At 61.0% G+C, this 57671-nt stretch carries 48 protein-coding genes, 2 tRNA genes and 1 pseudogene (1 of these 51 running past the window's edge); 32 read left to right on the forward strand and 19 right to left on the reverse strand.

Features of this window, described 5'->3' with window-relative positions; genetic code table 11:
* Positions 1–137: 137 nt before the first annotated feature.
* Complete coding sequence (locus QWI18_RS23205; protein WP_369319966.1) at positions 138–1190, reverse strand: GGDEF domain-containing protein; 1053 nt, start codon at positions 1188–1190, stop codon at positions 138–140.
* Between the two features lie 263 nt (positions 1191–1453).
* On the opposite strand from QWI18_RS23205, the gene QWI18_RS23210 reads away from it, so the two are divergent.
* Positions 1454–2479, forward strand: coding sequence for a hypothetical protein (locus QWI18_RS23210; RefSeq protein WP_369319967.1), 1026 nt, complete (start codon positions 1454–1456; stop codon positions 2477–2479).
* Between the two features lie 97 nt (positions 2480–2576).
* Here QWI18_RS23210 and QWI18_RS23215 read toward each other — a convergent pair whose 3' ends face one another.
* Complete coding sequence (locus QWI18_RS23215; RefSeq protein ID WP_296313147.1) at positions 2577–2876, reverse strand: helix-turn-helix transcriptional regulator; 300 nt, start codon at positions 2874–2876, stop codon at positions 2577–2579.
* An 85-nt stretch (positions 2877–2961) separates the two neighbouring features.
* Between QWI18_RS23215 and QWI18_RS23220 the strand changes: the two genes are divergently transcribed.
* Complete coding sequence (locus QWI18_RS23220) at positions 2962–4053, forward strand: NADH:flavin oxidoreductase/NADH oxidase (protein WP_369319968.1); 1092 nt, start codon at positions 2962–2964, stop codon at positions 4051–4053.
* A 130-nt stretch (positions 4054–4183) separates the two neighbouring features.
* Entirely contained in the window at positions 4184–5062 is an 879-nt protein-coding gene (locus QWI18_RS23225; RefSeq protein WP_192130286.1) for a LysR family transcriptional regulator, read from the forward strand.
* A 17-nt stretch (positions 5063–5079) separates the two neighbouring features.
* On the opposite strand, the gene QWI18_RS23230 is transcribed toward QWI18_RS23225, so the two are convergent.
* Positions 5080–5505, reverse strand: a complete 426-nt coding sequence (locus QWI18_RS23230; RefSeq protein WP_369319969.1) for a VOC family protein — start codon at positions 5503–5505, stop codon at positions 5080–5082.
* A gap of 300 nt (positions 5506–5805) precedes the next feature.
* On the opposite strand from QWI18_RS23230, the gene QWI18_RS23235 reads away from it, so the two are divergent.
* From QWI18_RS23235 to QWI18_RS23290, 12 genes are all read left to right on the forward strand, one after another.
* Positions 5806–6318 (forward strand): acyloxyacyl hydrolase, encoded by a 513-nt coding sequence (locus tag QWI18_RS23235; RefSeq protein WP_369319970.1) that lies wholly within the window; start codon positions 5806–5808, stop codon positions 6316–6318.
* A gap of 333 nt (positions 6319–6651) precedes the next feature.
* A complete protein-coding gene (locus QWI18_RS23240) occupies positions 6652–8541 on the forward strand; it encodes a methyl-accepting chemotaxis protein (RefSeq protein WP_369319971.1) in 1890 nt (629 codons plus the stop codon).
* A 137-nt stretch (positions 8542–8678) separates the two neighbouring features.
* Positions 8679–9890, forward strand: coding sequence for a diguanylate cyclase (locus QWI18_RS23245; RefSeq protein WP_065988804.1), 1212 nt, complete (start codon positions 8679–8681; stop codon positions 9888–9890).
* 396 nt (positions 9891–10286) lie between these two features.
* Positions 10287–15902 (forward strand): putative Ig domain-containing protein, encoded by a 5616-nt coding sequence (locus QWI18_RS23250; protein WP_369319972.1) that lies wholly within the window; start codon positions 10287–10289, stop codon positions 15900–15902.
* 669 nt (positions 15903–16571) lie between these two features.
* The gene (locus QWI18_RS23255; RefSeq protein WP_369319973.1) at positions 16572–17927 is read left to right on the forward strand and encodes an iron-containing redox enzyme family protein; all 1356 of its coding nucleotides are present in this window, start codon (positions 16572–16574) and stop codon (positions 17925–17927) included.
* A gap of 47 nt (positions 17928–17974) precedes the next feature.
* Complete coding sequence (locus QWI18_RS23260) at positions 17975–18925, forward strand: methyltransferase (protein ID WP_369319993.1); 951 nt, start codon at positions 17975–17977, stop codon at positions 18923–18925.
* Positions 18922–19233 carry a hypothetical protein gene (locus QWI18_RS23265; protein WP_369319974.1) on the forward strand — a complete coding sequence of 104 codons (312 nt, stop codon included), beginning with the start codon at positions 18922–18924 and terminating at the stop codon, positions 19231–19233. Before QWI18_RS23260 ends, QWI18_RS23265 begins: the two co-directional genes overlap by 4 nt.
* A 144-nt stretch (positions 19234–19377) precedes the next feature.
* Positions 19378–19893 (forward strand): DUF4142 domain-containing protein, encoded by a 516-nt coding sequence (locus QWI18_RS23270; protein WP_369319994.1) that lies wholly within the window; start codon positions 19378–19380, stop codon positions 19891–19893.
* A gap of 135 nt (positions 19894–20028) precedes the next feature.
* Positions 20029–20271 (forward strand): hypothetical protein, encoded by a 243-nt coding sequence (locus QWI18_RS23275; protein ID WP_065988799.1) that lies wholly within the window; start codon positions 20029–20031, stop codon positions 20269–20271.
* 464 nt (positions 20272–20735) lie between these two features.
* The gene (gene ligD, locus QWI18_RS23280) at positions 20736–23420 is read left to right on the forward strand and encodes a DNA ligase D (RefSeq protein ID WP_369319975.1); all 2685 of its coding nucleotides are present in this window, start codon (positions 20736–20738) and stop codon (positions 23418–23420) included.
* A 245-nt stretch (positions 23421–23665) separates the two neighbouring features.
* On the forward strand, positions 23666–24913 hold the full coding sequence (locus tag QWI18_RS23285; RefSeq protein WP_192130277.1) for a zinc-dependent alcohol dehydrogenase: 1248 nt from the start codon (positions 23666–23668) through the stop codon (positions 24911–24913).
* Positions 24914–24938: 25 nt separating this feature from the next.
* The gene (locus tag QWI18_RS23290) at positions 24939–25157 is read left to right on the forward strand and encodes a PLD nuclease N-terminal domain-containing protein (protein WP_192130276.1); all 219 of its coding nucleotides are present in this window, start codon (positions 24939–24941) and stop codon (positions 25155–25157) included.
* 82 nt (positions 25158–25239) lie between these two features.
* Here the strand turns inward: QWI18_RS23290 and QWI18_RS23295 are convergent, their stop codons facing one another.
* Positions 25240–26097 (reverse strand): SDR family oxidoreductase, encoded by an 858-nt coding sequence (locus QWI18_RS23295; RefSeq protein WP_192130275.1) that lies wholly within the window; start codon positions 26095–26097, stop codon positions 25240–25242.
* Between the two features lie 444 nt (positions 26098–26541).
* Here QWI18_RS23295 and QWI18_RS23300 point away from each other — a divergent pair, with 444 nt between their 5' ends.
* Both QWI18_RS23300 and QWI18_RS23305 read left to right on the forward strand, forming a co-directional pair.
* A complete protein-coding gene (locus QWI18_RS23300) occupies positions 26542–26922 on the forward strand; it encodes a RidA family protein (protein ID WP_192130274.1) in 381 nt (126 codons plus the stop codon).
* Positions 26923–27044: 122 nt separating this feature from the next.
* On the forward strand, positions 27045–29039 hold the full coding sequence (locus QWI18_RS23305; RefSeq protein ID WP_192130273.1) for a U32 family peptidase: 1995 nt from the start codon (positions 27045–27047) through the stop codon (positions 29037–29039).
* 55 nt (positions 29040–29094) lie between these two features.
* On the opposite strand, the gene QWI18_RS23310 is transcribed toward QWI18_RS23305, so the two are convergent.
* Positions 29095–29424: a hypothetical protein gene (locus tag QWI18_RS23310; protein WP_369319976.1), complete on the reverse strand. Its 330-nt coding sequence runs from the start codon at positions 29422–29424 to the stop codon at positions 29095–29097.
* 285 nt (positions 29425–29709) lie between these two features.
* Between QWI18_RS23310 and pcsA the strand changes: the two genes are divergently transcribed.
* Positions 29710–30429 (forward strand): phosphatidylcholine synthase, encoded by a 720-nt coding sequence (gene pcsA / locus QWI18_RS23315; protein ID WP_065988791.1) that lies wholly within the window; start codon positions 29710–29712, stop codon positions 30427–30429.
* A gap of 96 nt (positions 30430–30525) precedes the next feature.
* Here pcsA and QWI18_RS23320 read toward each other — a convergent pair whose 3' ends face one another.
* Complete coding sequence (locus tag QWI18_RS23320; RefSeq protein ID WP_192130271.1) at positions 30526–30987, reverse strand: Lrp/AsnC family transcriptional regulator; 462 nt, start codon at positions 30985–30987, stop codon at positions 30526–30528.
* A 206-nt stretch (positions 30988–31193) separates the two neighbouring features.
* On the opposite strand from QWI18_RS23320, the gene QWI18_RS23325 reads away from it, so the two are divergent.
* Positions 31194–32354 carry an aminotransferase class V-fold PLP-dependent enzyme gene (locus QWI18_RS23325; protein WP_296310529.1) on the forward strand — a complete coding sequence of 387 codons (1161 nt, stop codon included), beginning with the start codon at positions 31194–31196 and terminating at the stop codon, positions 32352–32354.
* A 458-nt stretch (positions 32355–32812) separates the two neighbouring features.
* On the opposite strand, the gene QWI18_RS23330 is transcribed toward QWI18_RS23325, so the two are convergent.
* Positions 32813–33232, reverse strand: coding sequence for a hypothetical protein (locus QWI18_RS23330; protein ID WP_244656862.1), 420 nt, complete (start codon positions 33230–33232; stop codon positions 32813–32815).
* Positions 33229–37929, reverse strand: coding sequence for an RHS repeat-associated core domain-containing protein (locus tag QWI18_RS23335; RefSeq protein ID WP_369319977.1), 4701 nt, complete (start codon positions 37927–37929; stop codon positions 33229–33231). Before QWI18_RS23335 ends, QWI18_RS23330 begins: the two co-directional genes overlap by 4 nt.
* Before the next feature lie 443 nt (positions 37930–38372).
* On the opposite strand from QWI18_RS23335, the gene QWI18_RS23340 reads away from it, so the two are divergent.
* The 3 genes from QWI18_RS23340 (at position 38373) to QWI18_RS23350 (ending at position 41420) form a co-directional block, all read left to right on the forward strand.
* Entirely contained in the window at positions 38373–38717 is a 345-nt protein-coding gene (locus QWI18_RS23340; protein ID WP_065988787.1) for a YggL family protein, read from the forward strand.
* Positions 38718–39094: 377 nt separating this feature from the next.
* Complete coding sequence (gene dacB, locus QWI18_RS23345) at positions 39095–40561, forward strand: D-alanyl-D-alanine carboxypeptidase/D-alanyl-D-alanine-endopeptidase (protein WP_369319978.1); 1467 nt, start codon at positions 39095–39097, stop codon at positions 40559–40561.
* A gap of 226 nt (positions 40562–40787) precedes the next feature.
* Positions 40788–41420, forward strand: coding sequence for a DUF5666 domain-containing protein (locus tag QWI18_RS23350; protein ID WP_369319979.1), 633 nt, complete (start codon positions 40788–40790; stop codon positions 41418–41420).
* Positions 41421–41546: 126 nt separating this feature from the next.
* Here the strand turns inward: QWI18_RS23350 and QWI18_RS23355 are convergent, their stop codons facing one another.
* The 3 genes from QWI18_RS23355 to QWI18_RS23365 all read right to left on the reverse strand — a co-directional run bounded on the left by QWI18_RS23355 (position 41547) and on the right by QWI18_RS23365 (position 42873).
* A complete protein-coding gene (locus QWI18_RS23355; RefSeq protein ID WP_065988783.1) occupies positions 41547–41891 on the reverse strand; it encodes a hypothetical protein in 345 nt (114 codons plus the stop codon).
* 93 nt (positions 41892–41984) lie between these two features.
* Positions 41985–42542, reverse strand: coding sequence for a DUF4174 domain-containing protein (locus QWI18_RS23360; RefSeq protein WP_369319980.1), 558 nt, complete (start codon positions 42540–42542; stop codon positions 41985–41987).
* Positions 42543–42796: 254 nt separating this feature from the next.
* Positions 42797–42873 (reverse strand) — tRNA-Val (locus QWI18_RS23365).
* A 313-nt stretch (positions 42874–43186) separates the two neighbouring features.
* Here QWI18_RS23365 and QWI18_RS23370 point away from each other — a divergent pair.
* On the forward strand, positions 43187–43510 hold the full coding sequence (locus tag QWI18_RS23370; protein ID WP_065988781.1) for a hypothetical protein: 324 nt from the start codon (positions 43187–43189) through the stop codon (positions 43508–43510).
* A gap of 169 nt (positions 43511–43679) precedes the next feature.
* Complete coding sequence (locus QWI18_RS23375) at positions 43680–43907, forward strand: hypothetical protein (protein ID WP_065989058.1); 228 nt, start codon at positions 43680–43682, stop codon at positions 43905–43907.
* Between the two features lie 112 nt (positions 43908–44019).
* Here the strand turns inward: QWI18_RS23375 and QWI18_RS23380 are convergent.
* Positions 44020–44096: transfer RNA gene (locus QWI18_RS23380), tRNA-Val, on the reverse strand.
* 247 nt (positions 44097–44343) lie between these two features.
* Here QWI18_RS23380 and QWI18_RS23385 point away from each other — a divergent pair.
* The gene (locus QWI18_RS23385) at positions 44344–45627 is read left to right on the forward strand and encodes an NAD(P)/FAD-dependent oxidoreductase (protein WP_369319981.1); all 1284 of its coding nucleotides are present in this window, start codon (positions 44344–44346) and stop codon (positions 45625–45627) included.
* A gap of 25 nt (positions 45628–45652) precedes the next feature.
* On the opposite strand, the gene QWI18_RS23390 is transcribed toward QWI18_RS23385, so the two are convergent.
* On the reverse strand, positions 45653–46354 hold the full coding sequence (locus QWI18_RS23390) for a peptidase C39 family protein (RefSeq protein ID WP_369319982.1): 702 nt from the start codon (positions 46352–46354) through the stop codon (positions 45653–45655).
* A gap of 226 nt (positions 46355–46580) precedes the next feature.
* Here QWI18_RS23390 and QWI18_RS23395 point away from each other — a divergent pair, with 226 nt between their 5' ends.
* A complete protein-coding gene (locus QWI18_RS23395; protein ID WP_369319983.1) occupies positions 46581–46757 on the forward strand; it encodes a hypothetical protein in 177 nt (58 codons plus the stop codon).
* 129 nt (positions 46758–46886) lie between these two features.
* Here the strand turns inward: QWI18_RS23395 and QWI18_RS23400 are convergent, their stop codons facing one another.
* Positions 46887–47651: a TerC family protein gene (locus QWI18_RS23400; protein WP_369319984.1), complete on the reverse strand. Its 765-nt coding sequence runs from the start codon at positions 47649–47651 to the stop codon at positions 46887–46889.
* Between the two features lie 117 nt (positions 47652–47768).
* On the opposite strand from QWI18_RS23400, the gene nhaR reads away from it, so the two are divergent.
* Positions 47769–48665: a transcriptional activator NhaR gene (gene nhaR, locus QWI18_RS23405; protein ID WP_369319985.1), complete on the forward strand. Its 897-nt coding sequence runs from the start codon at positions 47769–47771 to the stop codon at positions 48663–48665.
* Here nhaR and QWI18_RS23410 read toward each other — a convergent pair.
* A complete protein-coding gene (locus QWI18_RS23410; protein WP_192130262.1) occupies positions 48662–49819 on the reverse strand; it encodes an MFS transporter in 1158 nt (385 codons plus the stop codon). The genes nhaR and QWI18_RS23410 overlap by 4 nt on opposite strands.
* Positions 49820–50008: 189 nt before the next feature.
* Entirely contained in the window at positions 50009–50518 is a 510-nt protein-coding gene (locus QWI18_RS23415) for a DUF1993 family protein (RefSeq protein ID WP_369319986.1), read from the reverse strand.
* A gap of 102 nt (positions 50519–50620) precedes the next feature.
* Between QWI18_RS23415 and QWI18_RS23420 the strand changes: the two genes are divergently transcribed.
* A complete protein-coding gene (locus tag QWI18_RS23420) occupies positions 50621–51298 on the forward strand; it encodes a YceH family protein (protein WP_369319987.1) in 678 nt (225 codons plus the stop codon).
* Between the two features lie 5 nt (positions 51299–51303).
* Here the strand turns inward: QWI18_RS23420 and QWI18_RS23425 are convergent.
* Positions 51304–52116 (reverse strand): annotated as a pseudogene (locus tag QWI18_RS23425) (shikimate 5-dehydrogenase).
* 227 nt (positions 52117–52343) lie between these two features.
* On the opposite strand from QWI18_RS23425, the gene QWI18_RS23430 reads away from it, so the two are divergent.
* The 3 genes from QWI18_RS23430 to pbpG all read left to right on the forward strand — a co-directional run bounded on the left by QWI18_RS23430 (position 52344) and on the right by pbpG (position 54388).
* Positions 52344–52694, forward strand: coding sequence for a hypothetical protein (locus QWI18_RS23430; RefSeq protein ID WP_065988773.1), 351 nt, complete (start codon positions 52344–52346; stop codon positions 52692–52694).
* Between the two features lie 238 nt (positions 52695–52932).
* The gene (locus QWI18_RS23435) at positions 52933–53115 is read left to right on the forward strand and encodes a hypothetical protein (RefSeq protein ID WP_065988772.1); all 183 of its coding nucleotides are present in this window, start codon (positions 52933–52935) and stop codon (positions 53113–53115) included.
* 337 nt (positions 53116–53452) lie between these two features.
* Positions 53453–54388 (forward strand): D-alanyl-D-alanine endopeptidase, encoded by a 936-nt coding sequence (pbpG, locus tag QWI18_RS23440; RefSeq protein WP_065988771.1) that lies wholly within the window; start codon positions 53453–53455, stop codon positions 54386–54388.
* A gap of 44 nt (positions 54389–54432) precedes the next feature.
* Here pbpG and QWI18_RS23445 read toward each other — a convergent pair whose 3' ends face one another.
* Both QWI18_RS23445 and QWI18_RS23450 read right to left on the reverse strand, forming a co-directional pair.
* Entirely contained in the window at positions 54433–55365 is a 933-nt protein-coding gene (locus QWI18_RS23445) for a magnesium transporter CorA family protein (RefSeq protein WP_369319988.1), read from the reverse strand.
* A 4-nt stretch (positions 55366–55369) separates the two neighbouring features.
* Positions 55370–56953 carry a RimK family protein gene (locus tag QWI18_RS23450; RefSeq protein WP_369319989.1) on the reverse strand — a complete coding sequence of 528 codons (1584 nt, stop codon included), beginning with the start codon at positions 56951–56953 and terminating at the stop codon, positions 55370–55372.
* Between the two features lie 89 nt (positions 56954–57042).
* On the opposite strand from QWI18_RS23450, the gene QWI18_RS23455 reads away from it, so the two are divergent.
* Positions 57043–57671, forward strand: the 5' portion of a protein-coding gene (locus QWI18_RS23455; protein ID WP_369319990.1) for a GNAT family N-acetyltransferase/peptidase C39 family protein. The gene runs 502 nt beyond the window's last position; 629 of the gene's 1131 nt are visible here — the first part of the coding sequence; the start codon lies at positions 57043–57045; the stop codon falls past the right edge of the window.

Below are 57671 nucleotides of genomic sequence, written 5' to 3' on the forward strand. Positions count from 1 at the left end.
GCACCGCAGAATTGTTAGCGGACGCACCGGCCTCTTCCCGGCTGAAGCCGGTCCCACTGAAATCAAAAGCAGCCGCTACACCGCGCGCATTTGTGGGACCGGCTTTAGCCGGGAAAGCGTCCGAGGCAACACCGCACTCACTCCGCCCGCATCACCCGATTGCGCCCCTCCTCCTTGCCCTCATACAAACGTTGATCCGCCCGATTCAGCGCATCCCGGAACGTCTCGCCGTCTTTCAAGATGGCCACCGCAAGGGTCGCGCTGAGGGTCAGGCTCATCTGTCTGATCTCCCCGGCCTCCTCGCGAATGTGCGCCAGTATCCGCTCGGCGATCAGCCGCGCATCCTCGAAGGGGGTGTTGGGCATCAACACCAGAAACTCCTCGCCGCCCCAGCGCGCGGCGATGTCGGTGGTGCGCACGCACCGGGCGATGACGTCGGCCACCTGTTGCAGCACCACATCGCCCAGGTCGTGACCGTGCTGGTCGTTGATCTGCTTGAAATGATCGATGTCGATCAGTACCAGCGCCGTGGGTATCTCGCGGCGGCCCCCGCCCAACTGACGCAAGCGCTGCAGCACTCGCCGCCGGGTGTAGAGGTTGGTCAGGCTGTCGCGGTGGGCGGAGTGATAGAGGTTCATGTGCATGGACAGGTTGAAACGCACCGACAGCGCCGTGGCGTGAAGCAACAACGCTGTAGCGGTCAATGCGTTGGCGGCGCCGAACAGGTCCTGGGCGTGTTCGCTGACGCTGATCACCGGCACTTTGTTGCGCATGAGGTACCCGCCCACCGTGACAATAAGCACGGCAGCGCTCAGACAGCCGCGGCGTGCCGGCGAAGAATGAAAGCCGAAGGCGATGATCGGCACCATGCAGAAGACGTACAGATGGAAGTTGCTGTCCCAGCCCAGAACCCAGGTGGCGATGGCCGCATGGGCGATGATTTCGAGGCAGATCAGCATGCCGGCGCATCGATACAGGCGACGTTTGATCGCCAGCAGACAGGCGATGTACGCCGCGACGCTCACTGCATTGGTGACCCACATCACGGGCAGATCCACAATCAGGAACAGACCGAGCAGGAGCACGTGGAGCGCGAAAGCGATCTGCACGATCGGGATGATGTGTTTCCAGTATTCAACGGTGGCTTCCCGAGTGACCTGCGTGCGGTCATCGGCGGTGAGGGTATTCATCAGGATGTCTCGGAAAAAATAAGTACGGTGGCATGGTCGGTTGCTAAGGACAGTGTGCGGGGTGACGCGATATCGCGATTCTGAATAGCACTAATTCCAATTTAGTCTGCTTGCAGGCCTTTGAATTTCCGGCATTTTTAAAGTTTAGGCATTTTGCCAGCATTTTATTTTTCGCCTGCATAAAACTAATTAAAAAGCCCGAGTGTCATTGAATTACGCGCAAGGACTCTTGCGTTCTGCCAATGACCAAAGGAACTGCCACTATGATTCGCGATGACCGAGTAACGCCCGCTGGCTACGATGATCCTGTCTACCGGGGCACCGCTGTTGCTCCCTTGCTCAAACGTATTTCCTGGGGCGCCATTCTGGCCGGTGTGGTACTCGCACTGGTGGTCTCGCTGATGCTCAGCCTGCTGGGCACCGCCATCGGCAGCGCCAGCATTGATCCGTTGCAGGAAGCCGACCCGCTGGCGGGCATGGGCAAAGGCACTGGCATCTGGCTGGGTGTCAGTATGGTCATTTCCCTGTTCATCGGTGGCTGGGCCGCCGGCCGGTTGGCCCATCGCGAAGGCGCCTTCCACGGCATTCTGGTCTGGGCCAGTGTTTCGCTGATCAGCGTTTACCTGGTGTCCAGCGCCGTGACCGGCGTCGTGCGGGGCGGTCTGAACCTGGCAGGCAGCGGCCTGTCGGCAGTGGGCAGCGGCATCGCACAAGTGGCCCCGGCCGTGGGCGGCAAGATTCAGGAGCAACTGCGGGCCCAGGGCATCGACTTCAATCTGGACGATATCCAGGGTGAAATCGAACAGGCCATGCGCCAGACCGGCAAGCCTGAACTGGACCCGAACAAGGTCAAGCAAGACGTCGCCACGACCCAGGAAGACGCTAAAAACACCGCCCAGCACAGTGCTGAAGCCCCACAACAGGCCGACCAGCAACTGAGCGGTTTGCTGGACCGCCTGAAAGCCAAGGGCGACCAGGCGTGGGATGCGGCTGACCGCCAGGCGTTCGTCAACCTGATCAAGGCCCGCGGCAACAAGACCGACGCCGAAGCCAACCAGATCGTTGATCAGGCCCAGGCCAGCTACCGTCAGGCGTACGCCAAGTACCAGGAGCTGAAAGCTCAGGCAGAACAGAAAGCCCGTGAAGCGGCTGACGTGGCGGCGAAAAACATTTCCCGCGCCGCCTGGATCCTGCTGATCACCCTCGTGGTGTCGGCCCTTGTCGCGGCAGGCGCTGGTGCTATGGGTCGTCGTACCCAACCGGCTGCGAAGATCGTCGGCGCTGTCTAAGCGTCGCGTATAGCGCAAAAAAAATGGCCCGATCCTGTGATCGGGCCATTTTTGTTTCAGGGCAACCTCCCCGCCGCACATCTGAAAACCACCGCGCTCAATCCTGAGCCAGGATGCTTCGCAACAATCCCGGAAACCGTGCATCCAGCTCGTCAGTGCGCAGGGAATTCATGTGCGTGGTGCCTATATTGCGGGTGTGCACCAGGCCTGCATCCCGCAGCACGCGGAAGTGATGGGACATGCTGGACTTGGGCCGCCCGCCGTCGAGTTCGCCACAGGTGGCCTCGGACACCGAGGAAAGACAGCGAACGATTTCGAGGCGCACGGGGTCACTTAATGCGTAAAGCAAACGCTCAAGTGTGAGTTCGGTCGGTAACGGATGTTTGAAGGCGCGCATGCCGCCCATCATAGCGGGGGGTTTCATCCTCCGCCATATTTCGAATACTATCGAACAAGCGAATTCAATCATCAGGAGTATTTCCATGTCGGCATTGTTCGAACCCTTCACGCTGAAGGACGTAACCCTGCGTAACCGCATCGCCATTCCTCCAATGTGCCAGTACGTGGCAGACAACGGCGTCATCAACGACTGGCATCACGTTCACCTCGCGAGCATGGCCCGCGGCGGTGCCGGTCTGGTCGTCGTCGAAGCCACAGCCGTCTCCCCTGAAGGCCGCATCACCCCGGGCTGCGCCGGTATCTGGAGCGACGAGCACGCCCAGGCATTCATCCCTGCCGTGCAAGCGATCAAGGCCGCCGGTTCCATCCCCGGCATCCAGATCGCCCACGCCGGCCGCAAGGCCAGCGCCAACCGTCCATGGGAAGGCGACGACCACATGGCCGCCGATGACACCCGTGGCTGGCAGACCATCGCGCCCTCGGCTATCGCTTTCGGCGCCAACCTGCCGAAAGTCCCGCAGGAAATGACCCTCGACGACATCGCCCGGGTCAAGCAGGACTTCGTCGACGCCGCGCGCCGCGCCCGTGATGCAGGCTTCGAGTGGATCGAACTGCACTTCGCCCACGGTTACCTGGGCCAGAGCTTCTTCTCCGAACACTCCAACCAGCGCACTGACGCCTACGGTGGCAGCTTCGACAACCGCAGCCGCTTCCTGCTGGAAACCCTCGCTGCCGTCCGTGAAGTCTGGCCGGAAAACCTGCCCCTGACCGCGCGCTTCGGTGTGATCGAGTACGACGGCCGTGACGAGCAGACCCTCAGCGAATCCATCGAACTGGCGCGCCGCTTCAAGGCCGGCGGTCTCGACCTGCTGAGCGTCAGTGTCGGTTTCACCATCCCGGAAACCAACATCCCGTGGGGCCCGGCCTTTATGGGCCCGATCGCCGAACGTGTGCGCCGCGAAGCCGATATCCCGGTGACGTCGGCATGGGGTTTTGGCGATCCAAAACTGGCCCAGGCCGCCGTGCAGAATGGTCAGTTGGACCTGGTCTCGATCGGCCGTGCGCACCTGGCGGACCCGCATTGGGCGTATTTCGCCGCCAAAGAGCTGGGCGTCGACAAAGCGTCGTGGACCCTGCCTGCGCCTTACGCGCACTGGCTTGAACGCTACCGCTAAGCGTCACGCGATACAGAATGCCGCCCCTTGAGGCGGCATTTTTATTTGCCGACGGCACTGGTTACTATCCGCTGCCGGCCGGCTGCCCATGCGCCCTGCCCGATTTGAATCCCCATCCCAGGACCTGACGATGATCAGAGAGTTGAAAACCTTTGTCTGCGTCGCGCGGCGAGGCACCTTTGCGGCGGCCGGACGTGAGGTCGGGCTGACGCAATCGGCGGTGAGTGCGCAGATCAAAAACCTCGAAGACACCCTCGGCGTGACCCTGTTCGACCGCACCGGCCGCGCCGCCACCCTCAACGCTGCCGGGCAGCGCGCCGTCGCACTGGCTGAAGAAATGCTGCAGTTGTTCGGGCGCATGGGCAGCCCCGACAGCGCCAACGATTTTCGTGGCGCGCTGCGCATCGGCGCCATCAGCACCGCGCAGACCGGCATCTTGCCCCAAGCCCTGGTGGCACTGCGCAGCAAGGCGCCTTTTATCGAAGCCAGTCTGGTGCCGGGGGTGTCACTGAACCTGCTCAGCCAGGTGGACGCCGGCGAGCTCGACCTGGCGATCATGATCAAACCGCCGTTCGCGCTGCCCAAGGAGCTGCACGCGGAAGTCATCGCCAAGGAGCCGTTCGTGCTGATCACGCCGGCGAACATGCAAGGCGACGACCCACGGCAGATTCTCAGCGACCACCCCTTCATTCGCTACGATCAACGCTCGTTCGGCGGGCGCCGGGTGACGCAGTTTCTGCGCGAGCGCAAGCTCGAGGTGCGGCAAACCCTGGAGCTCGACGAGCTGGACGCCATCGTCAAAATGGTCCGCGCCGGGCTCGGCGTAGCGCTGGTGCCCATGGCCGGGTTGTGGCTGGAGCATGCGCAGGACGTGCGGATCATTGATCTGGGCGAGATGACCTTCTTCCGCGAGATCGTGCTGGTGAGCAAATACCTGCAGCGGCACACGCCACTGCTGGACCTGTTTCGCCGTTGCGTCATCGACACGCTGAATCAGCCGGCGCGCTGAGGGCCATCTGCAGACGGCTATTTGGCGAAGAGTTGACTCATGTCTTTGAAGGCCTTGAATTCCAAGGCGTTGCCGCACGGGTCGAACAGAAACATGGTCGCCTGCTCGCCGACCTGGCCCTGAAAACGGATATAGGGCTCGATCACAAACCGGGTTTCGCGGGCGCGCAGCCGCTCCGCCAGTGCTTCCCATTCCGCCCAGTGCAGGATGATGCCGAAATGCGGAACCGGCACGTCGTGACCGTCCACGGCGTTGGAATGCACGGATTCCTGGGAAGCGGTTTTCGGGTGCTCATGGATGACCAGTTGATGGCCGTAGAAATCGAAATCGACCCACTGCTCGCTGGAGCGGCCTTCGGAAAGACCGAAAACGTCGCCGTAGAAGTGCCGCGCGGCGGCGAGGTCATAAACAGGAATAGCGAGGTGAAATGGCGAGAGGCTCATGGTCGATCCTTGGGACGGGAATGATAGGAACGGATTGTTGACCGTGATCGACCGCTGCGAAAGCAGATATCTCTTCTGCTGAGCCTCAACTATTTCGATCAATCACGCCTTCTATTCAACGGCAGCGTTGAAATGTCCAAAGGCTCGGCAGCGGGGTAAGGCAGCTGGGCGTGCAAAAACGCCACACGGCAAAGCAATTTTTCGCAGTGCCAATGGAACTTTAGTAGTGGCATTATGCCCTACATCCGTTCGGGTGATTTACCCCCCCCGGTTCCACTGACCTTCTTGGCTACCTCCACCATGAAAAAGCTACTGCTCGCAGCCCTTTGTCTGTCCACTTTCGCCACCCATGCTGATGCCACGCAAATCTCCGGGGCACTGGGTGCCACCAGCCAGGGTGGCTTGACCGGCCGCGTCGCCCTGGGTTTCGACTGGGACAAGGCATGGCTGGAAAGCTCCACCGGCAAACTGACCGGCTATTGGGATCTGGGCTACACCTACTGGGAAGCGGGCAAACAGGCCGGCGCTCGCCATTCGGCGTCGTTTGCCCCGGTGTTCGTTTATGAGTTCGGCGGCGGCCCGGTCAAACCGTTTATCGAAGCGGGCGTGGGCGTTTCGCTGTTTACCGGCGCGTCCGCGGGCGATCAGACGTTTGGCTCGGCGTTCAACTTTGAAGACCGCCTCGGCGCCGGCCTGAAGTTCGGCGACGCCCAGCGCGTGGGTGTACGCGTGACGCACTATTCGAACGCGGGGATCAAAGAGCCCAATGACGGGATCGAGTCCTACGCGCTGGTTTACAGTCAGGCGCTTTGAGGGCTGAAGCTCCATGGGGCTGAGGTTCCAGCGGCAAGCGGCAAGGGGCGTGCCTGACCCTTGAGCCAACGCCGGGCGGACGCCAGAGGGCTGCTTTTGCAGCCCTCTATTTTGGGTATCTATCCAGCTCCCCTTGCCTACCTCCTCGCTTTACATACCTTTCGCCTACCACCCTTTCATGACACACCATCGGTATCACACGACCGATTGTCAGATTCCAGCGAGGCAGAGGCCTGTTTTAACCCGCAAGCCATTCATCTATGGCGCCGCTCGCCGATAGACCGGCAGACAGACTGCAATCCTTTCCCTGCAATCGCTTGAAGGCTCTACGGCATGACAAAATCCCTGAAATTCAGTCACAAGATTCTACTGGCGGCCTCGCTGGTGGTGATCGCCGCATTTACCTTGTTCACCCTCTACAACGATTATCTGCAACGGACGGCCATTCGGGATCAGTTAAGGGAAAGTCTGAATCAGACGGGCGAGAGTACGGCCGGTAACATCCAGAACTGGATGTCGGGACGCATCCTGCTGGTGGAAAACGTTGCCGAGGGCGCCGCGGTGTCGCCGTCGCCCGACGTGTTCAATCGTCTGCTGGGCCAGCCGACGCTGATCTCGACGTTCATGAGCATCTATCTGGGCAAGGCCGATGGCTCGTTCGTGACGCAACCGCCCGACGACATGCCCGGCGATTACGATCCGCGCACCCGCCCCTGGTACACCGACGCGCTGAAGGCCGGCAAGACCACCCTGACCGAGCCGTACCTGGACGCGGTCACCAAAGGCCTGATCGTGACGATCGCCACGCCGGTCAAAGGCCCCTCCGGCGTGGCCGGCGTCGCGGGCGGCGACCTGAGCCTGGAAGTGCTGGTGAAGATGATCAGCGCGCTGCGCCTGCAGAACGACGGCCATGCCTTTCTGGTCGACGCCAACGGCCGCATCCTCGTGCATCCGGACACCTCGCTGGTCATGAAGACCCTGGCCGAGGTGTACCCGAACGGCACACCGCGCCTGTCCCAGGACATCAGCGAAAGTGAGCACGACGGCAAGACGGAAATCCTCACCTTCGTCCACGTCAATGGTCTGCCGTCGGTCAACTGGTACGTCGGCATCTCGGTGGACAAGGCTCAGGCCTACGCCGCACTGGGCGATTTCCGTAACTCTGCGATCATCGCCACGATCATCGCCGTGGTGCTGATCATTCTACTGCTGGGCGTGCTGCTCAGCGTGCTGATGCGTCCATTGAACACCATGGGCCGCGCCATGCACGACATCGCGGCGGGCGAAGGCGATCTGACCAAACGTCTGGAGGTCCTCAGCCAGGATGAATTCGGCTACCTGGGCAACGGCTTCAACCTGTTCGTGGAGCGGATCCATGACTCGATGCGCGAAGTGGCCTCCTCCACCGTGCAGCTCAACGAAGTCGCGTTGCGGGTGGTGAGCGCCTCGAACTCCTCGATGCTCAACTCCGACCAGCAGGCCAACCGCACCAGCAGTGTCGCGGCGGCCATCAACGAACTGGGCGCTGCCGCGCAGGAAATCGCGCAGAACGCCGCCATGGCCTCGGGCCATTCCAGCGACGCCCGCAACATGGCGTCCAACGGGCAGGCCGTGGTCGGTCAGAACATTGAGGCGATGAACCGGTTGTCGACGCGCATCAGCGGCGCCAGCGAGCAGATCGAACAGCTCAACACCAAGACCGCCAACATCGGGCAGATCCTCGAAGTCATCACCGGCATCTCCCAGCAAACCAACCTGCTGGCGCTCAACGCTGCCATCGAAGCCGCGCGCGCCGGGGAAGCCGGGCGCGGGTTTGCCGTGGTGGCTGACGAGGTCCGCAGCCTGGCGCATCGCACCCAGGAGTCGGCCAGTCAGGTGCAGAAAATGATCGAGGAGCTGCAACACGGCGCCCGTGAAGCGGTGGCAATCATGAATGACAGCCAGCGCGAGAGCCACGAAAGCGTGAGCATCGCCAACCAGGCCGGCACCAGCCTGGAAAGCGTGACGGTGCGGATCGGCGAGATCGACGCGATGAACCAGTCGGTCGCCACCGCCACCGAGGAACAGACCTCGGTGGTCGAAGCGATCAACGTCGACATCACCGAGATCAACACGCTGAACCAGGAAGGCGTGGAAAACCTGCAAGCCACGCTGCGCGCCTGTTCTGACCTGGAACGTCAGTCGGCGCGCTTGACGCAGCTGGTGGGCAGTTTCCGTATCTGAGGCAAAGCGGAGCACTGTTCGTCGCAAACCTGACGCTTGATCGGTCAGCCCTTGCGAAATCAGCGCTCCGACGAAATGATGGCACTAAGACATCACTCATGTTGTCTTAGTCCGGTAACCCAGCCCTTTGGTGCAACATGCTTTCCTTTGTCCTCGATCGACCTGGCCCCCATGACGCGCAACTTCTTGCCGAGGTCGATCGCACCATCGCGTCGCGCTTTCGCAGCCTGCGTTTCAGCACCGAGCTGGAGCGTCGTTACGAGGCCGAAACGCTTGAGCAACGCCGCCAGTTTCTGTCCGCCGTGGGCATTGGCGGCATCCTCATCTACAACCTGTTCATGGTCAGCGACTGGCTGAGCCTGAACGATATGTTTACCTACGTGGCGCTGGGCCGTGTCTGCCTGATGACACCGATCTTTATGATTCTGCTGGTCATCGCGCGGCGTGCCAGCACCCGGCGCATCGTGGAAGCGACGGCAGCCATCGGCACCGTGACGTGTTCGGTGATGCCCCTGATTGCGATGATCTACAGCGAAAGTCCGTTCCGCCTGCACTATCAACTGGGGATGCTGCTGATCATGGTGTATTGCACGGTGATCCAGCAGGTGCCGGTGCGCTGCGCAGCGGTGGCCATGGCGTGCATGCTGGTCATCCAGCTGGTGACAACCTACCTGGCTGACTTCGCTGACTTCCAGATCTGGCAGGCCAATGCGCTGTTGTTCTTCTCCACCGCGGCGTTGCTGATGATGGCGTCGTGGTTTCTGGAACACGGCAGCCGGTTGAGTTATCTGTTTGCGTTGCGCGGGCAGTTGCTGCGAGCGCAGCTGGTGGAACTGGCGCGCATCGATTCACTGACGCAATTGTTCAACCGGCGCTTTCAGGGCGAGGTGCTGGCCTCGTTGTGGAGCCGTGCGGCGCAGACGCCCATGAACGTCGCGGTGATCCTGCTGGACATCGATCACTTCAAATCCTACAACGATAATTATGGGCATATGCAGGGCGACACCTGCCTGCGGCTGCTCAGTGGCGTGATTCAGCGCACTGCGCAGAAAGCCAACGCCCTGACCTTCCGCTTCGGCGGCGAGGAAATCCTGGTGCTCATGACCCACGCCCACCCGGCCCAGGCCAGGGCGCTGGCGGAAAACCTGCGCTCGGCGGTCGCCGCGCTGAACGTGCCACACCCGGTGCTGGGCGATGGCGCCAGAGTCACCATCAGCCTCGGCGTCGCCATCGCCAGCGCACCGCAGACCAGCGCCGAAGTGCTCATCGCCATGGCCGACAAGGCCCTCTATGTCGCCAAGGGTGAAGGCCGCGACTGCCTGCGTTGCGCCCCGGCGGAAGTGGCCTAACGAGCTCTACCAATCGACCGCGTTCCCCCTGAATGACCGCGAGCCCCCTGTAGGACCGGCTTTAGCCGGGAAAGCGTCAGATGCCACACCGCAAAATTGATGGTGTACACGCAGGCCTCTTCCCGGCTAAAGCCGGTCCTACCAATTGACCTGCATTCCTACCCAACGATACCCATCGTTCGCAGCAACCCCCCGCCCCTCAAGTGCCAAAAAAGCACAGCCCCCAAAACGTCAATTAGGTGACGCATAAAACCACCCAAATGTGCCGGCCGTCACAAAACGACGGTTTCCCGACATACGGCGACAACTTTTCCGTTCAGTTAGGTCATACCTGCTGCAGTGCCGATTGGAAATTGGCACGCAGCGTGACCTCAGCCTGTGACCGGAGATAAGTACATGATTTATAACGTCCAAAATTTTGGCGCCAAAGGAGATGGCGTCTCTGACGACACCGCGGCCATCCAACAAGCGATTGATGCAGCTGCGGCGGCTGGCGGAGGACAAGTCTATGTACCCCCCGGGACCTACATCGTGTCGGGCGGTGAGGAACCGTCTGACGGCTGCCTCATGCTCAAGAGCAACGTCTACATGTATGGCGACGGCATGGGCGTCTCGAACATCAAGGTCGCGGATGGCTCCGACACGAAAATCACCGGCGTTATCCGCTCCGCCTACGGCGAAGAAACCCACGACTTCGGGCTGAGCAACCTCACCATCGACGGCAACCGCGACAACACCACCGGCAAGATCGATGGCTGGTTCAACGGTTTCATTCCCGGCAAGGAAGGCTACGACTCCAACGTCACCCTCGACGGCGTGGAGATCAAGGACTGTTCCGGTTACGGCTTCGACCCCCACGAACAGACCGTGAACATGGTCATCAAGAACAGCGTGTCCCATGGCAACGGTCTGGACGGCTTCGTCGCTGACTTCCTGAGCGACAGCACCTTCGAAAACAACATCGCCTACGACAACGATCGTCACGGCTTCAACGTGGTCACCAGCAGCCACGACTTCACCCTCAGCAACAACGTCGCCTATGGCAACGGTGGTGGCGGCATCGTCGTGCAGCGCGGCAGCGAGAACATCCCTTCGCCGAACAACATCACCATCACCGGCGGTGAGGTCTACAACAACGGTGCCGAAGGCGTGCTGATCAAGCTCTCCAGCGAAGTCACCATGACCGGCGTCGACATCCACGACAACGCCAGCGCCGGCGTGCGCATCTACGGCAGCAGCAACGTCGACGTGATCAACAACACCTTGAGCAACAACTCGCTGGGCGGCGGCGTACCGGAAATCATCATTCAGTCCTACGACGACAGCAACGGCGTTTCCGGCAAGTATTTCAACGGCAGCGACAACACCGTTCAGGGCAACACCATCACCGGCAGCACGCTGTCCACCTATGGCGTGGCCGAGCGCAACGAAGACGGCACCGACCGCAACGCTATCATCGGCAACACCATCAGCCACACCACCAAGGGCGACACCCTGCTGTACGGCGATGGCAGCTACGTCAGCGCGACCGTGCCCGTTGTGGCCGTGCAAGGCACCGACGGCAACGACACCCTGCTGGGCAGCGACGCCAACGAGATCTTCTACGCCGGCGCAGGCAATGACACCGTCAACGGCGGTGCCGGCAGCGACATCCTCATCGGCGGTGCCGGGGTCGACAAGCTCACCGGGGGCGCAGGCGCGGACATCTTCCGCTTCACCAGCGAATCCGACAGCTACCGCACCGCGACCACCAGCTTCGACGACACCATCACCGACTTCGATCCGACCCAGGACAAGATCGACCTCGCGGGCCTTGGCTTCACCGGGCTGGGCAATGGCCGTGGCGGCACCCTGCAGGTGAGTTACAGCGCCAGCAACGACCGCACCTACATCAAGGACTACGACGCCGACGCCAGTGGCAATCGCTTCGAACTGATCCTGGCCGGCAACCTGGTCAGCGCGCTGACCGCCGACAACTTCATCTTCAATCGCACCCTCACCGGCACCGAGGCCAACGATTCGCTGCAGGGCACTGACGGGGCCGACACCCTGTTGGGCCTCGCCGGCAATGACAGCCTGGCGGGCGGCGGCGGTGACGATCGTCTCGACGGCGGCGCCGGGCAAGACACCCTCAGTGGTGGCGCCGGCGCTGACACCTTTGTGTTCTCCAGCCGCACCGACAGCTACCGCAACTACAACGCCGGCGGCGCGAATCTGGGCGACGTAATCACTGATTTCGACGTCACCGCCGACAAGATCGACCTCTCCAAGCTGGGCTTTACGGGCCTTGCCGACGGCATGAACAACACCGTCTACGCGGTGCTCAACGACGCCGGCGACAAGACCTACATCAAATCGCTGAACGCCGACGCCGAAGGCAACCGCTTCGAAGTCGCGCTCGTGGGCAACTACCTCGACAAACTGACCAGCGCCAACTTCGTGTTCGCCACCGCACCTACCGTGAATCAGGCCCCCGTGGTGGCCAACCCGCTGCTGGATCAGAACGCCACCGAGAACACGCCGTTCAGTTACGTCGTGCCGGGCACCAGCTTCACCGATCCGGACAACGACAACCTCAGCTACACCGCCACCCTGGCCGACGGCACCGCCCTGCCCGCCTGGCTGACCTTCGACGCCGTGACCCGCACCTTCAGCGGCACGCCGGGCAACACCGCGTCGGGCACCTACGCGATCAAGATCACCGCGAGCGACGCCAGCAACGCCACGGTCAGCGACAGCTTCACCCTCGCCGTGCAGGACGTGCCAGTCACGCCGGGCGAGGTTAACGGCACGCCGGGCAACGACACGCTGACCGGCACCACCGGCAACGATCAGCTCTTCGGCGGCGCGGGCAACGACACCCTGAATGGTGGCGACGGCAACGACGTGCTCATCGGTGGCGCCGGTGCCGACAAACTCACCGGCGGCGCGGGCGCGGACGTGTTCCGCTTCACGTCGACCCAGGACAGCTACCGCACGGCGACCACCAGCGCCAGTGACCAGATCCTCGATTTCGATGCCGCCGCCGATAAGATCGACGTCTCGGCCCTCGGCTACAGCGGCCTGGGCAACGGCCTCAACGGCACGCTGCAGGTGTCCTACAACGCCAGCACCAACCGCACCTACGTGAAAGACAACGTCGCGGACGCCAGCGGCAACCGTTTCGAACTGTCCCTGGCGGGTAATCTGGCCGGCAGCCTTAACGCCAGTCACTTTGTCTTCGCCAGCCAGAACGTGCCCGTCAACGTGGCGCCGGTGGTGGTGATTCCGCTGCTGGACCAGAATGCGACGGAGAACTCGCCGTTCACCTACGCGGTCACCAGCAACAGCTTCTCCGACGGCAACAACGACACGCTGACCTACACCGCGACCCTGGCCGATGGCAGCGCCCTCCCGGACTGGCTCAGCTTCGACAGCACCCGCCTGACCTTCAGCGGCACGCCCACCAGCACTGCCTCAGGCAACTACACCCTGCTGATCAAGGCGACTGATCCGTCGGGCGCGTCCGTCAGTGACAGCTTTGCCCTCGCCGTGGCCGATGCGCCGGCCAGCACCATCACCGGCACCGACAATGGCGAAGCGATCGCCGGCACCGCAGGCGCCGACCTGATCCTCGGGCTGGGCGGCAACGACACCATTCGCGCCGGCGCAGGGCCGGACATCATCGACGGCGGTGCAGGTCGCGACTCGCTGTACGGCGGCGACGGTGCCGACACCTTCCGCTACACCAGCGTCCAGGACAGCTACCGCGACTACAATACCGGCGGCGTCACCGCCACCGACACGGTTTACGATTTCACCCACGGCGTGGACAAGATCGACGTCTCCGCCCTGGGCTTCCTCGGCCTGGGCGACGGCAGCAACGGCACGCTGTACCTGAGCCTGAACGCAGCCGGCGACAAGACCTACATCAAATCCAGCGTCCCTGACGCCGACGGTCACCGCTTCGAGATCGCCTTGAGCGGCAACTACGTGAACACCCTCACGGCGGACGATTTCGTGTTCGGCTCCCGGGCCGACCAGGACATCCTGTTCCTGCCGACCCTGGGCCAGTCCAACGCACGTCTGCTGCGCATGACCGAAGACGACAGCCAGTCCGGCACCACCATGCTGGTCGACGGCCTGAGCAAGTACACCACCTACGACGTGCGCAGCCAGTTCAACGACGCCGACGGCAATGGCATCGATATCGCGGTGGGCGGCAGCACCGTCAACGGCATGTCGACCCTCAGCGCCGACGAACTGAAACTGTGCTGGTGGCTGACCGACACCGACCAGCCGGGCCCTGCCTTGTTGCGCGCCGTGGCCCTGTTGAACGACCAGCTCACCGAGCTGAAAGCGGTCGACAACGTGACCATGGGCATCATCTGGGGCCAGGGCGAAGAAGCAGCGCAGGAAATCGCTCGCGCCTCGGACAAAGAGGCCGCCGCGGCGGCGTACAAGGCCGCGACTTTGTCGGTGTTCGATTACCTGCACGCGCAGTTCGGCAACTTCAACGTCTACATGATGGAAACCGGCCACTACGACCAGGACGCAGCACGCGCCCGCGGTTTCTCGGAAGAGAAGATCGCCGGCATCGTCGAGGGCGTCGGCTATGTCCGTGCCACCCAGGAAGCGATTGCCGCCCAGCGTGACGACGTGAAGATTGCGGTGGACTACACCGACCTGCCCCTGCGCCACGAGGTCGACCCGCTGGTCTATCCCGATGACGTCTGGCACTTGCACGAAGAGTCTGCCGAGATCGTCGGTCAGCGTCTGGCCGACTACATCGCCGACGACCTGGGCTTCAAAGGCGACCCGAGCGACAACAACAGCGTGCAGGCCATCTTCGACGGCGCGCAGAACGAAGGCGGCCTGATCTTCGGCACCGACCAGGACGACACCCTGGTGGGCTCGGCCGGCAATGACACGCTGGACGGCGACCTTGGCGCCGACAGCATGACGGGCGGCGACGGCAATGACATTTACATCGTCGACAACGCCTTCGACAGCATCACCGAAAGCAGCGACTCGCCGTCGCAGATCGACACCGTGCAGGCGTCGGTCAGCTGGACCCTCGGCGCGAATCTGGAAAACCTGGTGCTCACCGGCGTTTCGGCCATCGACGGCAACGGCAACGAGCTGCGCAACTTCATCACCGGCAACGCGGCAGCCAACGTGATCGACGGCGCAGGCGGTGCCGACAGCATGAGCGGCGGCAACGGCAACGACACGTACTACGTCGACGACAGCGGCGACAGCGTGATCGAAAGCAACGCCGATCGCGTCTCCGGCGGCGTCGACAGTGTGCACAGCACCCTGGCGACGTTCACCTTGGGCAATAACGTCGAAAACCTGTACATCGACAGCATTGACGCGGCGAACGGCATCGGTAACGCCCTGGACAACGTGCTGTTCGCCGGCAGCGGCGATAACGTGCTCGACGGGCGCGGCGGCAACGACACGGTGTCCTACTACGGCGCGCAGGCCGGCATCACCGCCACCCTGTCGACCTCGGCCCAGCAGAACACCGGGGGCTCAGGCCTGGACACGCTGAAGAGCATCGAGAACCTGATCGGCAGCGCCTTCGACGACAGCCTGACCGGCAACAGCGGCGCCAACGTGCTCAACGGCGGTGCCGGCAATGACACGCTGATCGGCGGCTCGGGCAATGACCGTTTGATCGGCGGCGCTGGCACTGACACGCTCACCGGCGGCACCGGGTCGGACACCTACGTGTTCGACTCCATCGCCGACATGGGCGTCGGGGCGTTGCGCGACGTGATCAACGGCTTCAAGAGCGCCGAAGGCGACCTGCTCGATTTCAGCGCCCTGGACGCCAACCCGCAGACCCCGGGGATCGACGCGTTTACTTTCATCGGCAGCAATGCTTTTGACAGCAACGACGCGACCGGGCAAATCCGCTTCGCTGACGGTATTCTGTACGGCAGCATCAACGCCGACGCGACCCCGGATTTCGAAATCCAGTTGGTCGGCGTCAAGGAGCTGCACGTCACTGACCTCGTTGCCTGATTGATCGCGTAACACAAAAACGGCCTCCGCAATGGAGGCCGTTTTTTTATGGATCGCTCACCTACCGGCTCCTTCCCGGCTGAAGCCGGTCCCACTAAAAGCATCGCGTGCATGCGATGTGACTGACTGAGCCCCGGACAGCGCGACCGCATATCCCTCGTAGGACCGGCTTTAGCCGGGAAGACGTCAGATGCCTCACCGCAAGATCCGCTGCGTACTCAATGGCCTGTTCCCGGCTGAAGCCCGTCCCACTAAAAGCATCGCGTGCATGCGATGTGACTGACTGAAATCCGGACGGCGCGACCGCATATCCCTCTTAGGACCGGCTTTAGCCGGGAAGACGTCAGATGCCTCACCGCAAAATCCGTTGCGTACTCAATGGCCTGTTCCCGGCTGAAGCCGCTCCCACTAAAAGCAGACGGTTACAACGATCCATTTTAGGCATCAGCGGCAGACGCAAACCCCGGAGGAGCCGGCTTGTTGTGGCCGCTACCCTCCCGGCGGTCCGGTCAAGCTGTACGATTTTCAGGCCACGCGGCGTCGATTGAATCGAACTACGCGCCGTTCATCCCCGACAGCTGTCGATCATCGACTGCCCTGCAACTCGATGGAATTTTCGCGAACTGCCTCCCTCTGACCTACATATCAAGAAAAGTCAGCAGGCTACCCATGACCTCTTTACAGCTACTGTCCGAGCGTTCTGCCACGGCGCACCTATCCAACGGCGCCCACCATTCGCTGTACGCCCGCCTGCTGCGCGGACAGGTGGACAGCGAGTGGGACAACGTTCGCGACTTCCTCCAGGAGCACCTGGAGAAAGCGAATACGCTGCCGTCAAACTTGCCTGCTGACCTCAACGATCTGTCGGCATGGGTGGCCAGTAACAGCCATTCCGTGGCCGAGCAGTATGGCGTCTATCTCGAGGAACGCCGCGCCGGCGGGCCCAGGAAGTTCTTCACCAGCAAAGCTCACGCGCTGTTCTTTCTGCAAAGTGTTGCGCCGAGCAAGCTGGTAGATGGCGCCTGGCTGTACGGCACGGTGAAGCACGCCAACGACTGGCGCTATCACGGCCTTATCCGCACCTACCTTGAAGAGCTGGGCGACGGCGAGCCTGCGCTGAATCACGTCGTGCTGTACCGCAATTTGCTCACCGAACACGATTGCGCGCCCATCGCGCCACTGGACGATGCGCTCTATCTGCAAGGCGCCATTCAACTTGGGCTCGGCCATTTGAGCGACGAATTCCTGCCGGAAGTGTTGGGCTATAACCTGGGCTACGAACAACTGCCGCTGCACCTGCTGATTACTGCCTTCGAGCTGAGTGAACTGGGTATCGACCCGTATTATTTCACCTTGCACGTGACCATCGACAACGCCAGCTCCGGCCACGCCCATAAGGCGGTGCAGGCCGTGCTGGATCTGTTGCCGAACGACGACAGCAAGGACGAGTTCCTCCAGCGTCTGCGCGCAGGCTACCTGCTCAATGATCTGGGCATTGGTTCGACCGACATCGTCCGCGCCTTCGATCTGGAAGAAGAAGTGGTCTCGATGCTGGAGACCAAAAGCACCTTCGGCCAGCACATGCATTCCGATTACTGCCGCCTTGAAGGCCGGACCATCAACGACTGGCTCGCCACCCCTGGCCAGAGTCGCCAGCTGTTGAGCGCGCTGGAGGACCGTGGCTGGATCAAGCGCAATCAAGACCCGCAGGACAGCCGCTTCTGGCAACTGATCGACGGTCCCGGCGCCGTGATGTTCGGTGTGTTCAGCGGCTATGAGATGCAGCTGCTCAAAGACTGGATCGCCGGTGACTGGCAGGCCTCCGAGCGGAGCAATCCGTTTCGCGCGCGCTTTCGCCGTCGCCCGGTGGCCGCGGCCGACATCAGCCAGCCGCGCAATACCCCGTCTCTGCCGCTAGAGCGACTGGTCCAGCTGATCGCCCCCGATTCCCATTCAACGCCTGAAGGTCTGGCGGCCACTCGAATCTATGCTCGCCAGTTGGCGCAAGGAAGCCTGACGCAATGAACCAGCAGACACTGCTTGAACCGAACCTTGATCAGCCCGCGCCGGACATGCTGGAAATGACCGACGCAAGCCACGACCTCGCGCTGCTCCAACTGGGACAGCGTCTGCAGGACGGCGGCTATCGTTTCACCACGGTCACGCCGCTGACCCATCAACGGGTCAACGCCCGTGAACAGAACCGCGAGGCCCGCAGCCTGCGCGACGTCTTCGGCTGGAGCCGCCCGTTCGAAAGCGGGTTGCTGGACGAAGCCGAACTCGAAGCGCTGCTTGCCGCGGGTGTGCTGCGGGCCCATGCCGGCATGTGGGTCAGTGAAGTGCGTTGGTCGAGCCTTGATGACTTGCTGTTCGTCCACTCCGCCTTCCCCACCGTGGCTCACGATTCGGTGTTCTTCGGCCCCGACACCTATCGCTTTGCCCAGGCCATTGAAGAACACCTGCGCACCTCGACCCATCCGATTCGTACCGCCGTCGACATCGGCTGTGGCAGTGGCGTCGGCGCGATCCTCATCGGCCGTGCCCGACGGGATGCGAGTGTGCTGGCGGTTGACATTAACCCCACTGCCCTGCGGTTCACTGCCGTGAACGCGTCGCTGGCCCAGGCCGACAACGTGGTCGCCTACCACAGCGACATCCTGGCGGGCACCACCGGGGAGTTCGACTTGATCGTCGCCAACCCGCCGTACATGAAGGACACCCAGGAACGCGCTTACCGCCACGGTGGCGAACAACTGGGCTCCGAGCTGTCCGTGCGCATCCTGGCGCAAGCCATTGAGCGACTGGCGCCGGGCGGCAGCGTATTGCTGTACACCGGCGCGCCTTCGGTCGACGGCGTTGATCTGTTCCTCGAGCAGGCGCGCGCACTCGTTGATCGTCCTGATCTCGCCTGGTCCTATCGCGAGATGGACCCTGACGTGTTCGGTGAAGAGCTGGAAACCGACACGTACCAGGACGCTGACCGCATCGCTGCCGTGGTGCTGACGGTCACGCGGATTCAGTGAAATACCCAACGACGCCGGACGGTCGCTATTTCGTCGTCAAGGGCCAACTGTGGCGCTGCAGCAACCCGGCCCTCGGCGAAGAAGAGCGCCAGCAGTGGGTCAATGCGCTGATGAAGGCGCGGCAGGCCGTCAAAGCCGCCAAACGCGCCGATGACGCTGCCGCGCTCCAGGCGGCTCGCGCCTTGGTCAATGCGGCGAAGATTGCACTGGGCGAGCGCGGTGCGGTCTGGTGGTCGGACGGTGCGGCGGACTTCAATCGCTTCAAGGCTGTGAATACGCCTTATCGGGACTGGTTTGAATCGCTCTGACACAGAGTTGCGGACGGTTTAAGGCGTTCCACAGGCGACCTGACAGCAGCTGGTTATGAAATTCTCTGAACGATTAATGTGATCAGTGCGTCGGATTAGTTGCTGGCACTCAAGCCACGTCAAGGACAGAAGAGGAACTTCACTATGGCAAATCTTATTCAGACTTCCGCACTCGCATTGTTGATGGCTATCGGTAGCCAAGGCGCTTTTGCAGCCCAAGACAACGACGACTTCGTGGAAGATGCATCCGCCAAAGGTGTGGCAGAAGTTGAAGCCGGTAAACTCGCGCTGGAGAAAGGCACTTCCGCTGATGTGAAAGCCTTCGCGGAAATGATGGTCAAAGATCACACGGCCGCCAATACCAGATTGAAAGGCATTGCTGACACCAAGAAGCTGGAAGTGTCTGATAACGCCATGCTCATGGACAAAGCCAAAGCGATGATTCTTGAGCTGCGCAGTTCGAAGTCGTTTGATCAGGCGTATGCGAACAACCAGGTTGTCGCCCATGAACAAACCATCGAGCTGTTCAAGAAAGAAGCCGCTGAAGGCAAAGACGCTGATCTGAAAGCGTTCGCGACCGCTACGTTGCCGAAGCTGGAAGATCACCTGACCCACGCCAAGGCCTTGGCCAAAGCACACGGCGGTGACGCTGCTAAATAATTCAGAGGACGCCTGTTACGGGCTGATTCGGATCTTTAGTTGAAGGAGGCAGGGTTCAGACACCCTGCCTTTTTCATGTCTGTCAGTGTGTGATCAAGCAATCCGCGCCTGCCCCCCTATAACGTGAGGCCCGACATGAGCAATGCGACCCGCAATCAAATGGCTGTTGTCCTCAATCAACTGGACGAACTACGCGGCAGCGTTAACGAACTGTTCCGGCTTGAACTGGCCGAAGTCACCGAGCTGACCGGCCACCAGACGGTGGACGATAAACAGAGCATCGCCCAATGCTTTGCTACGCTGGAAGCGTCTATCGTGGACATGGAACAGACCCTGGCGATGCTGGCGGAAGCAACGGAGCAGCGTGGGGCTGTATAGCGCGTCTACGCTCTATGCCAGGCCGTCGATTTTGCGGTGTCTTGGCCGACGCCTTCCCGGCTAAAGCCGGTCCTACTATCAGACCGCGCTGCACCCGTAGGACCGGCTTCAGCCGGGAATTGGCCCGTTCAGGCGCCGATATTGTACGGTGTGCCACTTGACGCCTTCCCGGCTAAAGCCGGTCCTACTATCAGACCGCGCTGCACGCGTAGGAACGGCTTCAGCCGGGAATTGGCCCGTTCAGGCGCCGATATTTTGCGGTGCCACTTGACGCCTTCCCGGCTAAAGCCAGTCCCACTATCGGGCCGCGCTGCACACGTAGGACTGGCTTCAGCCGGGAATTGGCCCGTTCAGGCCCCCCCATTGTTGCGGGTGTCAGGAGAGGATCGACCCCGATACCGGAACTCCGTCCCCGCCGCGAACTCTGCGTTTAACAGACACAGGCTGCAGGCTGAGGGATTTCCATGAGTGCCGGACTGGACGAATACAACCGCAAGCGCGATTTCGACGCGACGCCCGAGCCGTCAGGCAGCGCGAAGAAAAAACGCGCTTCGAGCAAAAAAGCAGCCCATGCCCTGCAGTTCTGCATCCAGAAGCATGACGCCTCCCGCCTGCATTACGACTTCCGCCTCGAAATCGATGGCACGCTGAAAAGCTGGGCCGTGCCCAAGGGCCCCTCGCTGGACCCGGCAGCCAAGCGCCTGGCCGTGCACGTTGAAGATCACCCGGTCGAATACGCCACCTTCGAGGGCAGCATCCCCGAAGGGCATTACGGTGCCGGCGACGTCATCGTCTGGGACCGCGGCGTGTGGACACCCCTCACCGACCCTGCCGAGGCCTACGCCAAGGGCAAACTCAAATTTGAACTGCAGGGCGAGAAGCTCGGCGGCGTGTGGAACCTGGTCAAGACGCACATTCCCGGCAAGCAGGAGCAGTGGTTCCTGATCAAGCATCAGGACGAATTTGCCCGCCCGGAAAGCGATTACGACGTCGTCAGGGAACTGCCCGACAGCGTGCTCAGCGAGCGCACCCTGATCCCTAAAAAACGCGGGAGCAAAACGGCGGCAACGTCAAAGCCTGACAAGCCCAAAGCGGTAGAGAAAGTCCCCGCCCCCCGGAAGAAATCCGCCAAGGCGCAACTGGTCGGCGCCGAACCTGGTGATATCCCGGATCTCATCAAGCCCGAACTGGCCACGCTGGTGGAGTCCGCGCCTGAGGGCGACTGGCGCTACGAGATCAAGTTCGATGGCTACCGGGTCATGGCGCGAGTCGCCGAGGGCAACGTGCAGCTGTTCACCCGCAATGGCCATGACTGGACGCACAAACTGCCGCACCAGGCCGACGCCATCGCCGGACTGGGCCTTGAATCGGCCTGGCTCGACGGCGAGATGGTCGTCGCCAACGACGAAGGCGTGCCCGACTTCCAGGCCTTGCAGAACGCCTTCGAGGCCGGTCGCAGCGGCAAGATTATTTATTACCTGTTCGACATGCCCTTTCTCAACGGCATGGACCTGCGCGAAGTGCCGCTGGAACAGCGTCGCGCCGCGCTGTCCAAGGTGCTCGAACGGACCGACGACGAGGTGCTCAGGTACTCCGAAGACTTCGCCGAAGTGCCGGAAGTCCTGCTCAACAGCGCCTGCCAGATGAAAATGGAAGGCCTGATCGGCAAGCGCGCCGGCAGCCCTTACCTGTCACGCCGCAGCGGTGATTGGATCAAGCTCAAGTGCAAGCGTCGCCAGGAATTCGTCGTCGTGGGCTACACCGATCCCAAGGGCGCGCGCAGCAAATTCGGCGCATTGCTCTTGGGTTTGCACGATGCCGACAGTGGCGAGTTGAGGTACGCAGGCAAGGTCGGGACCGGTTTCAATGAAGCGACATTGGGCACGATCTACGACCAACTCACGCCGCTCCACGGCAAGAAGGCTGCGGTGGTCAATCCGCCCACCGGCTTTGAAGCCAAGGGCGTGCACTGGCTCAAACCAGTGCTGCTGGCCGAAGTGGCGTTTGCCGAGATCACCAAAGACGGATCGGTCCGGCACGCTGTTTTCCATGGCCTGCGCACCGACAAGCCTGCGGAGTCGATCACCGAGGAGCTACCGGCGCCGGCGCCATCAACCGATCAAACGTCGAAGCCCGGGCAGGCGTCAGACGTGCCAGAAGCGCGATCAGAAGACACGCCAAAACCTGCGACCCCGCGTAAGCGTGCGAAGGCATCCAAACCTGTCAACGCCGAAGAAGGTCCGCGTGAGTCCGACGCCGCCGACACCCGAACAGGCAAGATTCGCCTGACCCACCCCGAGCGGGTGATCGATCCCACCAGCGGCGCGACCAAGCGCGACCTCGCCGATTACTACATCCGCATTTCCGAATGGCTGCTGCCGCAACTGTCCCAACGCCCGGTGGCGCTGGTGCGGGCACCGGAGGGCATCGGCGGCGAGCTGTTCTTTCAGAAAAACGCCGACCGCCTCGCCATCCCCGGCATCGAGACCATGGGCAAGGAATACACCGGCCATCCGGTGATGCTGATCAACAACATCGAAGCACTGATCGGTGCGGTGCAGATGAGTGCCATGGAGCTGCACACGTGGAACGCCGTCGCCAAGAACCTTGAGCGGCCGGACCGCTTCATACTTGACCTCGACCCCGATCCGGCGCTGCCCTGGAAAACCATGGTGGAAGCCACGCAACTGACCCTCGCTGTGCTGGATGAACTGGGGCTCAAATCGTTCCTGAAAACCAGCGGCGGCAAGGGGATTCATGTGGTCGTGCCGTTGACACCGAAAGCGGACTGGGACGCCGTGAAGGATTTCAGTCATGCCATCGTCAAGCACATCGCCAGGCTGCTGCCGGAGCGGTTTTCGGCGGTGGCCGGGCCGAAGAACCGCATTGGCAAGATCTTCATCGACTACCTGCGCAACGGGCTCGGCGCCACCACGATTTGCGCGTACTCGGTGCGCACCCGGGAGGGCCTGCCGGTGTCGGTGCCGATCTATCGCGAAGAACTGCTGGAGATCAAAGGCGCCAACGCCTGGGACATTAACACCGTCCACGAACGTCTCGCCGAACTGGACAGCGACCCGTGGGCGGACCTGGGCAAAACACGCCAGACCATCACCCCCGACATGCGCAAGCGGGTCGGGCTTAAATAACCCATCTGCGACGCGGGCTTCCTGTAGGACCGCGATGACGTAGTAGGACCGGCTTCAGCCGGGAAAGGGTCGGCAGCCACACTGCAAAGATGATGGTGTCTACACAGGCCCCTTCCCGGCTGAAGCCGGTCCAACCGGCACCAAACGCACCGCTAATCCCCCACCGCTGCAAAGTCCTGAACTAAACCCCTCGCTGTCTGCTCCGCTACTTAGTTGCCCCTAATAAATCGCGGAGAAAAACCACAATGAGAGCACTCACCTACCACGGCGCCCATGACGTGAAAGTCGACACCGTCCCCGATCCGGTCATCGAACAGGCTGACGACATCATCCTGCGCGTGACCGCCACCGCAATCTGCGGCTCCGACCTGCACCTCTACCGCGGCAAAATCCCCACCGTCGAACACGGCGATATCTTCGGCCACGAATTCATGGGCATCGTCGAAGACACCGGTTCAGCCGTGACCGCCGTGCAGCGCGGCGACCGAGTGGTGATCCCCTTCGTCATTGCCTGCGGCGAATGCTTCTTCTGCAACATGGACCTGTACGCCGCCTGCGAAACCACCAACACCGGTCGCGGCGCGATCATCAACAAGAAGGCCATTCCACCGGGGGCTGCGCTGTTCGGCTTCAGCCACTTGTACGGCGGCATCCCTGGCGGCCAGGCCGAATACGTGCGCGTGCCGAAAGCCAACACCGGGCCGTTCAAGGTCCCTGGCACGCTGTCGGACGAAAAGGTGCTGTTCCTCTCCGACATCCTGCCCACCGGTTACCAGGCGGTCCTGAACACCGGCATCGGTCAGGGTTCGAGTATCGCCATCTACGGCGCGGGTCCTGTGGGGCTGATGGCTGCGGCCGTGGCCCGGATGCTCGGCGCCGATCAGATCTTCATGGTGGACCATCACGCTTACCGGCTGGCGTACGCCCAGGCCACCTACGGCGTGATCCCGATCAACTTCGATGAAGACGACGACCCGGCCGATACCATCATTCGTCAGACCAAGGGCATGCGCGGTGTGGACGGCGTGGTCGATGCGGTGGGTTTCGAAGCCAAGGGCAGCACCACCGAAACCATTCTGACCAACCTGAAAATCGAAGGCAGCAGCGGTAAGGCGCTGCGCCAGTGCATTGCTGCCGTGCGCCGTGGCGGCGTGGTCAGCGTGCCGGGTGTGTACGCCGGTTTCATCCACGGCTTCCTGTTCGGCGATGCGTTCGACAAGGGCCTGACCTTCAAAATGGGCCAGACCCACGTGCAGCGCTACCTGCCGGAATTGCTGGAACACATTGAAGCCGGCCGTCTCGCGCCCGAAGCGATCATCAGCCACCGCATGTCTCTGGAGCAGGCCGCTGAAGGCTACAAGATTTTCGACAAGAAACAGGAAGACTGCCGCAAGGTCATCCTGACCCCCGGCAGCCCGGAAATCCCTTTGGCTGCATCCGTGACCGAAACTGAAACGGGTACTGCAACGGTTACCGGCATCCCCGCCATGTGATCCCGCGCGGACCGAGGACAATGAAATGGACACGGTGTTCTCGGCCGCCCTGGTGGTCTTCATCCTTCTGATCGACGTGTGGGCCATCGCCAGTGTCTGGCGCGGCCCCGAATCGCCCTGGACCAAAATTGGCTGGGTGGTGCTGATCTTCATCTTCCCAGTGGTCGGCGTTGCTATCTGGGGCATCGCCGGGCCACGAGGCATCGCCAAATCCCCCACGTCCAGGGTACGCCGCAGGGGCTGAAGCGCTGTGAGGGCTGCCTCTTTTGCTGCGCGGCGAGCAGGCGCGAGTCCTGGGCGCGACGCAGCAGTCCATCCATGATCAGTTACAGGATCGGCTTGCCGCCGGTCACCCCATAACGTGTGCCCGAAATGTAACTGCCTTCGTCGGAGCCCAGCAGTACGTAGATCGGTGCGACCTCCACCGGCTGACCCGGACGGCCAAGTGGCGTTTCCTCGCCGAAGCTTTTCACGTCTTCGTCGGTCATGGTCGACACAATCAGCGGCGTCCAGATCGGGCCGGGCGCGACGCTGTTCACGCGAATGCCGCGCTCACCGAGCAACTGCGCCAGGCCAGCGGTGAAGTTGGCGATGGCGCCCTTGGTGGCCGCGTACGGCAGCAGCGTTGGCTTAGGCGAATCGGAATTGACCGAACTGGTGTTGATGATCGAACTGCCCGCAGCCATGTGGGGCACCGCCGCCTTGCAGATGCGAAACATCGCGGTGACGTTGATATCGAAGGTTTTCACCCATTCCTCGTCGGAGATTTCCTCAAGAGATGCGTGGGACATCTGGAACGCGGCGTTATTGACCAGCACGTCGATGCGGCCGAACTTCCTCACCGTTTCATCGACGATGGCCAGGCACTGCGCCTTCTCGGCCAGATCGCCCGGCAGCAGCAGGCACTGACGGCCCGCCTCCTCCACCCAGCGTGCGGTTTCCTTGGCATCTTCGTGTTCATCGAGGTACGAAATCGCCACGTCAGCGCCTTCACGGGCGTAGGCGATAGCGACTGCACGGCCAATGCCGCTGTCGCCGCCGGTGATCAGCGCAATCTTGTTGCTCATGCGGCCCGAGCCCTTGTAGCGGGTCTCGCCGCAGTCCGGGTAGGGGTCCATTCGGCTCTGATCGCCAGGAACAGGCTGCTGTTGAGGCTTGAACGGCGGTTTCGGGTAATCAGTCATGGGGCTCTCCTTGAAATGTTCCAACCCAAACGGTCAGCGTTAAAAGTGGACTGAACGACCGGGGACGAGTTCGGAGTTTTTTTGCAGCGGCCCTGCTCGACGATTCGCCAGATGCTCCAGCGCCGGGGTTGATTGTTCCCGCAACGGAAACACTGTATTGCGAAATGATAGCTAGCTAACGGTTAACCTCACTGCTAGTTTCAATGACGTTGAATCCGCCGATTTGACAACCCCCCCGGAGCCGCCTTCACGTCAGAGATAACGTGACGGCGGCTCGCTTTTTGTGGACAGCCCCAGGCGCATTGGCACGAATTTTCTGATCGGACCCCTGCTCACTCGGCCGGCCACCGCGCTGTCAAGCCTCCCTTTTCCCTTCCGAGTCGGACATCATGGCCGTCGGCCGTTCCTGGCCGGTCATCCACACACTCGTAGAAGAGAACGCCCATGGCCAACCACGACATCACCTTCACGCCGGATCCTGACGCCGATTCCATCTCCTCGGACGTCGCCGGTTTCGGCGGTCTGCTGGTTTCCACGCAGATCCCCACCCGGGCCGACGGCAGCCTGGAACTGGGCGGTATCGTCGAGCAGAGCGAATGCACGTTGCAGGCGTTGAAAGGGGCACTGGAGCGGGCCGGCAGTTCCATGGACCGCGTGCTCCACCTGACCATCTACCTCACCGACATGGCCGATCGGGCCGCATTCAACGAAGTCTACACACGCTTTTTCGCCAAACCCTGGCCTGTGCGCGCCGCAGTGGGCGTCGCCGCGTTGGCCGTCGAAGGCATGCGCGTGGAAGTCACGGCGATGGCCGCCAAGGCCTGATCACGCGGGTTTCCGGCGCCCCCAGCCCACGGGCGGGCGCCATCGGGCAGCAGACGGGTGCCGGTCAGGCGTTTCGCCGCTACAATGCGCGCCTTGACCGTGACCGTGCCGACTAAAAAAATATGTCTCTGCCCAAACATCACCTGGAATTGCTCAGCCCTGCCCGCGACGTGGCCATTGCCCGCGAGGCCATTCTGCATGGCGCTGACGCGATCTACATTGGCGGCCCGAGCTTCGGCGCGCGCCACAACGCGGCCAACGACGTCAGCGAAATCGCCCAACTGGTCGAATTCGCCCGCCGCTACCACGCCCGCGTCTTCACCACCATCAACACCATCCTTCACGACAACGAGCTGGAGCCGGCGCGCAAGCTGATCCATCAGCTCTACGACGCTGGCGTCGACGCGCTGATCGTGCAGGACCTCGGCGTGATGGAGCTGGACATTCCGCCCATCGAGCTGCACGCCAGCACCCAGACCGACATCCGCACCATGGAGCGGGCACGCTTTCTCGATCAGGCCGGTTTCTCGCAGCTGGTGCTGGCCCGTGAGCTGAACCTCCAGGAAATCCGCGCCATCGCCGACGAAACCGATGCCGCCATCGAATTCTTCATTCACGGCGCGCTGTGCGTAGCTTTCTCCGGTCAGTGCAATATTTCCCACGCACACACCGGGCGCAGTGCCAACCGTGGCGACTGCTCCCAGGCCTGCCGTCTGCCCTACACGCTGAAAGACGATCAGGGCCGCGTGGTTGCCTACGAGAAGCACCTGCTGTCGATGAAAGACAACAACCAGAGCGCCAACCTGCGCGCACTGGTGGATGCCGGCGTGCGTTCGTTCAAGATCGAAGGGCGCTACAAGGACATGGGCTATGTGAAGAACATCACGGCCTACTACCGTCAGCGTATGGACGAGATCCTCGAAGACCGTCCGGACCTGGCCCGCGCCTCCAGCGGCCGCACCGCGCACTTCTTCCTGCCGGACCCGGACAAGACTTTCCACCGGGGCAGCACCGACTATTTCGTCACCGACCGCAAGGTCGACATCGGCGCGTTCGATTCGCCGACCTTCACCGGCCTGCTGGTCGGCGTGGTCGAGAAAGTCGGCAAGCGTGACTTGCAGGTGGTGACCCATGAGCCGCTGTCCAACGGTGACGGCCTCAATGTGCTGGTCAAGCGCGAAGTGGTGGGTTTCCGCGCCAACATCGCCGAGCCAAAAGGTGAGTTCGAAGAAGACGGCGAGAAGCGCTACCGCTACCGCGTCGAGCCGAACGAGATGCCAAAAGGCCTGCAACTGCGGCCCAACCATCCGCTCAGTCGCAACCTCGATCACAACTGGCAACAGGCTTTGCAGAAGACCTCGGCCGAACGCCGCATCGGCCTGTCATGGGTGGCGCGCCTGCGTGAAGAGCGTCTGGAACTGGTCGCCACCAGCGAGGAAGGCATCAGCGCTCGCGTCGAGCTGAACGGCCCGTTTGGCGTCGCCAATAAACCGGAGCAGGCGCTGGAGCAGCTCCACGATCTGCTCGGCCAGCTCGGCACCACCGAATACCACGCGACTGCCATTGAGCTGGACGCGCCGCAAGCGTTCTTCATTCCGAACTCGCAACTCAAAGCGTTGCGCCGTGAAGTCATCGAGACCTTGACCGCCGCTCGCATCCAGGCGCACCCGCGCGGTGCCCGCAAGCCGGAAACGTCGCCGCCGCCGGTTTACCCCGAGGCGCACCTGTCGTTCCTGGCCAACGTTTACAACGAGAAGGCGCGGCACTTCTATCACCGTCACGGCGTGCAGTTGATCGACGCCGCGTACGAGGCCCATGAAGAGAAAGGCGAAGTGCCGGTGATGATTACCAAACACTGCCTGCGCTTCTCCTTCAACCTGTGCCCCAAGCAGGCCAAGGGTGTGACCGGCGTGCGCACCAAGGTCGCGCCGATGCAACTGGTCCATGGCGATGAGGTGCTGACGTTGAAGTTCGATTGCAAGCCGTGCGAGATGCACGTGATCGGCAAGATCAAAGGCCATATTCTGGGCCTGCCCCAGCCGGGCAGCGGCGTGCAGGTGGTGGGGCATATCAGCCCGGCTGATCTGCTGAAGACCATCCCGCGCGGGGCGCACTGATCCTGCTATCGCGTTGATTGCTCGCGCTGTACCTCCAGGGCCGCAGCGCGGTCAGTCAGCGCCGTGCGACTTCGTGCTTGATGCAACCTTCGTAATACACCTGTTTGACGCTTTCCGGCCGCAGCCTCGAAGGGCTGTCGTAAGTCTGCTCGGTAATGCCCAGGGCACTCATGCGCATCCATTGCTGGGCGAAATGCTGGGCCTGCATCTTCTTGCGGGCGCCGTACAGCGTCAGGCCGGACAGTTTGTATTGTTGAGCGGTACCGGCCATCACCGCGCCCCAGGTGCAGAGGTCGCGTTCGTTCTTGTTTGGACTGCGCGCGAAGGCCTGGGAAGTCACCGTTATGAGCACGCAGAAGGTCAGTAGAGTCTTGAGAAATGACATGCGATTCCTTGCCTAAGTGACTGATCAGGCGTGGATTCTGACGAGGTACGGCGCCCATCGGGGCCAGCATATTGCCTTTTTTGTTTGTCAGCCGACCAATGACACCTGCACCCCTGCGCTCCACGGCACGGCGTCACATTTGAGTAACGAAAGCCTGCGCCGCCTGCTACCGTGTAGGGGTTACGTATGAACCTTATCGACCGATCCCCGGTCGATAGATGCACCTCTGGTTCCGTCACCGTTGTTGTCCCCGACCGAACCCGCTTATTTCCAGAAGGACCGTCCATGATTCCGATTCAACGCATCGCCTGGCTCAAGGCCTGGGGCGCCCATGGTTTTACCGCCACGGGCGTGGTGCTCGCCTTTCTCGCGACCATTGCTCTGTTCGACAACCAACCCAAGGCGTGCCTGCTCTGGCTGGGCTTCGCCCTGATCGTCGATGGCGTAGACGGCTCCCTGGCGCGCAAGCTGAACGTGCAGTCGGTCCTGCCGCACTTCGACGGCTCGGTGCTCGACCTGGTGATCGATTACCTGACCTACGTGTTCATTCCCGCCCTGTTCATCTACCGCTACATCCCGCTGCCGGAATACACTCTGCTGCTGACCACCTCGATCATCCTGGTGTCGTCGCTGTTCTGTTTCTGCAACGTCGAAATGAAAAGCAAGGACAACTACTTTCAGGGCTTCCCCGCCGCCTGGAACGTCGTCGCCCTGTGCGTCTACATCCTTTCTCCGGCGCCATGGCTGACTTTCATCACGGTGATCTGCCTGGCGCTGCTGACGGTGACACGCATGAAGTTCCTGCACCCGTTCCGCGTCCGCCGCTTCATGCCCCTGAACATCGCAGTCACTGCCGTGTGGTTCTTCTGCAGCTTCCTGCTGGTGATGAATCATCCGTACAACGGATCGGTGGCCCTGTTCGTGTGGCTGGCCATGTCAGCGTACTTCCTGGGGATCTGCATCTGGCGCACGTCCATGGAATGGATCGACAAAGCCCGCGTCTGATTCAACAGACGACTTTCCTCGACGCATAAAAAAGCAGCCCTCTTCGGAGGGCTGTTTTTTTTGCGCAGAATTTGGATGAAGCGTGCTGATGCGGGTTTACAGGGTGTAGCTCAACGGCAGCTGTGTCGTGGACTTGATCTGCTCCATGGCGAAGCTGGAACTCATGTCAGTGATGCCCGACAACTGGATCAGCTTTTTGTAAACGGCATCGTAGCCAGCGATGTCCGGCACCACGATCCGAAGCATGTAGTCGGTATCGCCCGCCATGCGGTAACACTCCACCACTTCGGGCAGCGTGGCGATCAGATCATGGAAACGACCCAGCCACTGGGCGTTGTGCTGATTGGTTCGAATGGCGGCGAACACCGTTACTGCGACGTTCAACTGCGCCGGGTCAAGCAGCGCGACTCGCCCGCGAATCATGCCCTGCTCTTCGAGCTTTTGTACGCGACGCCAGCATGCGGTGCTGCCGAGGCCGACGCTGTCGGCGATTTCTGCAATCGGGCGGGTGCAGTCGTTCTGCAGAATGCTCAGGATGGCCTGGTCGAATTTGTCCATGGAACGCGCGGTGGCCTCGGTAAATTCATATGCCGGGAAGCGATAAGGATAGGCCAGAAAGGCAAGCTGATAAAATGATATTCCCTTTAATGAGCCTTTGATGGAAATTAATTCTAATCCGAGGGCAAATCTCCGTTGAGGAATCAATTTTTTTTCACCCTGACGCTAGTAGTATTTTCGGCACGACGGACAGCGCAGAACTCCCCATGAAAACACTCCCTTGTTATTTCGATTACGCCGCCACCACCCCGGTCGATGACCGCGTCATCCAGGCCATGGTCACCTGCCTCGGCCGCGAAGGTACCTTCGGCAACCCGGCCTCCAGCTCCCACGCCTACGGCAATCAGGCCCGGCAGTCCGTGGAGTTGGCGCGCCGTCAGGTTTCAGAACTGGTGGGTTGCAGTGCCGATGACCTGGTCTGGACCTCAGGCGCGACCGAGTCCAACAATCTGGCGATCAAGGGCATCGCGCTCAACCCCAACAATGGCGCCCGCCGCCACCTCATCACCAGCACACTCGAACACAAAGCCGTCATCGACACCGTTCGCCAGCTTGAGCAGGCCGGTTGCCCGGTGACCTGGCTCGAACCCGACAGCCGCGGCCTGATTCACCCCAACGCCGTACGCGAGGCACTGCGAGATGACACGCTGTTGGTGTCGCTGATGCTGGTCAACAACGAACTGGGCACCGTCACCGATATCTCGACCATCGGCCAAATCGTGCGTGAACACGGCGCCCTCTTCCACGTCGACGCCGCCCAGGGCGCTGGCAAACTGGCGATCGACCTGAGCGCATTGCCGGTGGACCTGATGTCCTTCTCCGCGCACAAAACCTACGGCCCGAAAGGCATCGGCGCACTCTACGTCGGCGACCGCGCGCGATCGCTGCTCGAAGCACAGATGCACGGCGGCGGCCACGAACAGGGTTACCGCTCCGGCACCCTCGCCACCCACCAGATCGTCGGCATGGGCGCGGCGTACGCACTGGCCAGCGCCGAAATGGACGAAGAAGTCGCGCGCATCGCTGCGTTGTCCGCGCAGTTGCGCAAAGGCCTGCTCGGCCTGAGCGGCGTAAGCCTCAACGGCGATCCCCACCAACGCGTTCCCCATACGCTCAACGTCTGCATCGACAGCCCGGGGTTTAACGTTGCCAGCCTGGCGAGCGAACTGGCGGTTTCTTCGACCTCGGCGTGTAACTCCGCGAGCAGCAGCGTTTCTCACGTGTTGCTGGCGTTGGGGCTGAGTAAAGCCCAGGCCGGGAGCAGCTTGCGGTTAAGCCTGGGGCGGTATACCGAGGTGGGTGATGTGGAGAAGGCGATCGCAGTGATTGCCGGGAAGTTGACTGCGCCGGCGGCGACGTTTTGGTAGGAAAGTGGGTTGATCGTAAGGGGACGATTATAAGGGGACTGATTTATTTACAGCGCTTCACCGTAAATTAATCTGTCCCCGATAGCGGAAGGGGTTAAAGGTTCAAAAGGTCTCCGTCCCCTTTAACCCCTCAAGCCACAGTGAATTTTGGTCATAATAGCTTAAGCGTGCATCGTAATTCGCCTCGGTCTCGGAGATGCAATCTTTCAAGTAAACAAACTCTTGATCTGCTCGGACGCAATACTCACTCGCCCTCAGATCGCTCATAAGGCAGCGGGCGGTAAGAACATTAGGAAAAACCAATCTATATTCGTGACTCATGAGCCGTGCGGCCTCCCTCGAACTGTGGGTAAATCGATGGGGTTACGGATGTCAATATGACTTTCACTAGTTCAAGGGGTCCGTCCCAATAAGCTATCGTAGGCAGCCCGCCTTAATACGAAAGAACCCAAAGAGCATTACTCCCTACGTCTATTTTTATTTTTAGTCTCTTCAAGGTTGTATTCTGCTGCGCGAGCAACATGCTTGTTTTGATCATTAAGTAGTCTTTCCAATATTGTAATTGGTGCTTTTTTGTTGGCGGCCACTGCGATGCGTACAACGTAGCTCTCATCCCTAGATAGAACTTCGAAGAGCGCCGGTGACAGCTTTCTTTTTGCTGCAACGAACTGCCGGACGGTGCTATCAAACTGGCATAGCTCTTCTAGGATCTCTAATGGTACATTTTTATTATGCGAAACCCATCTTCTGTAATTCGGGTATCTTTTTATTACATCTCGCCATACCGAAATCGGGGCCTCCTCAGTTGCAGCTCTATCGTATTCACTTTTGATGGAGCTACTCCGTAAAGCAATAAACTCCTCAGCAGATGTAATCATTTTTCATCCTTACACTTCAAAGATTTAAAACTAATATTCTTTCCGACCCCACTTTTATGCTTGTTCATATGGTCTCCGTAAATGTCAGTGTCCGCGAGCCACTCGCCAGATTCGTCGTAGACTTTCCAAGCACTTTCACCATGGCCTGTCTTATCTACTGACCACCACTGCTGTTTTTTAGGATCTAGGTAGTATTTCGCATAACCCACGCCAGGGACATTACCCTCGCAAACCCTGTCGTACCGATTTACCTCCCATTTTTTTCTGCATGCGCGTTTACAGTTTTGGTTAGGCTTATCAGACTTAGGCTTTCGCCCCGGTCCAACGGCCGAACTTGCCAGCCCTAACGGATCGACCCAGCTGATTGAGTTCGGCCCGTATTGGTAGATGTTCAGTCCACCTAGATACCCAATCGGGTCCTCGCTAATGAACCGCCCGACCCTTGGATCATAGTATCGATGCCGGTTGTAGTGCAGGCCGGTTTCGTGGTCGTGGTATTGGCCTTGGAAGCGGATCGGGTTGGTCAGGCCGACTTGTTGGGCGAACTCCGAACGGTTTTCCTGTGCTTCGCCCCACGCTTTGTATTGTGCGCTCCAGGCGGTATTGCCGTTTTGGTCGGTGATTTCCTGGGGCGTGCCGAGGTGGTCGCATTGGTACCAGGCCAGCGCATCAATCGGCAGCGCCACCGGTTTGTAGTTCCAGAGCGGGTCTTCTTTGAAGTTGTAGCGCCCTTCGTAAGTGGGTTGGCTTACGAGGCGGATGGTTTCGTGGCGGATGGCCTGGGCCACCGGGACGAAAGTGCCCGGTTCATGGATGTAGTGGACGGTGCGGCCGAGGGCGCCGGCGTATGGCGGCGGGCTGCTTTCCCAGGCGAGGGTGTCACCGTCCCAGCCGTACAGGGTGAAGCCGCAGCCGAGTTCGCGCTCTTTTCGCGCGTGTTCGTTTTCGTTCCAGCCGGTGCCGGCTTCAGGACGAGGTCGGTAGTGAGCCTTTGAGAGTTTGTAGAGGCGACGTCCCAGTGGGTCGTAGCCGAAGTCGACAGCCAGGCGTGGATCTCGGAAATGCACGAGGCGATCAAAGAGGTCCCAGTGCAGTTCGCTGCGCAGGCCGTTGGTCCAGCGCTCAGTCTGGTTACCGCGTTCGTCGTATTCGTAGTGGTTGCCGGCGTAGTCGCGCAGCAGGTTGTCGACGAGTTTGTTTTGAGTCGGCTTGGGGTCTAGTGGACGGCGGACGGGCTCGGCAGTTTCGTTGAGCAGGTTGCTCGCTGGGTCGAAGGCGAAAGTTTCGATGCCGAGGCGGCTGGTGGCGCTGAGCAGGCGGCTAACGGGATCATATTTATAAGCGAGAGGACCGCGGCGACTGTCGTTGATGTCAGTGAGTTGGCCGGCGGCGTCGTAGGTATAGGCGCGCTTGATCAGGGTGGTTTTGTCGTCTGCTCGTCCTAGCAGTTGTTCTTGGAGGCGTCCCGCCGGGTCCCAGCTTTGGGTTTGCAGGAGTTGGTTGCCTTGGTGGCGGGCGACTTCGCGATGGAGGTCATCACGCTCGTAACTGAGCAGTTCGTGCTCGTCGAGCTTCATACCCAGCAAATGACCGCTGCCGTAGGTCAGCCAACTGACGCGATGTCCGTCCGGTCTGATAGTCGCGACGCGGTGGTTAAGCGGGTCGTACTCGTGCTGCCAGACGGCGACCAGCGGTTCTATCAGGCTGGTGTAGTGCTGATGTTCGCGCAGCAGATTGCCGGCCGGGTCATGAAACCATTGCAGCTTGCTGACGGCGTTGGTCGCCATGACCAGATGGCCATTGCCGTCGTAGGCGAAGGTTTCGCGCTGGGACTGTTCGCCGAGGGTGGCGCGGCGTTCGGTCAGGCGGCCCATGGGGTCGAAGGTCAGCGCGATGGTGCGTTGGCCGTCGATGGTCTCCGCAAGGCGGCCGGTTTCGGGATCGTACTGATAGCGGGTGGATCGCCCGTCGAAGCCGCTTTCTTGCAGCAGCCGGCCCACCGGGTCGTAGTGAAAGTGGGCGCGGCGTTCGTTTTCGTTTTCCAGCGCAACGAGACGACCAAGTTTGTCCCAGCGGTAACGCAAGGTTTGCTCGGCAGCGTCGACGCGTTCGGCGATAAAACCGGCGGCGCTATAACGCCAGGTGGTGCAGCGTTCAAGGCCGTCCGAGTGGGCCAGCAAACGACCTTCGGCGTCGCGGCTAAAGCGTTCTTCGGTCTTGTCCGGATGCTTGATCAGGACCAGTTGACCGGCTTTGTATTCGTACGTCGTGCTATGCCCAGCAGGATCGGTGAAGCGAACCATTTGGCCGCGTTCGTCGTATTCCCAAGCGCTGACCTTGCCCGAGCAGTCGGTGTACTTAACGAGCTGTCCGGCGTCGTTGTAGGCCAACGCTTTTGTATTGCCGTTGGCGTCCTTGATCGCAGTAGGAAGACCAAACGGGTTGTAGGCGTATTCGGTAACGTTCTCTAGCGGATCGATCGCCTCAACCAAGTTTCCGCGAAGGTCATAGTCCCGTTTCCACAAGCCACCCTCGCCATCGCTGATCTTGATCAGGTGGCTCTTATCGTCGTACGCGTAATTCATCACGCTGTGATCAGCGCGGGTGTGTTCGGTCAGATTGCTGAGCTTGTCGTAACGATACCGGTCGGTACTGCCGTCGGTGTGGACGTGGCGAATGATGTTTTTCGCCTGATCACGAAAGAACCACTCAGAGCGCCCGTCGGCGTGGCAGATGCGGTACGTGTAACCGAGGCTGTCGTAGTAATGCCGGGTTTCGTTACCGAGGGCATCAGTGACAAAGGTCAGGCGGATTTTTTCGTCCCACGCCAGCCGCGTGTCGAAACTTCCGTCGTCGGCCCATTCGCGTACGGCCTTGGCATCCGGGCCGGAGCCTTGCCATTGCAGGTTCAGACCGCGATTGGTGCGGTCGGTGTAGCGCGTAATCAGGTGATCTTGATACTGATAACGCCATGTACCGCCGTTCTCATCCTGAGCCAGAACAAGGTCACCAAAACCATCGTACTGATACGCACACAGTTGGCGTTTGACGTCGCCATCACGTATTTCCCAAAGGCCCGTCAGACGCCCTTGATCATCAATCAAAGTGCCCAGGCGAAGATGGACTTTGTTGACGTCTTTTTCCGAGTAAGTCACCAACTCGGAAAGAACCATCTGATCACCGTGCCGATGCTCGTGATGCAGCATCAGCCCGGCGCCGTTGGGCAAAACCTTGTTGATCAGAACAAAACGGCCACCCCGCCGAACATAGGTTTCCCTGTGTTCCAGGCCACGCATCAGCACTAACCGGTCCTTGCTGAGGCGAACGACGGTTAGATTTTCAATGGCGTTGAAGTGAAACAGCTTGACCTTGGGAAGAGGGAATTCATGGCTGCGACCGTCGGCATCGTGGAAGACCAGACCATCACCCACACAATCAAACCGCGTGGTAAACGGCGTGACCCAGCGTGCGCCGATAACGCCCTCATCGTAAGCATCCAGACTCGAACAGTAAGCCCGCGTCCACTCAATGGGAAAAGGCCCCGGCAAGCTGAAGTCCGTATGACTGACCGACTCCGAGCCCATCGCAAAACTGATGCTGTTCCGCGTCGCCGCACACGCACACTCACAAGGACACGGGCACGCACATTTCTTCCGCTCGTTAGGCCGACCCTTGGCAGGCCTCTCGTGCTGAACAACTTCGAGCTTGCCTTCGCCGGCCCGGCGCTTGGCCTGATTAACCATCCCCGGCTTGATGTTGAAAGACTGCCCATGCCCGTTGCGCGCCCGCCAGGAGACCACTGCACCCGCCAAAGTCTGCAGCAACGCCCCAATCGAGTTCTGGACCCCAGGATCCGCCAGACCATTAATCTGGGTCCGAAGCTCGGAGCCCATGGCACGCAGCGCTTTGGCCTGCCTGCGTACCGGGTCTTTCAGCACCTCAGGCACAAGATGTTCGACGGTGCCGTTGACGATGTGTTGGCCGGCAGCGATGTAAACGTCGGCAACCGCGATGAAGATATTGGAAATCGCGCCTTTGGGATCGTAGTCCCACTGCTGGCGCCCCTCGCTGATCAGCTCCACCGCCTCAAGCAGCGTGCCCTCGGCATCGAGATCGCCGTTGATCACGCTCTCCAGGCCCTTGGCGATCTCGTTCAACACGCCTTCGCCCAGTTTCCCCGCAGCGTCGAGAATCCCGGGAAGCTTGCCCTGCGCCTGGGTCACGAAGTCATCAAGCGTCCCAACGATGTCCGCATTGAGATGCCCAATCAGCACCTCAATCAGCGAATCCCCAAGCACCAACTTGCCCGCCTGCCGCATCTCCTGACGCACCAGAAACAGCGTCGGCCGCAGGCTCATTCGCGCTGCCGCCATGGTCGGCGGAATCGGCAAGACGCCAATCAGATTGATGCCCAGACTCACCCAATCCAGCGGATCGCGCGTCTCACTCGTCGCCAGCCGAACGATGTCATTCAGCGCATCAACCAGCGCCATGATGTTGCCCACCACCGGTAGAAAACCGGCAGCGCTCTTGATCCGCTCAAGCGAAACAACCCCGCCGCTGATGTCCTGCAGCCAGGCATCGACATTGGCCGCGCCGGCCCCGACGTCCTCAAGCTGGATCTGATCAAGCGGCACAACCGCCACTTCAGGTTCGCGTTTCTCACCACCAACGGGCAGATTTAAGGGGGTCGCCAAGGATGCTCTCCGTGCTCAAAAACCATCCGAAAAGGCGTGAATGCCAATCCGGGGGCGACGGAGATATCAAAGGCTATGCCAGCTATAAATTAGCCAAACAAAATCAACAGCTTAAGAGAAACAACGGCAGGTTTAAGCGAACGCTCAACCCGAAAACAAAGAACAAGTGCGCAAGAAGTTGCGCACCCCTGTGCAACTTCTTGCCCACTCGTCTGCACACCACGAACGACGTGGCCTCCAACCCATCAATCACCCTTTCTCATAAAACGAGTGCGCAACTTTTTGCGCATCATGGCTATGAGTCGCCCCAAGTCTCTCTACGCCAGCCCCCCTCAAACCCCGAGCGCAGTCAGAGATGAGAAAAACCCTGATCAGCATCAAGCAGGCGCCGCCAGGACGAAGCTGATAGACTGCGCCCCGAAATTACTTAAGAGGAACGCTTCATGGCCACTAACCGCTCCCGTCGTCTGCGCAAAAAACTCTGTGTCGACGAGTTCCAGGAATTGGGCTTCGAACTGAAGCTGGGCTTCAAAGAGGACCTGGATGACGAGGCCATTGATGCTTTCCTCGACGCTTTCCTGACAGAAGCCATGGACGCTAACGGTCTGGACTATGTCGGCGGCGACGACTTTGGCCTGGTCTGCCTGGCCAACCGTGGTTCGGTCAGCGAAGAACAGCGCGCAGCTGTCGAAGCCTGGCTCAAAGGCCGCAGCGAGCTGACTGAAGTTGAAGTCAGCCCTCTGCAGGACGCCTGGTACCCGGAAAAGCCGATCAACGCGGCTGTCTGATCAGCGGGCGGGCCTTCCCGCCGAGCTGATACGGAAAAAGCCATCCCCCGGGATGGCTTTTTTGTGTCCGGGATTCAAGCATTCACGCGCCAGAAAACGTGTCCAGCTATCACCCATCGCACTGCCAGGTGCAAAGCCCAGCCAGACACAGGCAGAGAAATTCACGGTTTAACGTGACTTTAAATGGGCAAGCGCAAAAAATAGCGCGGTTTGACGGCTGTACCCCGGCGCAAGTCACGAAAGCTTGGGGCATAATGCCGCTTTACCGAAACGCCAGTGTCACGCCCTGCTATCGGGCATTTTCTGGCGGTTCGTTCACAGTGCGAGGGAATTCACCCCCTCTTCATCTCCGTGTTTGCTGCAGTAGGGTTTATTGAATGATCAAGTCTTTGCGTCCGCTGTTTATCGCCACCCTGCTTTTGCCCCTCTCATTCCCCATCGCCGCCGCTCCCATCAACACCGCCCTGCCTCCCAAGGTCCAAGAAGCACTCAAAGCCAGCAAGCTGCAGAACGATGCGCTGTCGCTGGTGATGCTCCCGGTCAGCGGCCCCGGCACCCCGACTGTTTTCAACGCCGATGTGTCGGTCAATCCGGCCTCGACCATGAAGCTGGTGACCACTTACGCCGCGCTGGAAATGCTCGGCCCGACCCATCAGTGGAAAACCGAGTTCTACACCGACGGCACCCTCAGCAATGGCGTTCTGCGCGGCAACCTGTACCTCAAGGGCGGCGGAGATCCCAAGCTGAACATGGAACGCCTGTGGCTGCTGATGCGCGATTTGCGGGCCAACGGCGTGCAGCAAGTGACCGGTGATCTGGTCCTGGATCGCAGCCATTTCGTGCAACCGCAGCTGCCAGTGTTCGACGACGATGGCAACGACAAGAACAAGCCGTTCCTGGTGCGTCCCGACTCCTTGATGGTCAACCTCAAGGCCTTGCGTTTCGTCACCCGCAACGACGGTGGCAAGATTCTGGTCTCGGTGGAGCCGCCCATCGCCGCCATCCACATCAACAATCAGGTCAAGGCGCTGTCCTCCAGCAAATGCACCGGCGACGTGCTGTACAACCCGGTACCGGAAGCCGATGGCGGGATCACCGTAACGGTATCCGGCCAATTGGGCGACGGCTGCAATTCCCAGACGTATCTGTCGCTGCTCGACCACCCGACCTATACCGCGGGCGCCGTGCGTGCCATCTGGCAGGAACTGGGCGGGACCATTCTCGGCAAGGACCGTCTGGACGTGACGCCAGGCAGCGCCAAGCTGCTGGCCAGGGCGTTCTCGCCGGATCTGGCGGAGATCATCCGCGATATCAATAAATTCAGTAACAACACCATGGCCCAGCAGCTGTTCCTCAGTCTGGGCGCTGAGTTCCGCAATGAAGCCGACGGTGACGATGCCAAGGCCGCGCAGCGTGTGGTGCGCCAGTGGCTGGCCAAGAAAGGCATCATCGCAACGCACCTGGTGATGGAGAACGGTTCAGGCCTGTCCCGCGCCGAACGGGTCAGCGCGCGGGAAATGGCGCAGATGCTCCAGGCAGCGTGGAACAGCCCGTTTCAAGCCGAATTCATGAGCTCGCTGCCGCTGGCAGGGATGGACGGCACCATGCGTAAACGCCTGAAACGCACGGCCCTGCGCGGTGAAGCCCACATCAAGACCGGCACATTGAACACCGTTCGGGCGATCTCCGGATTCAGCCGCGACAGCAACGGTAACACCTGGGTCGTCGTGGCAATCCTGAACGACCCGCGTCCGTGGGGTGCGTCTTCGGTACTGGATGAAGTGCTGGTCAGCCTGTACAACCAGCCGAAACTCGCGAGCACGTCGATTTCCCTTCAGCAGTAATCCCCCGCGCCGTGCTGTGCGAAGTCGTTCGACGACCGGCGCACAGCCTGGCCGCAACCTTCCTGCCCCCCCGCCCTACGCCAACTCCGGCAAACCGAGCATCTGCTTGCGCAGGTCCACCGGATGCGCCGATGCCAGGCCCCGCTTGCTGACGCCGATGTCATGCACTTGGACGGGCACTACCGCTATGCTCAGTGCTCAGCCCATCACAGGATTCGCGCTGCCAATGAAGACGTCCAGAACCCAGCCCCTCCGCCACGCCCTTCTCCTGTCCGGATTGCTCGGCGCACTGCTGTCGGCAGCGCTGCCCGCCCACGCCGAAGACGGCAAACCCACCCGCGTGCGCGGCGCCATCACTGCGGTCGAAGGCGATTCGCTGAAAATCCACAGCAATCGCGGAGAGGACCTGCAGGTTGCGTTGACTCGTGATACACAGATTCGTGGCGTGACCCTGGCGCAAGTGTCGGAAATCAAACCGGGCAGCTACATCGGCTCCGCGGCGGTGCCGTTGCCGGACGGTTCGCTAAAGGCGCTCGAGGTGCATGTGTTTCCGCCGGCCATGGCGGGCACGGGAGATGGCCATCGGGCTTTTGACCTGACGCCGGACAGCACCATGACCAACGGATCGGTTGGCGATCTGGTCGCCAGCAACGGACGCACCATCACGGTGAACTACAAGGGTGGGCAAAAGAAGATCGTCATCCCTGACGACGTGCCGATCGTCAACCTGGTGCCCGGCGATCGCAGCTTGCTCAAGCCCGGCGTGAAGGTGGTGCTGCAAGCGCAGAAAGGCGCGGCCAACACGCTGACCGCGCTGTCGATTTCTGCCGGGGAAAATGGCGTGACTCCGCCGATGTGAAGCAGGCGATGTCAAAAGCCGAGGTAAAGCGGCCAGGGTGAATCGTCTGTGTTGCTCAAAGCCTGCGCGACGCCGGGACATGATAGAACCGGTCAGCACGCGCAGGTCAGTGAATGCAGGCTCGATTCAGAGGCAGGTTGCGAGCACCGCGCCACGCTGCTCAACCACTTTGGCGCCCGGCTTGGCGTAGAAGTTGACGTTGGTCATGCCCGCCTTGCCCGCCACATCAGCGAAATACTCGCCTTCGGTGGTGTAGACCGTGAACGCGCCAGGATCCCCTTTGGCCATGAACACGTCAGCTACATCACCGAACAGCTGGACGTTGGCCCAAGTGACCTTGATGCACTCGGCAACGGCAACCGCAGGCTTCTGACTGGTGTAAACCTGCGCCGGCCCTGCCGAGCGCGTCTGATTCAAGCTCATGCAGCCAGACAGCATGATCAGTGCCACAGCGCCCGCCCAATGTTTCATGCCAGTCCCACTCATCAAACGTCCCTTTCGGTGAAAAAGGAGCGATGTTACCAGCAACGCCAAGCGAGCCCCATGGGTATGGCGTCTGAGCGGTTAATCATCCAGCCCGGCAGGCGGTGCAGCGGGCGCGGCCTTGCCAGGCTTGGCCGGCTTGCCCGACGGCGTTGCGGCCTTCGGCTCGGCGACCGGCGCAGGAGCCGCAGCGGCGGCCGCCTCTTTCTCAGCCATCGGCATCTGGTCGATGGTGCTGAAAATCTCCTTGGGATCGATGGGGCCGTTGTGGATCATTTTCTTCTCACCGTCCTTGCCCACCAGGATCACCTGAGCCTGCTTGTCTGTCTGAGCGCCAAGCTTGAGCTCGCGAACCAGCGCCATGGTGGTCTGGGCATCGAGGTCCTTGCCGCCACGCTGACCGACCATGTTAATGATGGTGTAAAGGACCATGTCACGCTTGGCGAAACCCTCCTTGTTGGCGCTCTCATCCAGACTTTTTTTCAGACTCACCAGCGTCGGGTCCACCGAACTCGATGCGATGACGATCAATGGACGGTTCTTGCCGCGCTCCTGAGACAGTGGGCCATCACCGTCGGCAGCCAGCAAGGGGCTCGACAGGGCGAACAAAACGGCAAGGGTCAACGACCGGCTAAACATACACACCTCCTCTGGATTTCCATGCACTGATGATCGCGCATCATGGGAAAAGGTCCAGACGGTAGCGGGAAAAAAAACGGATTTTTTCGCGGCTCGGCATGGTACGTAAGCGTCAAATCGGGCTGAAGCGTCCGGCCATAGGGGCTATGGCTGATTCAGGCAAGGCTGGCATGACTTAAAAGTTTCAGGCAATAAAAAAGGGCGAATCTTTCGATTCGCCCTTTTTTGTTACCGCCCAGCAGAGCGGATTTGTTTGGTAGGCGCGATTGGACTCGAACCAACGACCCCCACCATGTCAAGGTGGTGCTCTAACCAACTGAGCTACGTGCCTGCTGTGGGTCGGCATTCTACGGATATTCAAATAGCTGTCAACGTCTTTTTCGCCCAGTAAGCCTATGAATATGCAAATTATTTCCCCGGCACATCGACACGGACGGATTGACCTGACACGGCCCCTGTCGATCAGCCAGACCCGGCGGTCAATCCCCTGACACACAGGCTGATCTTCGCCACCCGGCTAGATCGAATGAGCGGTATCCCGCCAATGACGCCCCCACCAACATGCCGCTTGTCGCCGTGATGGCACTTCGGACAAGGTTCAGATGCCGAATGGGGACAAGGAACCAAGACACGGAGATCACCTGATGAACAGATCACTTGCTGCATTCACGCTGGGCTGCGCGCTGTCCTGCACCTCCCTTGCTGCGCTGGCTGGCGCGACATCGCCGGACATGGGTCCGCCGCCTTCGCAGACGGGCATCGATCCGCGCGTGCAGGGCAGCGACCCGGCTCGCCAGGGTGCTGATGTGGACGCGCAAAACAAGAAGGGCATCAGCATTGGTGGCGGCACGTCAATGAGCAATGGCACCGGCAACAAAGACGATGCGGATTTGCCCGGTGGCGATACCACGACGGGCGGCGGCAGCAAGGGCTCGGGTTCGTCGAGCGCGGGCGGCGCGGGCGGCTGAAGCATCACCCACGCATGAGCCGTGACACGAGGCATCCAAGGGCGCTTGAACAGCGCCCTTTTCGTGCCTGGTGGTCGTGGAAGGCCATCGTGCTTTGATATAGTGCGTCGCCGCCGCGGCTGAATCAGAGGCGCGGGCCCGGCGGTCATCAACAGTGGAGAGCGGCACCGTGGGCATGAAAAAATCAGCGCTGGAACTCAAGCGTGACCTGAGCGGCATCGCGGCCAATCTGGAAAGCACCGCTGGCGAAATCAGCCGGTTGGCCGAACGTGTCAACGATGTGGACGTAGTCGCCGTGCTGCACTTGATGAATCAGCAGTACAAGGATGCTGACCGGCTGCGCGCCTATGTGGACGAGATCAGGGCGGGCCGCATTACCCGCGCCAAGGGCGAGTGACCGGTCAGCCATAAAGGACCGCACGCCTGACGTCATTCGGATTCGAGCACAAAAAAAGGGTGACCCTCTCGGGCCACCCTTTTTTGTCACCGCCCAGCAGAGCGGATTTGTTTGGTAGGCGCGATTGGACTCGAACCAACGACCCCCACCATGTCAAGGTGGTGCTCTAACCAACTGAGCTACGTGCCTGCTGTGGGGCGGCATTCTACCGAGATCCGCATCGCTGTCAACTTCGATTCAGCCCTAAGCCCATGAATGTCCAAGCTATTTGCGCCGGCACTCTCGAATCGGTCTGAGTAGATGCGCCTGTGCCTCGATGGCCGCTGCCTTGCCAGCGTCTCGTCGACACCGCAAAGCTGCGGCGGTGGCTGGCCGCCCAATTTCATCTCAGGTACGATCCGCCCATTCGTAAAAAATATAAAACAGGGGTTACAGGATGACGAACACGCCATACCCACATTCCTACTACGCCGCTTCCGCCAACCCCGTTCCGGTGCGGCCACGGCTGCAAGGGGACGTCGAAACCGACGTGGTCATCATCGGCGCAGGCTACACCGGCCTTTCGAGCGCGCTATTTCTCCTGGAACACGGCTTCAACGTCACTGTGCTGGAAGCCGCCAAGGTCGGCTTCGGCGCCTCGGGGCGTAATGGCGGGCAAATCGTCAACAGTTACAGCCGCGATATCGACACCATCGAAAAGTCTGTCGGACCGAAGGAAGCGCAACTGCTCGGCCATATGGCCTTCGAGGGCGCGCAGATCATCCGCGACCGCATCGCCAAATACCAGATCCAGTGCGACCTCAAAGACGGCGGTGTCTTCGCGGCGATCACGCCCAAGCAGATGGGCCATCTGGAATCACAAAAACGCCTCTGGGAACGCTACGGCCATACGCAGCTGGAGCTGATGGACCAGCGCCGCATCCGTGAAGTGGTGGCGTGCGACCAGTACATCGGCGGCATGCTCGACATGAGCGGCGGTCACATCCACCCGCTGAACCTGGCGCTGGGCGAAGCGGCGGCGGTCGAGTCCCTGGGCGGGGTCATTTACGAACAGTCGGCGGCAACGCGCATCGATCGCGGCGCCAGCCCGGTGGTGCACACCGCCGAGGGCAAGGTTCGGGCGAAGTTCGTCATCGTCGCGGGCAATGCCTATCTGGGCAATCTGGTCCCGGAACTGGCCGCCAAGTCGATGCCCTGCGGCACACAGGTCATCACCACCGAGCCGCTGAGCGAGCAACTGGCAAGCACGTTGCTGCCTCAGGATTACTGCGTCGAGGACTGCAACTACCTGCTCGATTACTACCGGCTGTCTGGCGACAAGCGTCTGATCTTCGGCGGCGGCGTGGTGTACGGCGCGCGCGATCCGGCGAACATCGAAGCCATCATCCGGCCGAAGATGCTCAAAGCCTTTCCGCAACTGAAGGACGTGAAGATCGATTACGCCTGGACCGGAAACTTCCTGCTGACCTTATCGCGGTTGCCGCAGGTGGGCCGGCTGGGGGACAACATCTATTACTCCCAGGGATGCAGCGGCCACGGCGTGACCTACACCCATCTGGCCGGCAAAGTGCTGGCCGAAGCCCTGCGCGGACAGGCGGAACGATTCGACGCCTTCGCCGGCCTGCCCCACTACCCGTTCCCGGGCGGGCAACTCTTGCGCACGCCGCTGACGGCATTGGGTGCCTGGTATTACAGCCTTCGGGACAAGCTGGGGTTCTGAATCAGAGGTGATGAACGGCCAACCGTTAACGGGCGGCCGGATTGTTCAGTGCCTTGACCGCCTCACCCGCCGCCTGTTCTTGCCCGGCCTGGGCCAGATCATTGGCGGCTTTCAGCCAGCGTTCACGGTCGACCGGCACTGGCACCTGACGCGGGCTCTGGATCAGCACGGCCCAGTTGCCGGCGTCGTTCCAGTCCGAGGTAAACGAATCGAAGCTCGTCGTCACCCGCCCTGGCCCGGTATAGATCAGCACCGTGCGCTTGTTCTGATCGAACCCGACCAGCACCCCGTAGCGCTGCTCTTTCCACAACAGGGAGCCGTCCGAAAACCGCACCATGACTGGATACCCCGCCGACACCTGGGCCAGCAGGTCCGGGAGACCATGGTCGACGGGATACACCACAAAGCCGTATTCGCGGGCCAGATTGAGCATGCTGCGGTCGAGCTTGTCTTCGGCGCCCGGCAGCTGCAGCGGCTTTTCCAGCAGGCCCGGCGTGGTCTGGACGCCATGCACGGTCAGCATGCTGGCCAGCGCGAACGGTCCGCTCTGGTAATCCTTGCCCCGGAACGACGGCACCGCGTTGATTTCCACTCGGTCGGGCAGTGCCTTGTACATCGGCGGGTAGCCGGGCTTCCAGTTGTGGCCGTTCGAGCAGCCTGCCAAGACCAGCACGGCGGCAAGCGCCAGCCATTTGCGTCGACTTGCAACGCTATCCAATCGCGTCAATGCCCGCACGTTCTTCACTCACTTGACTGATGGCAACGGATCCCGAGATCCGGCCGGAACGCGGATGATAGAGCCGCCACCGATTGTGGTATAGCCCGAAGCGCTGTCAACGCGAGTGGATAGAACGAATCGGTCATGCAATTCCTACCACCGGTCAATTTTTGGCAACAACAGCGAGACTAGACTGTCGGTAACTAAGAGACGAAGAGAAGAGCCGGAGGAAGCCATGAGCCTCGGAATGACCATTGTGATGTTGATCGCTGCCTGGCTGGCCGTTGCGGCTGCCATGTTGTGGGGGGTGATGCGCATCTCGCGTCGCCATCATCCGCATTATCGGGAAACCGAAGCCGCGAAATCCGTAGAGCGTGCACAACGCAAAATCCGTCCTATCACGGCGCACTGACGATGTGACGACGTGAATGCGGAAAGGACAAACGAAAACGGTCGGTAATGGCAATCCATTCCCGACCGTTTTTTATTGACCTGCTTTTTACGGCCCCGCCCTCGATAGCCAGGCGGAGCCGTCCAGGCGTCAGACCTTCTGGCCCTGCGCCTCAGCGTCCAGGCGGCGCTGGCGGGACCGACGAACCAGCATGTTCAGCACTTCAATCAGGGCCGAGAACGCCATCGCGGTGTACACGTAGCCTTTCGGAACGTGGGCGCCGAAGCCTTCGGCGATCAGCGTCATGCCGATCATGATCAGGAAGCCCAGCGCCAGCATGACCACGGTCGGGTTATCGTTGATAAACTTGGCGAGGGGCTCCGACGCCACCAGCATCACAACCACGGCGGCGATCACGGCGATCACCATGATCGGCAAGTGCTCGGTCATGCCAACGGCGGTGACGATACTGTCGATGGAAAACACCAGGTCAAGCATCAGGATCTGACCGATCGCGGCAGCCATGCCCAGCGTGACGGCGCTGGAAGCGGCTTTTTCGGCTTCGCTCTTTATGTCGACGCTGTGGTGGATCTCGGTGGTTGCCTTCCAGACCAGGAAGAGGCCACCGGCGATGAGGATCATGTCCTTCCAGGAGAAGGTCTGCCCGAACACTTCGACCACAGGCGCGGTCAGCTGGACAATCCAGGCCACGGTGGTCAGCAGGCCCAGACGCAGGATTAACGCCATGCTGATACCGATCCGGCGCGCCTTGGTACGCTGATGAACCGGCAGCTTGTTGGTGAGAATCGAGATAAAAATGAGGTTGTCGATACCGAGCACGATTTCCATGACGACCAGTGTCGCCAGAGCGATCCATGCCGTTGGGCTTGCAGCCAGTTCCAGAAGATATTCCATATAGCGAGTGTCCAGGATCAGTTCAGGGGATAGGGCAGCATTCTAGGGACGGAAACACTTCAGCAAAATTCGTATTTTTCAGGCGTATACTTCGGTTTTTCCGAAGTGACAGCGCCCATGCTCAATTACCGACAGCTGCACTATTTCTGGGTCGTGGCCAAGACCGGCAGTATTGTCCGCGCCTGCGAGCAATTGAACCTCACGCCCCAGACCATCAGCGGGCAGATCAGCCTGCTGGAGCAGACCTACGGCGTCGAGCTGTTCAAGCGCGTGGGCCGTCAACTGGAGCTGACCGAAACCGGTCGCGTTGCCCTGCCCTATGCCGAACAGATGTTCCAGCTGGGTGGGGAACTCGAAGCCGTTCTGAGCGCCCAGCCCGACGAGCAGCAAATCCTCTTTCGCGTCGGCGTCGCCGATGTCGTGCCCAAGTCCATCGTCTATCGCCTCATCGCGCCGAGCATGGCGCTCAACGAACTCGTGCGCATCAGTTGCCGGGAAGACCAGCTCGAACGCTTGCTGGCGGACCTCGCGATTCAGCGCCTGGACCTGGTCATTTCCGACAGCCCCATGCCTTCTCATCTGGACATTAAAGGCTATAGCCAGAAGCTCGGCGAATGCGGCGTGAGTTTTTTCGCTACCCGCGCCCTCGCCGCCCTGTACGGCAAGCACTTCCCCCACGGCATGCAAGGCGCGCCGCTGCTGGTTCCGGGCCAGCAAACGGTGGTGCGCAGCCGGCTGATGCGCTGGTTCGCCGAGCAGAATATCCAGCCGAAGATCGTCGGCGAGTTCGACGACAGCGCCCTGATGAAGGCCTTCGGCAAGTCCGGCAGCGGGATTTTCATTGCGCCGAGCGTGATCGCCGATGAGGTGATCGAGCAATATGACGTCGAGCTGATCGGTGACACCGACGCCGTGACCGAGTCGTTCTACGCGATCTCGGTGGAGCGCAAGGTCAAGCATCCCGGCATTGTGGCGATCACTGAAGGCGCACGCCGCCAGTTGTTCCCGGACTAGGCGTCGCAGGTCGCCGGGTTTGGGCGGACTGTCATCAGCAGCAAGGCCAGCAGAATCGACAGCAGGATGATGCCGGCCGCCGCGAAGCCCAGGCTGCCGAGGCCCAGGTGATCGATCACCCGTCCGCCGATGATCGCGCCAATGCCGATGCCCAGGTTGGCCCCCGCGATGTTCAACGAGGCGGCGAAGGCCGGGGCCTGTGGGGCGGCTTTCATCAGCCGCACATGGCTGACCAGAAACAGCGCCGCCTGGGTCGCGCCCCACACGGCCAGCGCCAGGGCCAGCGCAGGCAGCGAATGCATGCTCGGCACCACCATGACCATGCCGCCGATCATGAAGGTGCAGAAGGTCAGGCTGGCGATCAGCGGATGGCGGTCCACCAGGCGCCCGCCCAGGGAATTACCCAGCAAGCCCACCGCGCCGAAGCCCATCAGGCACCAGCCGACCACGGTGCCGTTGAACCCGGCGAGTCGCTCGAGCATGTCCGCGAGGTAGGTGTACGCGGTGAACATGCCGCTGAAAACCAGCACCGACAGCAGCACGTGGCCTTGCATCAAAGGACTGCGCAGAATCCGGAACTGGCTGCGGAAGGAGGCCTGATCCTTGTGCACGCTGCGGGGCAGGTAAATGAACAGCAGCAACGCCTTGGCGAACGCCATCACCGCGAGGACGGCGAAGGCGCTGCGCCAGCCGATGGCGTCCGAGATCAAGGTGCCGACGGGGATGCCGAACACCGTGGCGCAGACGATGCCGAAGCCGATCTTGGCAATCGCGCGCCCGGCATGCTTTGGTCCGACGATGTCCACGGCGGTTTCGCTGGCCAGGGCCCAGAACACCGGCAGCCCGAGGGCCGGGATCAGCCGCGCGGCGGCCATCACCCAGATGTTGGGGGCCAGCGCTGCAACAACGTTTGAGACGCCAAACATGATCAGCACCGAAATGAACAGGCGCTTGCGCTCGAAGCGCGAGAAATACGCGGTCAGGAACGGCCCGAAGCAGGCCACCGTAAAGGCGAACAGCGTGACCAGCAAGCCGGCCTGGGGGATGGTGACGGCCAGGTCGCGGGCGATCGCGGGCAGCAGACCGACGATGACGAACTCTGTGGTCAGCACGGTAAAGCCGGCGGCCGACAGCAGGTAGATGGGGAAGAACATGAAATCTCCAGAACGACAAAACGACCAGTCCTTGCGGAGCGGTCGATCGGATGTGGCGTGAATCAGGATGCGGAGGGTATCAGAGCCGTGCGTCTGGCTGGCAGACGCCGGACGAAACATGTGTCGCTGCCCGGTTAGCGCCGGGCAGCGATGCAATCAGGCTGTGATCGCGTCAGGCAGTCTGACCGATCAGTAAGCCCCCATGTAGTCGCGCTTGCCGACTTCCACGCCGTTGTGGCGCAGCAGGTCATAAGCGGTGGTGACGTGGAAGAAGAACTGCGGCAGCGAGTACTGCAGCAGGTAGGTCTGGGTGTCCAGACGCTTTTCTTTTTCGGTGCCCGGGCGCAGCACGATTTCGCGCGCTTCGTTGCCATCGATCTGTTCGGCCTTGATGGTATCGAGGAACGCCAGCACTTTGGTCAGCAGCGCTTGCAGGTCGGCGAAGGTGGTTTCGGTGTCTTCGTACTTCGGCGGCTCAAGGCCTGCCAGTCGTGCGCCGGCGCCTTTGGCGAAATCAACGGCGATTTGCACCTGACGCACCAGTGGGAACATGTCAGGGAACAGACGCGCCTGCAGCAGGGCATCGGGCTGAATGTTTTTTGCAGTGGCGTGGGCTTCGCCTTTGGCCAGCACGGCGCCGAGGGCGGTGAGCATTTGCTTGAAGACAGGAATCGAAGCGGCATAAAGAGAAAGGGTCATGGCAGTTCCTGGGAAATGAGTCGCACGGAGGCGGACGCGGCTTGTCTTTTACCTTATCCAGCCCCTACCCTCATAGCCTTTTCAACGCTTGGGGAATGGGTCATGTCTGACGAGCTGGATTCCGAAAACACCGTTGAAGCCTCGGATGCGCTGCAGCTGAGCAGCACCGAAGTGCGCATTCTGGGCTGTCTGATCGAGAAGCAGGCCAGCCATCCCGAGACTTACCCCCTGACCCTCAACGCCCTGATGCTGGCCTGTAACCAGAAGACCAGCCGCGAGCCGGTGATGAACCTGACGCCCGGCCAGGTCGGCCAAAGCCTGCGCGCGCTGGAAAGCCTGCAACTGACGCGCCTGGTCATGGGCAGCCGGGCGGACCGCTGGGAACAGCGCGTCGACAAGACGCTGGAGCTGGTGCCGGCGCAACTCATCCTCACCGGCCTGCTGTTGCTGCGCGGCCCGCAAACCGTCAACGAGCTGCTGACCCGCAGCAACCGCATGCACGACTTCGAAGACGCCGACGCGGTGGTGCATCAGCTTGACCGGCTCATAGGCCGTGGGCTGGCGGTATTGATCCCGAAACAGGCAGGCCAGCGCGAAGACCGCTACCTGCACGCACTGGGCGATCCGGCTGACAGGGAGACAGTCCTCGCCGCCCGGGCACACCCGACCGAGCGCAGCAGTTCAGGCAGCCCGGGCAGTTCGGCGCTGGCCGAGCGCGTCGAAACCCTCGAAGCCCGTATCGCTGCGCTGGAAGAACGGCTGGCGTTGCTGGAGGGGTAGGCGCGCTAGCCCCGCGCGAACGCGGCGGCTGCCTGATACTGCTCCTCGGTTGGCGTCACACCGGTGTAAAGAATTAACTGCTCCAGGGCCTGGATTGCCGCGACCTGGTCACCGGTGATCAGGCGTTTGCCGAGCCGCTCGGCCTCGACGATGAACGGCGTGCGCGCCGGCGTGGCGACGACGTCAAATGCTGTGTCGGCGTGTTCGAGGGCGGACACCTCAAAAGCCAGCGCCTCGGCCTGATCACCGGCCATACCCAGCGGGGTGACGTTCACCAGCAGCGGCGGGCGTTCACTGCCCAGTTCGGCTTGCCACGCAAAGCCGCACGTCTGCGCGAGCGCCCTGCCCGCCTGCTCGTTGCGCGCCACGATCAGCCCGTCGGTGAAACCGGCGTCGCGCAGGGCGCAGGCGACGGCCTTGGCCATGCCGCCACTGCCACGCAGCGCAAATCGCGTGCGCGGCACTTCATGGGTGTCCACCAGTTGGGCGATGGCAATGTAATCGGTGTTGTACGCTTTCAAGTGACCATCGGTATTAACGATGGTGTTGAGGGATTGAATGGCGGCGGCGGACGCGTCCAGTTCATCGACCAGCTCAAGAGACGCTTCTTTGAAAGGCATCGACACGCCGCACCCGCGAATGCCCAATGAACGCATGCCGGCGATGGCGGCGGACAGGTCGGTCGGCGAGAAAGCCTTGTAATAGAAGTTCAAGCCCAACTATTGATAGAGGTGGTTATGGAAGCGCACGCCGAAGTTGCCCGGACGTCCGGCCAGTGACATGCACAACCGCGTTTCCTTACTGGCAGTGACCAACATGAAATCTCCCGAGTGGTATTAGAAGACGCCTGGGGAAAGGCGTAGAATCGCAACGCTTCGCCGGAATGGGCACAGCTGTTGTTATTAAAGTTGTCGAATACCTTACACAAAATTTACGCAACGGCCTCGCAGATATTTCCTGAACCGTTGTCTGAGAAGTTATCCCGTGGCAGTGCCTGAGCGTAACGCAGGCTCGCGACAACGGGACTGAACACCGAGGAACAGTCATGATTCGTCAGATCCCCAAAGTTGCCCTGTTGTTAGGCGCCCTCGCCCTGGCAGGCCAGGCTGAAGCCCATGGCGGCGGCCCGGGCTGGGGTGGAGCAGCCGTGATCGGCGCGGTCGTCGGCGGTGTCGTCGGCGCGGCAGTGGCGTCCGGTCCGGTTTATGCGTCGCCCGCTCCTGTTTACTACTCGGCCCCGGCGCCGGTTTATTACGCGCCACCGCCACCGCCGCCGGTTTACTACCAGCCGGCTTATGTCGTTGAACGCCCGGTCGTCTACGCCCCGCGTTACTACGGCCCGCCACGTTATTACGGCCCTCCGCCGGGCTACTACCACGGTGGCGGTCGCTGGTAACAGCGGTTTGCTCCTGGCCTGAGGGCTGTGGCGTTATCAGCTCCAGCCTCACGTAACACTGACCCCGCCCCTCCGGCGGGGTTTTTGTGTCCGGGCGCTTATACCGGATGCAAGTGCGGTCTAGAGACCTGTTCCATCACCGCCCCTACCCGCTCATCAATGACGACTATCGAGCGCGTTGATTTCTGGATCAACCGGTCGCGCCGTACAGTGGCGCCATAGATTGATGGAGGCCCCTATGACCAAGGTACAAATCATGTCGGTTGTCGGCAGCGCAGTACCCGCCCAGCTTCGTGAGCGCGGTCTGCTGGCGTGCTGGTACTTGATGCACGACGGCGAACCCGTCAGCGGCCCTTTACCTTCACTGCCGGCCGCGCAAGCGCTGTCGCAGCAGCTTGAACACCCCCCGCTCAACAGCTGAAACCCCGTTCCCTTATCCCTGCGAATCGTGCGTTGCTCCGCACACCCCTTTAGCCTGCCTCTTTAATGACGCGGGCTTTTTTTTGCGCGCCAATCCGGTTTTGATGCGCGGCCATGACCGTCAGGCGCGCCATAAACAGCAATTCGACCCTTTTAAATACAGGCTTTTTGGATCCGCCACCTGAACCTGAGCTATACAACAGCGGTTTATTAACGAAACCCCGCGCCAGCCCATCGACAACTTCAGAAACTTGCTCCTAAAATGCGCCGAACGTGTTGTCGTCCTTGAAGAAAGTCCGACGTTCCACGCTATTTCCATCATTAAGTGAGCGTTGCTCTTGAAAATCCGCCCAACCGTCATCGGCCTATTATTTGCACTTACAGGCTGCGCACTTTCCACTGTCACACTGGCCAAAGAATCACCGACCTTCAATCGCGATCCGGCCAATCTGCATCTGGCTTCCGGCAGCGCCATGATTACCGACCTGCAAACGGGTCAGGTGCTGTACGCGAGCAACCCCGACATCGTCGTGCCGATCGCCTCGGTGACCAAGCTGATGACCGCGATGGTCACCCTCGACGCCAAGCTGCCCATGGACGAGATGATCAAGGTCGACATCTCCCAGACCGCCGAAATGAAAGGCGTGTTCTCCCGGGTCAAGCTGGGCAGTGAGCTGAACCGCCACGACATGATGCTGATCACCCTGATGTCGTCGGAAAACCGCGCCGCGGCGAGCCTGGCCCACAGCTACCCGGGCGGCTACCCGGCCTTCATCCGGGCGATGAATGCCAAGGCCAAGGCGCTCGGCATGAACCACACCGTGTACATGGAACCCACCGGCCTGTCGGTCTACAACGTTTCCACCGCGCGGGACCTGACCAAGCTGGCCCTCGCCGCACGCAACTACCCGATGCTGCGCGAGCTGAGCACCACGCCGGAGAAAACCGTGACCTTCCGCAAGCCGAATTACATCCTCGGCTTCAGCAACACCGACCACCTGGTGCGTAAATCCAACTGGGACATCAAGCTGACCAAGACCGGCTTCACCAACCAGGCCGGCCACTGCCTGGTGCTGTTGACCAGCATGGCCAATCGTCCGGTGTCGGTGGTGATTCTCGATGCCTTCGGCAAATACACCCACTTCGCCGATGCCAGCCGCATGCGCTTGTGGATGGAGACCGGCAAAAGCGGTCCGGCGCCGGAAGTCGCCCTGCAGTACAAGAAAGAAAAGAATCAGGTGCTGAGGCAGAAAGGTTTGCAGGCGTCGGAATAACACCTCCCGCCACGTTCAGTGGGAACCCGCCGGGCTCCCACTGATCACTGACTCGCCCGCGCCATGCGCTTGAGTATCACCACCATCCCCACGCCCAGTCCGGCCATGCCGACCAGCAATGCCGGGTAACTGACCCACCACGGGACGGGCGTGGTCATCATGCTGAATTCCGACATCCCGCCAATCCCCGCCACCAGATTCAACGGCAAGAACACCACGTTGATCAACGTCAGCTTGCGCAACAGATTGTTGGTGTTGTTGTTGACCAGATTGCCCCGCGCGTCCATCAGGCTGGCGAACACCGTGGAATAGATGTTCGCCTGTTTATGGCACTGCTCGTTCTCGATGATCATGTCTTCGATCAGCGCCAGGCTGTCGCCGGAAAACTGATGTTTGTGCGCATGATTGCGCAGGCGCGTCAGCACCGAGCCGTTGCTGTCGATGGCGTTGATGTAATAGACCAGGCTTTCGCTCAGGTTGAACATCTGCACCAGATGGCGGCTGTCCATCGAGGCATTGAACTGCTGTTGCAGTTCCCGTGCGATCATCTTGATCACCTTGAGGTGACCCAGATAATGATGGATGTTGTGGAACAGCACCTCCAGCAGCACGTCGAGCAACGTGTGCATGGGCCGGTGCAGTCCCAGGCCGCTGATCTGCTTGTTGTCGGCGCAGATCAGGACCATTTGATGGGGGCTGAGCAGCACCCCGAACGACGACACGTCGAAGGAAAAGGTGTCCTTGCCCGAGTAGTTCTCCGGGCGCTTCCAGATCATGAACAGCGCATCCGGGTGAAATTCGATGCGCGACACCTCGTCGGGGTCCAGCGCCGAGGCCAGGGCGTGGTCGTCCAGATTGAAGCGCTCCAGCAGCAGGGTCTTTTCCGCTGCGTCCGGATCGCTGAACCACAGCACACTCGCATCGGCTTCGGCGCATTCCCGTAACCGGCCCGCCTCAAGGCGGTGACCCTTGACCACCGCCCTAACCCGCCAGACCGCGACGTTTGATGTCGAGCCGGCGAATGAACTCCTCCAGCACCAGCGCGTACAAGTCGTCCTGCAGCCAGGCGTCTTCGATGCCGGCGTCGAGGTTGGGGTTGTCGTTGACTTCGATCACCACCACGCGGTCGCCGGATTGCTTCAAGTCGACGCCATACAGCCCATCGCCGATCAGGTTGGCAGTCTTCACCGCCAGGTCCACCACGGCGCGCGGCGCATCATGAACGGCCAGGGTGCGGCACTCGCCGTTGATCTCCGCGTCGATGGCCTTGTGGTTGTAAATCTGCCAGTGCCCCTTGGACATGAAGTACTGACAGGCGAACACTGGCTTGCGATTGAGCACGCCAATGCGCCAGTCGTATTCGGTGTAGAGGTATTCCTGGGCCAGCAGCAGCACCGAGTGCTCGAACAGCTCCCGCGCCGCATCCTGCAACTGCTTCGCGTCCTGCACTTTGATCACGCCCTTGGAAAAGCAGCCGTCGGGTATTTTCAGCACCAAGGGAAAGCCCAGTCGTGCCGCGACGTGCTCCAAATCATCCGGTCGCTCCTTGTAGAGGATTTCCGTGGCCGGCATGCCCAGCTTGTGGCTCTTGAGCAGGTCGGTCAGGTAGACCTTGTTGGTGCAGCGCAGGATTGACGCCGGGTCATCCATCACCACCAGCCCTTCGCTCTCGGCCTTCTTGGCGAAGCGGTAGGTGTGGTTGTCGACGCTGGTGGTCTCGCGGATTAGCAGCGCGTCGTATTCGGCCAGCCGTGAGTAGTCCTTCTTCTCGATCAGCTCGACGTCCACGCCCAGTTGCTGGCCGACGCGGATGAAGTTGTCCAGCGCCTTGGGGTTGGACGGCGGCAGCGCTTCCTGCGGGTCGTGCAGAATCGCCAGGTCGTAGCGATAGGTACGACGTGACCGGGGCTGGCGCCAGATCTTGCGGCTGAAACTGTCCAGGGACTGGGCGAACTGGTCCTGCTGATGATCGCGCAGGCGGGTCAAGGCGCCGGTCTTGATGCCGACGATGTGCCAGTTGTCGCGCTTGCGAAACTCCACCAGCAGGATCGGCGCCGGAAACGCCTCGAACAGCTGACGGGCCATATCCTGCAACGGCGCGAGATCGGTCTGACCGAAATACAGGCTCAGGGTGAAGCCTTCGGTTTCGTCGTACGGATGGTCACGCAGCGCGTGTTCGAGGCGCTTGTCGAGGTCATCCAGCGCCAGGCCGTAGAGGGATTTGCGGGTCAGCTCGCTGATGGTTTTCACCGATGGAATCACGTGGTGACCCCGGGCTTCGGCCAGCAGCGAGCAGTAATAACCGTGGCCGAGGTAGCGATAGCTGCGGCACAGGTTAATCACCTGCACCCGCTGGCCGGCATTGTTCTGAGGCGGGTTTTCAAGATAGTCCTGGGCGCTGATCAAGTGTTCGCTGGGCAAGTAAGACGACCAGTCTTCGAGCCGCTCCACCACAATCAACAGTTGGCTTCGGGTTGAAACAGGTTTCAGCGGATTGACATTTAAAGTTGCCGAACGCTGAGGTTGTGCTGATACTTCGTCGGTCTTCACCGGCACCGCATTCATGAGTTGATCCTTCGGGAAACAGTCCTTTCTATAAAACATGGCTTTGTAGAAATGTCCCGTTTCGTTACTCACTCTTTACGGTGCCTGACATGAACTTTATATATCGCCTCGCCCAGCCGGCCGATGTGGACGAACTGCTGGTGCTGGAAAACCAGTGCTTTGAATCCGACCGCCTGAATGCGCGCAGCTTTCACTGGATGGTCACGCGGGCCAACGCGCGATTGATCGTGGCGCTGGGTGATCACCCCGAACAACGGCTGGCCGGTTATGCGCTGGTGCTGTTTCATCGCGGCACGTCTCTGGGCCGGCTTTACTCCCTGGCGATCAGCGACGATGCCCGGGGGCAGGGCCTCGGGAAGCACCTGTTGGCCCAGGCTGAACAGCATGCCCTTGAGCGTGAGTGTGCCTATTTGCGGCTCGAAGTCCGGCCGGACAACGCCCCGGCGGTTCGTCTTTACGAGCGCAACGGCTATCGGCTGTTCGACCGCATCGACGACTACTACGAAGACCACGCCCCGGCATTGCGCTACGAAAAACGCATCCGCGAACACGCCACCGGCGTCACTCGCCACGTGCCCTACTACCCGCAAACGCTGGACTTCAGCTGCGGTCCGGCGTGCCTGCTGATGGCCATGAAAGCCCTGCAACCGCCGCGCGCCATGCAGCGTCACGAGGAACTGCAGATCTGGCGCGAGGCGACCACGGTGTTCATGACCTC

It is taken from the genome of Pseudomonas sp. W2Oct36 (assembly GCF_041060465.1).
In the GTDB taxonomy this organism is placed as follows: Bacteria; Pseudomonadota; Gammaproteobacteria; order Pseudomonadales; family Pseudomonadaceae; genus Aquipseudomonas; species Aquipseudomonas graminis_B.

Excerpts from the sequence above, each read along its gene's own strand:
- ligD (WP_369319975.1), top strand. The coding sequence starts at position 20,736 with ATGAGTGCCGGACTGGACGAATACAACCGCAAGCGCGATTTCGACGCG.
- QWI18_RS23255 (WP_369319973.1), top strand. The coding sequence starts at position 16,572 with ATGACCTCTTTACAGCTACTGTCCGAGCGTTCTGCCACGGCGCACCTA.
- QWI18_RS23275 (WP_065988799.1), top strand. The coding sequence starts at position 20,029 with ATGAGCAATGCGACCCGCAATCAAATGGCTGTTGTCCTCAATCAACTG.
- QWI18_RS23210 (WP_369319967.1), top strand. The coding sequence starts at position 1,454 with ATGATTCGCGATGACCGAGTAACGCCCGCTGGCTACGATGATCCTGTC.
- QWI18_RS23325 (WP_296310529.1), top strand. The coding sequence starts at position 31,194 with ATGAAAACACTCCCTTGTTATTTCGATTACGCCGCCACCACCCCGGTC.
- QWI18_RS23205 (WP_369319966.1), bottom strand. The coding sequence starts at position 1,190 with ATGAATACCCTCACCGCCGATGACCGCACGCAGGTCACTCGGGAAGCC.
- QWI18_RS23310 (WP_369319976.1), bottom strand. The coding sequence starts at position 29,424 with ATGTCATTTCTCAAGACTCTACTGACCTTCTGCGTGCTCATAACGGTG.
- QWI18_RS23420 (WP_369319987.1), top strand. The coding sequence starts at position 50,621 with ATGTCTGACGAGCTGGATTCCGAAAACACCGTTGAAGCCTCGGATGCG.
- QWI18_RS23300 (WP_192130274.1), top strand. The coding sequence starts at position 26,542 with ATGGCCAACCACGACATCACCTTCACGCCGGATCCTGACGCCGATTCC.
- QWI18_RS23410 (WP_192130262.1), bottom strand. The coding sequence starts at position 49,819 with ATGTTCTTCCCCATCTACCTGCTGTCGGCCGCCGGCTTTACCGTGCTG.
- QWI18_RS23250 (WP_369319972.1), top strand. The coding sequence starts at position 10,287 with ATGATTTATAACGTCCAAAATTTTGGCGCCAAAGGAGATGGCGTCTCT.
- QWI18_RS23215 (WP_296313147.1), bottom strand. The coding sequence starts at position 2,876 with ATGCGCGCCTTCAAACATCCGTTACCGACCGAACTCACACTTGAGCGT.
- QWI18_RS23395 (WP_369319983.1), top strand. The coding sequence starts at position 46,581 with ATGAGCCTCGGAATGACCATTGTGATGTTGATCGCTGCCTGGCTGGCC.
- dacB (WP_369319978.1), top strand. The coding sequence starts at position 39,095 with ATGATCAAGTCTTTGCGTCCGCTGTTTATCGCCACCCTGCTTTTGCCC.
- QWI18_RS23450 (WP_369319989.1), bottom strand. The coding sequence starts at position 56,953 with ATGAATGCGGTGCCGGTGAAGACCGACGAAGTATCAGCACAACCTCAG.
- QWI18_RS23320 (WP_192130271.1), bottom strand. The coding sequence starts at position 30,987 with ATGGACAAATTCGACCAGGCCATCCTGAGCATTCTGCAGAACGACTGC.
- QWI18_RS23295 (WP_192130275.1), bottom strand. The coding sequence starts at position 26,097 with ATGACTGATTACCCGAAACCGCCGTTCAAGCCTCAACAGCAGCCTGTT.
- QWI18_RS23430 (WP_065988773.1), top strand. The coding sequence starts at position 52,344 with ATGATTCGTCAGATCCCCAAAGTTGCCCTGTTGTTAGGCGCCCTCGCC.
- QWI18_RS23285 (WP_192130277.1), top strand. The coding sequence starts at position 23,666 with ATGAGAGCACTCACCTACCACGGCGCCCATGACGTGAAAGTCGACACC.
- QWI18_RS23435 (WP_065988772.1), top strand. The coding sequence starts at position 52,933 with ATGACCAAGGTACAAATCATGTCGGTTGTCGGCAGCGCAGTACCCGCC.
- QWI18_RS23305 (WP_192130273.1), top strand. The coding sequence starts at position 27,045 with ATGTCTCTGCCCAAACATCACCTGGAATTGCTCAGCCCTGCCCGCGAC.
- QWI18_RS23245 (WP_065988804.1), top strand. The coding sequence starts at position 8,679 with ATGCTTTCCTTTGTCCTCGATCGACCTGGCCCCCATGACGCGCAACTT.
- QWI18_RS23270 (WP_369319994.1), top strand. The coding sequence starts at position 19,378 with ATGGCAAATCTTATTCAGACTTCCGCACTCGCATTGTTGATGGCTATC.
- QWI18_RS23230 (WP_369319969.1), bottom strand. The coding sequence starts at position 5,505 with ATGAGCCTCTCGCCATTTCACCTCGCTATTCCTGTTTATGACCTCGCC.
- QWI18_RS23240 (WP_369319971.1), top strand. The coding sequence starts at position 6,652 with ATGACAAAATCCCTGAAATTCAGTCACAAGATTCTACTGGCGGCCTCG.
- nhaR (WP_369319985.1), top strand. The coding sequence starts at position 47,769 with ATGCTCAATTACCGACAGCTGCACTATTTCTGGGTCGTGGCCAAGACC.
- QWI18_RS23355 (WP_065988783.1), bottom strand. The coding sequence starts at position 41,891 with ATGAAACATTGGGCGGGCGCTGTGGCACTGATCATGCTGTCTGGCTGC.
- QWI18_RS23400 (WP_369319984.1), bottom strand. The coding sequence starts at position 47,651 with ATGGAATATCTTCTGGAACTGGCTGCAAGCCCAACGGCATGGATCGCT.
- QWI18_RS23290 (WP_192130276.1), top strand. The coding sequence starts at position 24,939 with ATGGACACGGTGTTCTCGGCCGCCCTGGTGGTCTTCATCCTTCTGATC.
- QWI18_RS23370 (WP_065988781.1), top strand. The coding sequence starts at position 43,187 with ATGAACAGATCACTTGCTGCATTCACGCTGGGCTGCGCGCTGTCCTGC.
- QWI18_RS23415 (WP_369319986.1), bottom strand. The coding sequence starts at position 50,518 with ATGACCCTTTCTCTTTATGCCGCTTCGATTCCTGTCTTCAAGCAAATG.
- QWI18_RS23260 (WP_369319993.1), top strand. The coding sequence starts at position 17,975 with ATGCTGGAAATGACCGACGCAAGCCACGACCTCGCGCTGCTCCAACTG.
- pcsA (WP_065988791.1), top strand. The coding sequence starts at position 29,710 with ATGATTCCGATTCAACGCATCGCCTGGCTCAAGGCCTGGGGCGCCCAT.
- QWI18_RS23360 (WP_369319980.1), bottom strand. The coding sequence starts at position 42,542 with ATGTTTAGCCGGTCGTTGACCCTTGCCGTTTTGTTCGCCCTGTCGAGC.
- QWI18_RS23340 (WP_065988787.1), top strand. The coding sequence starts at position 38,373 with ATGGCCACTAACCGCTCCCGTCGTCTGCGCAAAAAACTCTGTGTCGAC.
- QWI18_RS23235 (WP_369319970.1), top strand. The coding sequence starts at position 5,806 with ATGAAAAAGCTACTGCTCGCAGCCCTTTGTCTGTCCACTTTCGCCACC.
- QWI18_RS23220 (WP_369319968.1), top strand. The coding sequence starts at position 2,962 with ATGTCGGCATTGTTCGAACCCTTCACGCTGAAGGACGTAACCCTGCGT.
- QWI18_RS23385 (WP_369319981.1), top strand. The coding sequence starts at position 44,344 with ATGACGAACACGCCATACCCACATTCCTACTACGCCGCTTCCGCCAAC.
- QWI18_RS23225 (WP_192130286.1), top strand. The coding sequence starts at position 4,184 with ATGATCAGAGAGTTGAAAACCTTTGTCTGCGTCGCGCGGCGAGGCACC.
- QWI18_RS23350 (WP_369319979.1), top strand. The coding sequence starts at position 40,788 with ATGAAGACGTCCAGAACCCAGCCCCTCCGCCACGCCCTTCTCCTGTCC.
- QWI18_RS23330 (WP_244656862.1), bottom strand. The coding sequence starts at position 33,232 with ATGATTACATCTGCTGAGGAGTTTATTGCTTTACGGAGTAGCTCCATC.